General features: G+C 50.2%; 48 protein-coding genes and 1 other annotated feature (2 of these 49 running past the window's edge). Of the genes, 40 read left to right on the top strand and 8 right to left on the bottom strand.

Translation table 11 applies throughout. The features are described from left to right. A protein-coding gene (locus ACFQ0N_RS20710) for an MFS transporter (protein WP_379329693.1) crosses the window boundary here: on the top strand, positions 1-655 show its 3' end. It extends 776 nt beyond the left edge of the window; 655 of the gene's 1431 nt are visible here — the last part of the coding sequence; its start codon lies beyond the left edge, outside the window; the stop codon is at positions 653-655. A gap of 397 nt (positions 656-1052) precedes the next feature. On the opposite strand, the gene ACFQ0N_RS20705 is transcribed toward ACFQ0N_RS20710, so the two are convergent. After that, complete coding sequence (locus tag ACFQ0N_RS20705; protein ID WP_379329691.1) at positions 1053-1619, bottom strand: GbsR/MarR family transcriptional regulator; 567 nt, start codon at positions 1617-1619, stop codon at positions 1053-1055. A 305-nt stretch (positions 1620-1924) separates the two neighbouring features. On the opposite strand from ACFQ0N_RS20705, the gene proV reads away from it, so the two are divergent. The 10 genes from proV (at position 1925) to hflC (ending at position 14118) form a co-directional block, all read left to right on the top strand. Next, positions 1925-3124, top strand: a complete 1200-nt coding sequence (gene proV, locus ACFQ0N_RS20700) for a glycine betaine/L-proline ABC transporter ATP-binding protein ProV (protein ID WP_379329689.1) — start codon at positions 1925-1927, stop codon at positions 3122-3124. An 8-nt stretch (positions 3125-3132) separates the two neighbouring features. Continuing rightward, positions 3133-3966, top strand: coding sequence for an ABC transporter permease (locus ACFQ0N_RS20695; protein WP_379329791.1), 834 nt, complete (start codon positions 3133-3135; stop codon positions 3964-3966). A 15-nt stretch (positions 3967-3981) separates the two neighbouring features. Further along, a complete protein-coding gene (locus tag ACFQ0N_RS20690; protein ID WP_379329687.1) occupies positions 3982-4860 on the top strand; it encodes a glycine betaine ABC transporter substrate-binding protein in 879 nt (292 codons plus the stop codon). Between the two features lie 198 nt (positions 4861-5058). After that, positions 5059-6030 carry an ABC transporter permease gene (locus ACFQ0N_RS20685; protein WP_379329685.1) on the top strand — a complete coding sequence of 324 codons (972 nt, stop codon included), beginning with the start codon at positions 5059-5061 and terminating at the stop codon, positions 6028-6030. Positions 6031-6040: 10 nt separating this feature from the next. Further along, the gene (locus tag ACFQ0N_RS20680; RefSeq protein WP_379329682.1) at positions 6041-6946 is read left to right on the top strand and encodes a carbohydrate ABC transporter permease; all 906 of its coding nucleotides are present in this window, start codon (positions 6041-6043) and stop codon (positions 6944-6946) included. Between the two features lie 73 nt (positions 6947-7019). Next, the gene (locus ACFQ0N_RS20675; protein WP_379329680.1) at positions 7020-8675 is read left to right on the top strand and encodes an extracellular solute-binding protein; all 1656 of its coding nucleotides are present in this window, start codon (positions 7020-7022) and stop codon (positions 8673-8675) included. 75 nt (positions 8676-8750) lie between these two features. Then, a complete protein-coding gene (locus ACFQ0N_RS20670) occupies positions 8751-10517 on the top strand; it encodes a sensor histidine kinase (protein ID WP_379329678.1) in 1767 nt (588 codons plus the stop codon). A gap of 23 nt (positions 10518-10540) precedes the next feature. Further along, positions 10541-12115: a response regulator transcription factor gene (locus tag ACFQ0N_RS20665; protein WP_379329676.1), complete on the top strand. Its 1575-nt coding sequence runs from the start codon at positions 10541-10543 to the stop codon at positions 12113-12115. 120 nt (positions 12116-12235) lie between these two features. After that, entirely contained in the window at positions 12236-13252 is a 1017-nt protein-coding gene (hflK, locus tag ACFQ0N_RS20660; protein WP_379329674.1) for an FtsH protease activity modulator HflK, read from the top strand. After that, complete coding sequence (gene hflC / locus ACFQ0N_RS20655; RefSeq protein WP_379329672.1) at positions 13252-14118, top strand: protease modulator HflC; 867 nt, start codon at positions 13252-13254, stop codon at positions 14116-14118. Before hflK ends, hflC begins: the two co-directional genes overlap by 1 nt. A gap of 86 nt (positions 14119-14204) precedes the next feature. On the opposite strand, the gene ACFQ0N_RS20650 is transcribed toward hflC, so the two are convergent. Continuing rightward, positions 14205-15296 (bottom strand): GGDEF domain-containing protein, encoded by a 1092-nt coding sequence (locus tag ACFQ0N_RS20650; RefSeq protein WP_379329670.1) that lies wholly within the window; start codon positions 15294-15296, stop codon positions 14205-14207. Between the two features lie 233 nt (positions 15297-15529). Continuing rightward, on the bottom strand, positions 15530-16675 hold the full coding sequence (locus ACFQ0N_RS20645; RefSeq protein WP_379329668.1) for a virulence factor: 1146 nt from the start codon (positions 16673-16675) through the stop codon (positions 15530-15532). 160 nt (positions 16676-16835) lie between these two features. On the opposite strand from ACFQ0N_RS20645, the gene ACFQ0N_RS20640 reads away from it, so the two are divergent. The 5 genes from ACFQ0N_RS20640 to ACFQ0N_RS20620 all read left to right on the top strand — a co-directional run bounded on the left by ACFQ0N_RS20640 (position 16836) and on the right by ACFQ0N_RS20620 (position 22699). After that, positions 16836-17810, top strand: coding sequence for an MBL fold metallo-hydrolase (locus ACFQ0N_RS20640; RefSeq protein WP_379329666.1), 975 nt, complete (start codon positions 16836-16838; stop codon positions 17808-17810). Positions 17811-17812: 2 nt separating this feature from the next. Next, positions 17813-18874, top strand: a complete 1062-nt coding sequence (locus ACFQ0N_RS20635) for a Gfo/Idh/MocA family protein (RefSeq protein ID WP_379329664.1) — start codon at positions 17813-17815, stop codon at positions 18872-18874. 95 nt (positions 18875-18969) lie between these two features. After that, complete coding sequence (locus ACFQ0N_RS20630) at positions 18970-20595, top strand: ABC-F family ATP-binding cassette domain-containing protein (protein ID WP_379329662.1); 1626 nt, start codon at positions 18970-18972, stop codon at positions 20593-20595. A 164-nt stretch (positions 20596-20759) separates the two neighbouring features. Continuing rightward, positions 20760-21266: a zinc ribbon domain-containing protein gene (locus ACFQ0N_RS20625; protein ID WP_379329660.1), complete on the top strand. Its 507-nt coding sequence runs from the start codon at positions 20760-20762 to the stop codon at positions 21264-21266. 404 nt (positions 21267-21670) lie between these two features. Beyond that, the gene (locus ACFQ0N_RS20620) at positions 21671-22699 is read left to right on the top strand and encodes a C40 family peptidase (RefSeq protein ID WP_379329658.1); all 1029 of its coding nucleotides are present in this window, start codon (positions 21671-21673) and stop codon (positions 22697-22699) included. 652 nt (positions 22700-23351) lie between these two features. Here the strand turns inward: ACFQ0N_RS20620 and ACFQ0N_RS20615 are convergent. Beyond that, a complete protein-coding gene (locus tag ACFQ0N_RS20615; RefSeq protein WP_379329656.1) occupies positions 23352-24770 on the bottom strand; it encodes an NAD-dependent malic enzyme in 1419 nt (472 codons plus the stop codon). A gap of 80 nt (positions 24771-24850) precedes the next feature. Next, a complete protein-coding gene (locus tag ACFQ0N_RS20610) occupies positions 24851-25966 on the bottom strand; it encodes an MGDG synthase family glycosyltransferase (protein WP_379329654.1) in 1116 nt (371 codons plus the stop codon). Positions 25967-26312: 346 nt separating this feature from the next. Here ACFQ0N_RS20610 and kapB point away from each other — a divergent pair, with 346 nt between their 5' ends. Both kapB and ACFQ0N_RS20600 read left to right on the top strand, forming a co-directional pair. Further along, entirely contained in the window at positions 26313-26711 is a 399-nt protein-coding gene (kapB, locus tag ACFQ0N_RS20605; protein WP_379329652.1) for a kinase-associated lipoprotein KapB, read from the top strand. A 24-nt stretch (positions 26712-26735) separates the two neighbouring features. After that, entirely contained in the window at positions 26736-27329 is a 594-nt protein-coding gene (locus tag ACFQ0N_RS20600) for a TetR/AcrR family transcriptional regulator (RefSeq protein ID WP_379329650.1), read from the top strand. 77 nt (positions 27330-27406) lie between these two features. Here the strand turns inward: ACFQ0N_RS20600 and ACFQ0N_RS20595 are convergent, their stop codons facing one another. Both ACFQ0N_RS20595 and ACFQ0N_RS20590 read right to left on the bottom strand, forming a co-directional pair. Then, entirely contained in the window at positions 27407-28756 is a 1350-nt protein-coding gene (locus ACFQ0N_RS20595; RefSeq protein ID WP_379329648.1) for an SGNH/GDSL hydrolase family protein, read from the bottom strand. Between the two features lie 226 nt (positions 28757-28982). Next, positions 28983-29345, bottom strand: a complete 363-nt coding sequence (locus tag ACFQ0N_RS20590; protein WP_379329646.1) for a helix-turn-helix domain-containing protein — start codon at positions 29343-29345, stop codon at positions 28983-28985. 240 nt (positions 29346-29585) lie between these two features. Between ACFQ0N_RS20590 and ACFQ0N_RS20585 the strand changes: the two genes are divergently transcribed. The 14 genes from ACFQ0N_RS20585 (at position 29586) to ACFQ0N_RS20520 (ending at position 45558) form a co-directional block, all read left to right on the top strand. Further along, positions 29586-30122, top strand: a complete 537-nt coding sequence (locus ACFQ0N_RS20585) for a hypothetical protein (protein WP_379329644.1) — start codon at positions 29586-29588, stop codon at positions 30120-30122. 186 nt (positions 30123-30308) lie between these two features. Beyond that, complete coding sequence (locus ACFQ0N_RS20580) at positions 30309-30587, top strand: hypothetical protein (protein WP_379329642.1); 279 nt, start codon at positions 30309-30311, stop codon at positions 30585-30587. Between the two features lie 112 nt (positions 30588-30699). Next, entirely contained in the window at positions 30700-31626 is a 927-nt protein-coding gene (locus tag ACFQ0N_RS20575; protein ID WP_379329639.1) for an ABC transporter ATP-binding protein, read from the top strand. Then, on the top strand, positions 31619-32413 hold the full coding sequence (locus ACFQ0N_RS20570) for an ABC transporter permease (protein ID WP_379329637.1): 795 nt from the start codon (positions 31619-31621) through the stop codon (positions 32411-32413). Before ACFQ0N_RS20575 ends, ACFQ0N_RS20570 begins: the two co-directional genes overlap by 8 nt. A 75-nt stretch (positions 32414-32488) precedes the next feature. Beyond that, a complete protein-coding gene (locus tag ACFQ0N_RS20565) occupies positions 32489-33235 on the top strand; it encodes a spermidine synthase (protein WP_379329635.1) in 747 nt (248 codons plus the stop codon). 1 nt (position 33236) lies between these two features. After that, entirely contained in the window at positions 33237-33635 is a 399-nt protein-coding gene (locus ACFQ0N_RS20560) for a hypothetical protein (protein ID WP_379329633.1), read from the top strand. A 122-nt stretch (positions 33636-33757) separates the two neighbouring features. Then, positions 33758-35539: a cache domain-containing sensor histidine kinase gene (locus ACFQ0N_RS20555; protein WP_379329631.1), complete on the top strand. Its 1782-nt coding sequence runs from the start codon at positions 33758-33760 to the stop codon at positions 35537-35539. Then, positions 35514-37031, top strand: a complete 1518-nt coding sequence (locus tag ACFQ0N_RS20550; protein WP_379329629.1) for a response regulator — start codon at positions 35514-35516, stop codon at positions 37029-37031. The genes ACFQ0N_RS20555 and ACFQ0N_RS20550 overlap by 26 nt, the downstream gene beginning before the upstream one ends. Before the next feature lie 199 nt (positions 37032-37230). Next, entirely contained in the window at positions 37231-38148 is a 918-nt protein-coding gene (locus ACFQ0N_RS20545) for an ABC transporter permease (protein ID WP_379329627.1), read from the top strand. A gap of 17 nt (positions 38149-38165) precedes the next feature. Further along, entirely contained in the window at positions 38166-39044 is an 879-nt protein-coding gene (locus tag ACFQ0N_RS20540) for a carbohydrate ABC transporter permease (protein ID WP_379329625.1), read from the top strand. 38 nt (positions 39045-39082) lie between these two features. Further along, positions 39083-40678 (top strand): extracellular solute-binding protein, encoded by a 1596-nt coding sequence (locus ACFQ0N_RS20535; RefSeq protein WP_379329623.1) that lies wholly within the window; start codon positions 39083-39085, stop codon positions 40676-40678. A gap of 9 nt (positions 40679-40687) precedes the next feature. Continuing rightward, positions 40688-42067 (top strand): hypothetical protein, encoded by a 1380-nt coding sequence (locus ACFQ0N_RS20530; protein ID WP_379329621.1) that lies wholly within the window; start codon positions 40688-40690, stop codon positions 42065-42067. A gap of 38 nt (positions 42068-42105) precedes the next feature. Further along, a complete protein-coding gene (locus tag ACFQ0N_RS20525) occupies positions 42106-44235 on the top strand; it encodes a glycoside hydrolase family 36 protein (protein WP_379329619.1) in 2130 nt (709 codons plus the stop codon). A 21-nt stretch (positions 44236-44256) separates the two neighbouring features. Continuing rightward, a complete protein-coding gene (locus ACFQ0N_RS20520; protein WP_379329617.1) occupies positions 44257-45558 on the top strand; it encodes a hypothetical protein in 1302 nt (433 codons plus the stop codon). Between the two features lie 816 nt (positions 45559-46374). Here the strand turns inward: ACFQ0N_RS20520 and ACFQ0N_RS20515 are convergent. Then, the gene (locus tag ACFQ0N_RS20515; RefSeq protein WP_379329615.1) at positions 46375-47238 is read right to left on the bottom strand and encodes an AraC family transcriptional regulator; all 864 of its coding nucleotides are present in this window, start codon (positions 47236-47238) and stop codon (positions 46375-46377) included. 178 nt (positions 47239-47416) lie between these two features. Here ACFQ0N_RS20515 and ACFQ0N_RS20510 point away from each other — a divergent pair, with 178 nt between their 5' ends. The 8 genes from ACFQ0N_RS20510 to ACFQ0N_RS20475 all read left to right on the top strand — a co-directional run. Beyond that, on the top strand, positions 47417-48607 hold the full coding sequence (locus tag ACFQ0N_RS20510; RefSeq protein WP_379329613.1) for a galactokinase: 1191 nt from the start codon (positions 47417-47419) through the stop codon (positions 48605-48607). Next, complete coding sequence (gene galE, locus ACFQ0N_RS20505) at positions 48607-49599, top strand: UDP-glucose 4-epimerase GalE (RefSeq protein ID WP_379329611.1); 993 nt, start codon at positions 48607-48609, stop codon at positions 49597-49599. Before ACFQ0N_RS20510 ends, galE begins: the two co-directional genes overlap by 1 nt. 14 nt (positions 49600-49613) lie before the next feature. Further along, the gene (locus ACFQ0N_RS20500) at positions 49614-51188 is read left to right on the top strand and encodes a UDP-glucose--hexose-1-phosphate uridylyltransferase (protein WP_379329609.1); all 1575 of its coding nucleotides are present in this window, start codon (positions 49614-49616) and stop codon (positions 51186-51188) included. A 174-nt stretch (positions 51189-51362) separates the two neighbouring features. Continuing rightward, positions 51363-51827 (top strand): hypothetical protein, encoded by a 465-nt coding sequence (locus tag ACFQ0N_RS20495; RefSeq protein ID WP_379329607.1) that lies wholly within the window; start codon positions 51363-51365, stop codon positions 51825-51827. Positions 51828-52033: 206 nt separating this feature from the next. Then, positions 52034-52262, top strand: a binding site (T-box leader). 133 nt (positions 52263-52395) lie between these two features. Beyond that, positions 52396-53931, top strand: a complete 1536-nt coding sequence (locus ACFQ0N_RS20490) for a 2-isopropylmalate synthase (RefSeq protein ID WP_379329605.1) — start codon at positions 52396-52398, stop codon at positions 53929-53931. 157 nt (positions 53932-54088) lie between these two features. After that, positions 54089-55849 (top strand): sensor histidine kinase, encoded by a 1761-nt coding sequence (locus ACFQ0N_RS20485; RefSeq protein ID WP_379329603.1) that lies wholly within the window; start codon positions 54089-54091, stop codon positions 55847-55849. Then, positions 55827-57461 carry a response regulator transcription factor gene (locus tag ACFQ0N_RS20480; protein WP_379329601.1) on the top strand — a complete coding sequence of 545 codons (1635 nt, stop codon included), beginning with the start codon at positions 55827-55829 and terminating at the stop codon, positions 57459-57461. Before ACFQ0N_RS20485 ends, ACFQ0N_RS20480 begins: the two co-directional genes overlap by 23 nt. Before the next feature lie 96 nt (positions 57462-57557). Beyond that, positions 57558-57671, top strand: the start of a protein-coding gene (locus tag ACFQ0N_RS20475) for an extracellular solute-binding protein (protein ID WP_379329599.1). Its footprint extends 1599 nt past the window's final position; 114 of the gene's 1713 nt are visible here — the first part of the coding sequence; the start codon lies at positions 57558-57560; the stop codon falls past the right edge of the window.

Below are 57671 nucleotides of genomic sequence, written 5' to 3'. Positions count from 1 at the left end.
ATTATATCGCAACCGGACATTTGCCGTCGGCAATATAACCGCTTTGCTATCTTTTGTCGCGATGTTTTGCGCGAATGTCATGATGCCCTTCTATATGGAGCATGTGCTCGGCTTTACGACTGAGAAGACCGGATATACGATGATGGCTTACCCGCTTGCCATGGCTGTTGTCGCCCCGTTCTCCGGCTGGCTGTCGGACCGGATCGGACCCAATTTGCTAACCAATGCCGGCCTGGCTATTAATGTGGGCGGCTTCGTCTTGCTGGCAACGCTGACGGCGGAGCAGTCGGCATGGACTGTGGCTGCTTATTTGCTGCTATTCGGCATTGGAGGCGGGCTTTTTCAATCGCCGAACAATTCGAGTGTCATGGGGGCCGTCCCCAGACAGAAGCTTGGAACGGCCGGCGGATTGAATGCGCTTGTGCGCAATATTGGGATGGTTATGGGGATTGCCGTCTCCGTATCTATCTATACGACACGTCTGCAAAGCTTGAGCGGCGGCGCAGCTGCGAAGCCTGACAGCTCGGCAATGCTTGGCGCGCTGCATACGGTGTTCTGGTCAGCCGCGGGGATTTGTATGCTGGCGCTGCTTTTGTCGTTGAGCCGTGTTCTGCAGCGATCGCCGGGCGGCGCTGCGGAAAGCAAGGAAGCATGAAAAAAGGGTTATCCTTCATCGCGGCGAAATGCCGCGGTGATGGATAGCCCTTTTTTGCTGAATAATGAAGAGGTACTGAGAGTCATGCGGACATAGGATCCGTTATTTTGTGGAAATCCGGCTCATTCGGAGGTTTCGCGGACACACGATCCGTTATTTGCCGATTTTACTGGGGTTTAGCGGCGATTTCAGGCCAATAACGGATCTACGGTCCGCGAGCGAGCCGTTTTTGCTGTTTTGTTCACAGATAACGGATCCACGGTCCGCTCAGCGCTCAGGACCGCTTGGCCGAATTGATAAGTTTCCAAGCTGCGTAGAAAAACAAATTCTTATTGGCGATAAAAACTGCCTTTAAACGTGATCGCTCATCCTCGAACGACTTCGATAGAAGGTTTTCTTATTTTTCCGAGATGACTTTAGGGACAAGCTCATATATTTTACCCGATTCAAGGGCTTCAATCAGCTTCAGCAGCCAGCGATAATAGTCCATAGCCTGGACGATCTTGGCATGGTCGGCTTCAAGAATGGCCTGGATTGACGGGTTATCGGCGTGTTCTTCCTTCAGCTTTTCAATTTCACCCAGCGACTTGGTCATCGCATGCATATTGCTCTCCACAGCTTTGCGCCATTTGATGGAGAAATAATCGCTAAAATTTTGATGCCAGTCCGGAATGACCTCATACAAATCCTTGCGTGTGCCTTTCCCCCATACTTTGTCGATCATTTTCAAATCCATCAGCGTCCGTACGCCGGTGCTCATCGATGTTTTGCTCATTCCCATCTTGGCGCTCAGCTCATCCAATGTAACCGGACCGTTATGAAAATACATTAAACCGTATAAGTGGCCAATCGAAAGCGTAATGCCGTATAAATCCATATTTTTGCCTATGGAATCAATCACGCGTTCGCGGGCTTTTTGAATACTGTGCGCTTGCTCTGGTGTCAAGCCTTCAAGCTCATCCATGGGTTCCCTCCCGAGGCAAGAACGTCATTGCTGCTCAAACCTCTATAAAATGCTGCATTTCGAATCAGTATCATAATACTACTAAATTGTATTGAAACATAGCAAGCGCAAGATGTAAAGGCGGGAAGTCGGCAGGAATTGGGAGTATAACAGAGTATTCTTTATGTATTGTACGTAAAGTTAAAACTGTACAAACATTTTATACGGATATGAGCTTTGACGATACAAATTGCCAGCCGCTACACTTAAGTAGAGAAACAGGGGCATTTTGCCAACATGAATGTCCACAATTGAAGGAGGTTGTTATGCCAATACTAGAGGTCAAACAATTGACCAAAGTGTTCGGATCTGATCCGAAGCGGGCATTGCCATTACTTGAGCAAGGGTGGTCCAAAGAGAAGATTTTGCAGGAAAGTCGTCTTACTGTCGGTGTCAACCAGGCGTCATTTTCCATTGAACAGGGAGAAATCTTTGTCATTATGGGGCTGTCCGGGAGCGGTAAGTCTACGCTTGTGCGCTTGCTCAACCGGCTGATTGAGCCGACATCGGGTCAGGTGCTCTTTGAGGGGACGGATGTGCTTAAGATGAATCCTGAAGCGCTGCGGCAGTTCAGAAGGAAAAACATTGGCATGGTGTTTCAGAAATTTGGCTTGTTCCCGCACCGTACTGTGCTGCAAAATGCAGAATATGGTCTGGAAGTACAAGGCATACCCAAAAAAGAACGAACGGAAAAGGCGATGGAAGCATTAAGTCTGGTCGGATTAAACGGTTGGGAACATAGCCGCCCCGATCAGTTGAGCGGCGGCATGCAGCAGCGGGTCGGATTGGCGAGAGTGCTGGCCAATGATCCCGATATTTTATTGATGGATGAAGCTTTCAGCGCACTTGACCCGCTTATTCGCAAAGATATGCAGCAGGAGTTGGTAGAGCTGCAGAGCAAGATGCAAAAAACAATTGTTTTCATTACGCATGATTTGGATGAAGCGCTGCGAATCGGCGATCGGATCGCATTAATGAAGGATGGAACCGTCGTCCAGATCGGTACGCCGGAAGAAATACTTATTCAGCCGGCTAACAAATATGTGGAGCGCTTTGTCGAGGATGTCGATTTATCGAAAGTGCTGACAGCCGCTCACGTTATGCGGAAGCCTGAGACGGTTTCCATTGAAAGAGGACCGCGCGTCGCCTTGCAGCTTATGCGGGAAAGCGGCGTATCGAGTTTGTATGTTACCGATAAGAGCAAAAAGCTGATCGGGATCGTGACAGCGGATGACGCTGCGCAGGCGATTAAGGATGGCAGCGCCCTGGAAGCTGTCCTGCAGCTGGATGTTCCAAAGGTGCTGCCTGACATGCTGCTAAATGATATGTTTGACCTCATCTCGTCCACGCGATTGCCGGTCGCAGTCGTTGATGAGGACGAACGATTAAAGGGCATTGTCATTAAGGGCTCCGTTTTGTCGGCACTGGCTGGTAATGCTGTACCGGAAGCGGGGAATGGAATATGAGTATGAGTATGAATATCCCTAAGCTGCCGCTTGGGGAATGGATTGAAGCTTTGGAGCATTGGCTGACTGTTAATTTGAAGCCATTATTTGATTTTATTCGCTTGATCATTGGCTCGATGGTCGATGGACTGGAAGCAGCATTGACATTTATGCCTGCTTTGCTGCTTATTGTACTGCTTGCCGGTCTTGCCTATTGGTTGGCAGGCTGGAAAATTTCTTTATTTGCATTGCTTGGCTTGCTGTTAATTGATAATTTGGGCTATTGGGCGCAATCGATGCAATCATTGGCGCTCGTATTGGCCGCCTCGGCGCTGTCCATTCTGATTGGGATTCCAGTCGGCATTGCCTGTGCCAAAAACAACACATTTCGCAATATCGTTACCCCGATTTTGGATTTTATGCAGACGATGCCTGCATTTGTATATTTGCTGCCGGCCGTATCCTTTTTTTCGCTTGGAGTAGTTCCGGGGGTTATCGCTTCGATCATTTTTGCTATTCCGCCGACGATTCGTCTAACGAGTCTGGGCATTCGCCAAGTGCCAGAGGAACTGGTGGAGGCAGCGGACGCTTTCGGCTCCACACCTTCCCAAAAATTGTTTAAATTGCAGCTGCCTCTCGCTATGCCATCGATTATGGCGGGGATTAACCAGACGATTATGCTGTCGCTGTCGATGGTCGTCATCGCTTCGATGATCGGGGCGCAAGGCGTCGGCGCTTATGTCTACAGGGCGGTAACGCAGGCGAAGACTGGCGTCGGCTTTGAAGCGGGGATTGCGATCGTTATTATGGCGATCTTGCTTGACCGCCTGACGCAAAATGTGTTCAGAAAAAAGCAAAAATAAGGAGTGTTTTCTACATTGAAAAAATGGAGTTTACTGTTGTTGTCCGTCATATTCGTTGTTGGGATTGTTGCCGGCTGCTCAAGTAATGGCGGCAGCGGAGGCGATGCGGGAAAAACGATCAAGCTTGCCTATGTGGCTTGGGACTCTGAAATCGCCAGCACAAATGTTGTGCGTGAAGTGCTGGCGAAGAAGCTTGGCTACAAAGTAGAAATGCTGCAGGTGGATGCGGGGCCGATGTGGACAGGGGTCGCAGATGGCAGTGCCGATGCAATGGTCGCGGCTTGGCTGCCGGGCACGCATAACTCATATATGGAGAAATACGGGAACGACGTGGTCGATCTTGGGCCGAATTTGGACGGTACGAAGACCGGATTAGCCGTCCCAGCCTATATGGATATCGCTTCAATTGAAGATTTGTCCAAGCCGGAAGTGGCCGATATGCTGAAAAGTGAAATTATCGGTATTGAGCCAGGCGCTGGCATTATGATGGCCTCGGAAAAAATGCTGGAGGAATACGGGCTTGATTACAAGCTCGTAGAAAGCTCGTCAGCCGCAATGGCGCAGACGCTGCAAAAGGCATATGAGGCCAAGGAGCCAATTGTCGTGACAGGCTGGACGCCGCACTGGATGTTCGCCAAGATGGAGCTGAAATATTTGGACGATCCGAAGGGTGTGTATGGCGGCGCAGAGCAAATCCACACGATGGTTCGCAAAGGGCTGCAGGAAGATCAGCCGAAAGCTTATCAATTTTTGGATCAGTTCAATTGGACGCCGGAAGATATGGCGGCAGTCATGGTGGAAATTCAGGAAGGAGCCTCTCCTGAGGACGCCGCTGCCAAATGGGTAGAAGAGCATGCCGATCAAGTAGACAAATGGCTTGAAGGTATTCAATAGTTTTGTTTATAAGCAGCTCCTGCTGCCAGTCTTTAAAGACCGGCGGTGGGTGGTTGCTTTTTTTTGTTTCCCTTTGTGGGGTTTTCCTGTATTCAGAGGGGTTCGTTTCTATAATCACTCCGGTTGTTGAAGGAACGAGCCCGCGGGATAATGAAAGCACGATAGAAACAGGGCTAAAGCAATGGATTACAACGAGAGGTGAGTCACATCAAAACGATCTCAATGAACACAAACAGAGCGACAGCCGCGCCGCCACGGAAAAAATCGTACTTCCACAGACTCGGCAAGCAATACCAGCTGCTGCTGATGTCGGTACCTTTCATTCTCATTTTGGCTTTATTCAGCTACGTTCCGCTGTGGGGCTGGATTATGGCTTTCCAAAATTATTCAGTAGGCAAGGGCATCATGCGCAGCCCGTTTGTCGGCTTCGAAAAGTTCGTCCAGCTGTTCCAGGACGAAACATTCTACCATGTGCTAAGAAATACGCTAGCGATGAGCATGATGAGCTTGATCAGCGGTTTTATCGGCGCGATTGTACTGGCGCTGCTGCTGAACGAAGTGCGCAAGCATTTTTTCAAAAGAACGATTCAAACGATTACGTACATTCCGCATTTCGTATCGTGGGTCGTCATCGCCAACATCGTCCTGATTACGTTGTCTCCGGACGGCGGGATCGTCAACGATTTGCTGATGAAGTTCGGTATTATCGACCAGCCGATTTATTTTATGGCCAAAGGCACTTGGTTCTGGTTCATCCATACAGCAGCGGGTTTATGGAAGGAGCTCGGCTGGAGCACGATCATTTATTTGGCGGTATTGGCCGGCGTCAACTCTGAGCTGTATGAAGCGGCTGAAGTAGACGGTGCCGGACGCTTCCAGAAAATGTGGCACATTTCCATTCCTGGCATCTTGCCGACAGCCGTGCTGCTGTTGATTCTTTCGACGGGGAACATCATCGCAACAGGTTACGAATCGCAGTTCTTGCTCGGCAACGGTTTAGTCATTGACTACTCTCAAGTGCTTGACCTGTACGCACTCGATTATTCCTTCAGCATTGGTGAATATTCCTACGGGGTCGCGATCAGCATGTTCAAGTCGATCGTCAGCATTATCCTCGTCGTTGGGGTCAATTGGATTGCAAAAAAATTGACGGACGTCAAGGCGTTTTAAGAGAGGTGAAATGAACAACATGTTCCAAACGAGAAGTTTCGTAGACCGATTGTTTTCCGTATGTAACTACAGTTTCCTGACCATTCTGGGGATCGTAACACTATACCCGTTCGCCAATTTGCTTGCCGTTTCGTTAAACGAGTCGCTCGATACGCTGCGCGGAGGCATCTATCTCTGGCCCCGCAGTTTTACGCTGGAAAACTACAAAATTATTTTCCATAACGAAAGCTTGCTCTCGGCTACCTTCATGTCGATTTTGAGAACGGTGCTCGGCACCGTGCTATCGGTCATTTGCACGACGATGCTGGCATATACACTGAGCCGCAAGGAGTTCATGCTCCGCAAAGCGTTCAACTATATTCTGATCATCAGCATGTACGTGAACGGCGGTCTCATTCCTTATTATTTGTTGATTAAAGACCTGCACCTGAACAATACATTTCTTGTGTATATCATTCCGGGTCTGATCGGAGCCTTTAATGTCATCATCATTCGCAGTTATTTCGACCAATTGCCGGAAGGGATCATCGAGTCAGCACGGATGGACGGTGCGAACGACTTTCAAGTATTATTCCGTGTCATTCTGCCGATCAGCATGCCGGTTATTGCAACGATTACACTGTTCGTTTCGGTTGGCCATTGGAACTCCTGGATGGATAACTATTTGTACAATTCGAAAGCCAGTTTGTCGCTCTTGCAGTTCGAGCTGATGAAAATATTGATGCAGTCCGTGCAGCAGGTCACATCCGAAGCATCGACCTCTGGACGAATCGACCAGAACCTGCTCAACATGGTAACGCCGCAATCGATCCGCGCCAGCATGACGATCATTGTTACGGTACCGATCATGTTCGTATACCCGTTCATGCAGAAGTATTTCATTAAAGGCATTACCGTAGGCGCTATGAAAGAGTAGTCTTTCGATCTCCTCATTATCATCCAGGCCTCGTCTGATGATATAATAAAAATTTTCTAGGGGGAACATGCATATGAAGAAGAAATTATCGTTATCCGTCATGCTAGCATTTGCACTTGTCGTTGCCGGTTGCTCCAGCAATGACAAAACGGAAAGCGAAGGCAAGTCGCCGGATGGAGGCGCTGAAAGTGCCAGTCAGGTGAAGTATACTATCAACGTTCTGGACTCCAAGCTGACTTGGGACAACAACGTGTCGCAGAAGCTGACGGAAAAAACCGGCGTTTCGCTCGAATACGTGCCGATCGTCGGCGACCGCACCCAGAAGCTCGACCTGTGGCTTGCGGGAGAAGATTACCCGGAAATTATCATTATGCAGCCGAGACATATCGGCAAATACCGCGATGCGGGCGCCGTTATCCCGCTGGAGGACTTGATCGACCAATACGGTCCGAACATCAAGAAGAAATTCGGCAAATATTTCGATCTGCTGCGCGACGCGAACGGGCATATTTATTCGTTGTTCAGCCCGGTGCTGACAACGGAAACGCCTGCTACTGTGACAGGGGAATTTGCCGTTCAATTTGATGTGCTGAAGGAAGCCGGTTATCCGGAAGTGAAGACGTTGGATCAGCTTTTTGACGTGCTGCAAGCCTATTACAAGAAACATCCGACCATCGATGGGCAACCGACGATTCCGTTCTCCGGCATGGGCGGAGCGGACACCCCGGATTATATTTTGAACAACCCGGCATTTTATGCCGCCGGGACGCCGGACCATTCCTGGTTCTTGATTGATAAAGACAACAACGTGACGATGAACGTCACGTCCGATTACACGAAAAAATATTATCAGTTTTTGAACAAGCTTTACAATGCAGGCATGTTGGATAAAGAATTCTTCACGCTGAATGCAGAAGGCGCACAAGCGAAACTGGCGCAAGGACGCATTCTTGCAGGTTGGCTTCCTTCAGGGTTCAAAAGCGGGGCTGAAAATGCATTAAAAGCTTCGGGCAAACATGAGCGAATGTTAGCAAATTTTCCGATCATGTTCGATGAAAACATGGAATACCATACGAATGCGATAACATCGACGAACTCCAACAACAACTGGAGTATATCAAAAAACGCCAAACATCCGGAGCGCATCGTGCAATTCATCGACTATTTGCTGTCGGATGAAGGGCAAAAGCTAATTAACTGGGGGATCGAAGGCGTACATTACGATGTCAAAGACGGCAAACGCGTTCGCAATACGGACTATGCGGCCGAACTGGCGGCCAATCCGGATTTGGCCTACAAAGACGGCCCGTCCGGCCCGTACACATCCTTCACGATTGGCAACGGCGCCAAACTGGAGGACGGCGATTATGCAACGCCGCTGACGAAGGATTACGTGGCAAGCCAATACGATGTTGCAACAAAAGAAATATTGGCTAAATACGGCAAGCAAGTATGGGCCGACTTCTTGCCGCAGCCGGAAGTCATTCCCGCTTATATTTGGCAGCTGAACGAACCGACGGAAGGCCGCGCGGAAATGAAGCGGGTCGAGCAAGTATACAAAAAAGAGTCGCCGAACATTATTTTCTCCAAGGACGCCGCGGAATTCGAAGCAAGATGGAACGCTTATGTCGAGCAAGCGAAAAAAGCGGGTACCGAAAAAGTCGAAAAAGCTTATACAGCCGTTTGGAAAAATTATATCGATCAGTATAATAAAGCGGTAGGCCAATAAAAACGGTAGCCTCACACCCTGAAATTGTCAAAGGGTGTGGGGCTCTTTGGCTGCATAACAAAGGGGAGGACTCAGGTGAGTATACGAAGCAAGCTGTTTATTACGAACACAATCGTCGTTTTACTGCTGTTGGGTTCGTTAACCTTCTTCATGACCGATTACAGCAACAACATTATTTTCAAAAAAATCGAGGAAAACTCGCGTTATTCCGTCTCCCAGCTGTCGCAAAACTTCGATAATTTGCTGCAATCGTACGAACAAGTGATGGATTTTCTGTATACAAACGAATATTTGCAGGATCGTCTTATGGCCTCCTACGACTCGTTTCCGGAGGCGCAAAAAATGTATTTCGAAACGGTTGATCCGCTGCTTAGGTCGGTCCGTGGCTCCAAGGAGGTTATTCAATTTACGTTTTATACCGAAAATCCGATGCTAGAGTTCGCGGGCTTTCAGAAGATTACCGATGCGGTAAAGGCGTCTCCGTGGTATAAGGCTTATCATACGAATCCGAAAGCCGTCCGTTTATGGTGGCCGGTCGTATACGACCCGTTCAAAAAAATCGGCACGATCTCGTTGACGCAGCGTCTGAACAACCTGAGTCCGAACGCGGAGCTGTATGTCACGCTGGAGGTGGATGTGCGCTTACTCTATAACCTAATCGCCAGCGAAAATAGGGATAACCGGTTTATTGCCGCGCTGCCGGATGGCAGCATCCTGATGGACAGCCACAACCGGGGCGGGTTCGGCGATAATTTGAACCGGGAGTGGTTTGCGGACAAGCTTGCCGGTCAAGATTCGGGCAGCGTTTTCGTCGAAAATGAAGGACGCTCATATCTGCTTGTTTATCAGACGCTGCAATCACGCAGCAGCTTACGCGGCATCAAGGTGATGTCCCTGATTCCCGCCGATTCGCTGCTGGAGAATGCGAATGAACTGAAGCGGGTAGCGATCATCCTGCTCATTACTGCCGTGCTTGTCACGATGATCGTCATTTATATCATTTCCCAGCGTCTGACCAAAGGATTGATGGTACTGGCGAGCGGCATGAAAAGCGTTAATATGGAGCAGCTGAAGCCGATCGCGGAAATTAAAGGAAATGATGAGGTTAGCGCCTTGGGATATATATTCAACGGTATGATTGCCCGGATGTCCCGGCTGATTACGGAAGTGTACCAATCGGAAATCAATAACAAAGAGCTGGAGCTCAAGACGAGGGAGTCCGAGCTATACGCATTGCAGACGCAAATCAATCCCCATTATTTGTACAATACGCTGAACGCCATCCGCGGCAATTTGCTGGAGAAAGGCGACAAGCAAAATGCCGAGATGGTCAAGCTGCTCGCGCAGTCGTTCCGCAATGTGCTCAACAAAGGCGGCCAAATGATTACGCTGAATGAAGAGCTCGACATCATCGATACGTATTTGAAGATTCAGTCTTTCCGATTTGCCGAACGCCTTGTATATACGATCCATATCTCCAAAGAGCTGCAGCACTACAAAATCCCCCGGTTGTCGCTGCAAACGCTGGTCGAGAACGCCATCGTACATGCACTGGAAAAAAACGAGGGGCAAACCGTCATTACGATCCGGGCGGATATCGTTGATGCGGACACGTATTGCATTTATGTCGAGGACAACGGTCTTGGCATGTCGCCGGAAAGGCTTGCCGAGGTACAAGAGTGGCTGAACGACGTGACCGATGCGGCGGGCGAGAAGCATATCGGGCTTCGCAACATTCAGCAGCGGCTGCAGCATATATACGGCGCAAAGTACGGCTTGCGGGTCGAAAGCGCGTTAGGCGCCGGCACGAAAGCGATCCTGCTGCTTCCAGTATCGGAATAAGTCCAAGGAGGGCAAAAAGAGACATGTTAAACGTTCTGTTGGTTGACGATGAGCCCGGTGCGATTAAAGCGATGAAATATTTGCTCGATTGGGAGCAACACGGCTTTGTAGTTGCGGGAGAGGCGGCGAACGGCAGGCAGGCGATCGAACTGCTGGAGCAGCACGTCTACGCGCTGATGGTAACCGATATCCGGATGCCTGGTTTGTTTGGTCTGGAGCTGATCAAGCGCATTCGCCAGTTTTCGCAAATTCCGATTATCGTCATGAGCGGATACAAAGAATTCGATTACGTGAAGGAATGCATGAAATACGGCGTGAAGGACTATTTGCTCAAGCCTGTGGCCGAGGAGGATTTAAGCCGGCTGCTGATGACGATCAAATCGGAAATATCGCATGAGACGCTGCTGCACAAGCAGCTGTACCATGGCATTCCCGCCATGCGGGACCAGATGCTGAAGCGTTGGGTGCATGGATACGTGCGAGACGAGGAAATCGAAGACCAATTTCGAATGATGTATATGAACACGGAAGGCTGTAGCAGCGTTTGCTGTTTGGTCGTCGAGATGGACTTTATGGACACGGTCGATTCCTTCTGGACCGATTCCGAAATCCAGATCAAACGCTTTGCGGCCCGCAACGTTATGGAAGAGGTCATCGGCTCTGCGGGTTATTTGTTCGAAGAATCTGAGGATCGATTTGGCTTGGTCTTGTTGGGCGATGACAATACCGATGAGCGGGTAGTCATCGCCATTGCCGAAGCAATGCGCGACAATGTGATTAATTACGCGAAGGTATCCGTAACGATCGGTATCGGAGATATCGTAAACGCTTATAAAGATGCGGTCAAATCGTTTTATTCCGCCGAAAAAATGCTGGAACGCAAATTTTTTCTCGGGCAGGAATCGATTATCGCAAGCAGTGCGTTTGCCGGCGAATTCCGGCGCAACGACTTGGCCGGCGTGCAGGAGGTTCAGCATATTCTCCAAGCCGTGCTGCATGGCGAAAAAGAGGAGTGCCGCCGTCTGCTGCAGCTGCAGATGGAACGTTTTGCTGCAGCCGAAGCATCCAAATCGCTTGTTCGTTCCACCGTGCTGGAGCTGTTTGCCGGGTTGTTCCATCTGGTACGGGAGAAAGGAGGCAGCCTGGAGAAGGCGTTCGACTCCGATCGCAGCGATTACAGGATCATCGTGGATTCCAAAACGATGCAGCAGCTGTTCGATTACGCCGCGCAAAGATGCATCGAAGTCATTAGTCTGCTTGACGCGGCCAAGCCGTCTCAGCCTGCGACGACGATGGAGACCGTGAAAAAAATCGTGAACGACGACTATGGCACCAACTTGAGCTTAAAGAGCATCGCGGAGCAGATTTATATGAACCCCGCTTATCTCGGGCAGCTGTTTAAATCCAATGAAGGCATTTCGTTCAACGATTATTTGATGCGGGTCCGGATGGAGCGCGCCAAGCAGTTGCTCCGCAGCACGGACAAAAAGGTATACGAAATCGCGCTGGAGGTCGGGTACCGGGAATTGGACTGGTTTTACAAGAAATTCAAGGAATATTCAGGGGTCAGCCCAAGCGAGTATCGCGCCGCGCAATAACGCAATAGGATTGATGGCGGTGAGCGGGCAACTTTACTTCCATCCATCCGAAACAATTGAAACGGATGTGAAAGTTTTTCGTAACAGTAATAGACAAGAGAGAAGAAAGGAGCAATTATTATGTTGCATGGTGTACCGAAGCCGGAGCCGAGCAAGTCGCCGCAATTGCCGCCAGGGATTGTGAAAAAAATCCTTATCGGCGTAGCTATTGTTGCTATCCTTGGCTGGGGAAGTACGATGTTTTATACAGTTCAGGAGCAGGAGAAGGCCGCTATTTTAACCTTCGGCAAATATACAGGCGAAAGCGATGCCGGTCTGGGCTTCAAATGGCCCTATCCGATCCAGCAGGTTATTAAAGTACCTGCAAAATTAACGCAAAAGATTCAGATTGGTTATCGTCAGGAAGGCAGCAAGATGGACTCGCATGATGATGAATCGATGATGATTACAGGCGATGAGAACATTGTATCCGCTGATGCAGTAGTTACATGGCGGATTAGCAATATTCATGATTTTCTTTATAATATCGATGATCCGGAACGTTTCTTGCGCAACTCGGCCAGCTCGGCTATCCGTTCTGTAATCGGCGCTTCCAAGCTGGATTATGCGATTACGGACGGGAAGACGGAAATTCAATCCAAAGTGTATGAAAAGCTTGTTGAGATGCATCAGAAATATGAAACAGGCATTCAAATCGTCGACTTGAAATTCCAGGATATTGAGCCGCCGGGCGGCGAAGTGGAAGAAGCCTTCCGTGAAGTTACGAATGCGCGCGAGGAAAAAAACACGAAAATTAATAATGCGATGAAATATGAAAACGACCGCATTCCGAAGGCGAGAGGCGAAGCGCAGGCGCTGCTGGAAAATGCTGAAGCACAGAAGCAATCCCGTATTTTGAATGCGCAGGGTGATGTTGCCAAATTTAATGCGATCTATTCCCAGTATAAAGTCAATCCGGCTGTTACAGAGAGCCGTCTTATTCTGGAGACATTGGAGAAGATCCTGCCAAAGGCAAAAATCTTTATTTCCGATGGAGCTGGCGACACGGTAAAATATTTGCCGTTAAATGAAATGATGCGCGGCGGGGCAGGCTCTGCGGCTAAACCTGATGCTGGCGCGAAAGGAGCGACACCATAATGAAGAAATCAATGGTTGGCCTCATTGCGGCGGTTGTTGTTGTCGTCATCCTATTCGGAGCATCTGCTTACATCGTCAAAGAGGGCGAGTACAAGGTTGTCATGAAATTCGGCGAGGCGGTGCGTGTAAGCGAATCGCCAGGGATGAAGTTTAAATTGCCGTTTATCGAGAGTGTGCAGTCCTTGCCAAAGTATCAAATGACATACGAAAGTACGCCGACTCCGATTTTGACGCGCGACAAGAAGCCGATCAATGTCGATAACTACACGGTCTGGCGGATCGTCGATGTGCAAAAGTTTTTGCAATCGCTCCAGTCGGTAAGCTCCGGCGTGCAGCGGATCGATGAGGCGGTCTACAATACCGTGCGGCGCAAGCTGTCAGAAGTGGACTATGACAATATTATTAGTGAAAATACAGCCCGCGGCAATATCAATGATGAAATTACAAAAGAAGTGGCGGCAGCTGTTGAACGTGACAATTACGGCATAAAAATTATCGATGTGCGCATTAAGCGGACTGATCTGCCGGATAGCAACAAGCAAAGTGTATTCAACCGGATGATCTCTGACCGCCAGTCGATTGCGGCGCGTTATTTATCTGAAGGGGACGAAGAGTCGCGTAAAATTACGTCCAAGGCGGATCGTACAGCAGTAGAGTTGATGGCTAAAGCGGAAGCGGACGCGAAGAAAATTATTGCGCAGGGCGAGGCTGAGGCGGCAAAAATCTATAACGAAGCTTATGGCAAGGATCCAAAGTTCTACAATCTGTATCGTACTTTGGAAAGCTACGTCACTACGCTGCAAAATGAACCTGTCATCATTTTGCCGATCGATTCGCCATATACCAAAATATTGTTAGGGAAGTAAGCGAGGCTTTGCAGACAAGGGCACCTGTTACAGGGTGCCTTTTTTGTATCTGCAAAGTGAGGAAATCATTCCAGATATGGAGGCCCTCACTTTGCAGATACATCTACGACACGATCTTTGCCATTTCGTTTGGCGGTATAGAGACAGCGGTCTGCCTGATTGAACCAGACGTCCTTTGGCGTCCCTTTTTTATATCTGGCAACGCCGATGCTGACGGTCAAGGAACGGCCGGGCATCTCGGGAATTTCGGTTTCACGAAACATTCTGAGCAATCTGTAGCAAAGCTCCATCGTTTCGTTGTGATCCTTTTCAATGAATAAAATGGCAAATTCCTCTCCGCCGTAGCGGAAGGCGTAGTCCCCAGGGTCAAGGAAGGCCGTCAGTCTTTCTCCGACTGTACGCAGCACCTGATCTCCGACAAGATGGCCGTAAGTATCATTAATATTTTTGAAATCGTCGATATCCAGCAAGGCAAGCTCCATCCGTACATCAGGCGACAGGGAGGAGACCAGATAATCGGTATGCTCCTGAAATGTGCGGTGATTGTATAATGCTGTCAGAGCATCGATTTTGGACAGCCGATCCTTTTGCACACTTTGCGCAAACAGCTCCTTCTCCCGGTCCATGGAGCGCTTCAAATTTTGCAGCAGATAAATGCCGCGGCTCATAATGACAAAGCTGATAAAGGTAGCCGCGGATATGACGACTATAGATGTAATGATCTCAAAGCTTGTCGGGGCTGTATCTCTGGCCATATCCAGCAAATACAGAGCAGACATCACGATAAAGGCTGAAGATGACGCGTAGGCAATTTTTCGGCTATCATAATAAATGGCTGACATAATGATCGGGAAACAGAGCACTTCATATTTGCTATATAATTCCGGTATGAAAAGTAAAAAGATAACGATGATCAGCATTGCAGTCGTAATGACAGTATAGGCTCCTCCTCGTTTGAAGTAATGGAGTGAAAAATAGCCGATCCCCATCACACTCAGCAAGGCAACTGTCGGCACCGTTTGAATCCAGATTAAAAAATGGGTGAGTGTATGAGGCTTCGTAATAAGCACGACGACCAGACTAATCATGCTGCCGGCCAAATAAATGGCAATAATCCACCAGAAGAGGTGGAGAAGCTTTCGATTCCACTCGCTGTCATTGGCTGAAAGCTGCTTCAAGAAACGCAAGACTCCTTTCCTTAAGCGATTATGTATAGCATCTGCTATAGTGGGATAGCTTCATCATAAGCGCGAACCCGGGAATTATCAACTAGAACCGTTAGCGATTCGTATATTACAGCTATCAGACGTAACATGGGTGGAAGAAGTTTCAACAGCGCCTGTGAAAAGCAAGCGCAGGTAAGCGGCAGCCCCTTTTTTCGCATGGAAGAAAAGAGCTGCGGCTTATCCGGTTAATCGCGCTTACGCGCAGTCATCTGCTGCCATACGGAGCCCGCAGCTTCCTCACCGCGTTCAATCCGCTCCAGTGCCATCCTTGCCTGCAAGCGGACCTCGAATTCCGGGTCGTTAATGGCCTCCTGCAGTGCCGGCAAGGCGGTCTCATCGCCTATTTCGTACAGGAAGCGGGCGGCCCGCCAGCGGACAAGCTTATTGCGGTCCTGCATGGCTTCGGCCATAGGGGCGATCGCCGCCGGATCGCCAAGATCAGATAAAGTGTCACCGGCAGTACGGCGTACAGCAGCGGATTTGTCCTTCAAAGCCGTGAATAAATGCGGCAGCGCTTCCGAGATCCGCAAATCGCCCAGATATACAACCGCAAGCCGCCGGATGGATACATTGTCATCGTGGAGCGCTTGCGCCAAAATCGGCAGCATCTCAGGCTGAGGGACTGTGCGGTCCAGCGCTTCATAACGCACGCTCCAATCGGGAGAAGCCATCCGCTCGGCAAGCTGCCCGGCATTAAGCGGCTCCGGACGTATAGCGGCGGCAGCTGCACCGCCCTCTCCGCTTTCTGCTCCTTGAGCTGCAGCGGCGGCGACAAGCTCGTCCAGCCGCTCCTGCGGATAGGCGGCGTCCAGCTCCCTCACGATCTCGTCGGCGATTTCCTGCGGCTCGCCATAGCGGACGCCAAGCTCCTCCAGCTTGCGCTCGCGAATCATAGTGGCAGCGGCAGCGGCCGTTACCGCCTCAGCGAAGCGTTCCGGCATTGCGGCTCGTACTTCAGAATCGCCGTATCTGACGCGAATTTGCATGGGGATGCCGCGGTACAGCTGGACAAAAGCATGAGCTTCTCCGAAGCTGTCAGCCGCTATATCGGATGATGAATCGCCGCTGCGATCATCGGCATGCAAAATCGTGCGTGCTTCTGCCAAAATGCGCTCCCAGTCTCCGCCTGGCCTGCGATCAAGCGCGATAAAATCAGCTGTGCGAAACAGCCCGCGCACTCCGTCGATTTGCAGCAGATTGCGCAATATGTCAGGCGCCTGACCGGCATCTGCAGCGACATAGCTGAACCTTTGACCGTAAGGCAGCTTCTCGTCCACGTTCAATTTCATCGTATTGGGGCTTGGTGTTGGTTCAATATATAATAGACGCATGGTAATAACCTCCTTCTTATTATATAGTGTATCGAAAAACAATGTCAGATGCTAATCCCACTTGTACAGGCATTGCACTGAGCGCTGCAGGTTGGTATCTTAGAAGACAGAAGGCTTGCTCCGTTTTTAACGGCAGCAGGAAGGAGGAAAGCCTGCACATATGCGTTATGAGAATATGGATCCTGCCGCAAGGGTGAAATCTTACGCAGATATAAGGCGCTGGCGGCGGGAACGAGCGAATAGGATGCGCTCCAAAGATTTTTCCTGGATTGTGCCGTCAGCAGCGCCTGAACTGGACTACTTGCACCGCAATGACAAGGAGCCGACAGTTACTTGGATTGGTCATTCTACCTTTTTACTTCAGCATTCAGGTCTTAATATTGTCACTGACCCGGTATGGGCGAGGCGGATGGCTTTGCAAAAAAGGCTGAGCAGCCCTGGCATCGCATTAGCGGATATGCCGCCGATCGATATTGTGCTGCTGTCGCATTCGCATTATGATCATCTCCACATGCAGTCGCTCAAGCGGCTAGGAGGCAAGCCGGCGATTGTTGTACCTGCCGGACTGGCGGCCAAGCTGCGCCGCAAGGGCTTCCCATCCGTTATTGAGCTTGGATGGTGGCAATCGGCTGTTATCGGCGCTGTCAAAATTACATTTGTGCCCGCGCAGCATTGGACGCGGAGAACGCTCACCGATACGAACCGTTCGCATTGGGGCGGCTACATACTGGAGCCGGCGCAAAAACAGGACGAAGCTATGCAGCCGACGATGTATTTTGCCGGAGACAGCGGATATTTTAATGGCTTTAAGATGATTGGCGAACGCTTCGACATCGATATCGCTTTAATGCCAATCGGCGCATACGAGCCGGAATGGTTCATGGGGCCGCAGCATGTCACGCCGGAGGAAGCGCTGCAGGCGTTCGCGGACGTGGGCGCGAAGCTTTTTGTACCGATGCATTACGGCGCGTTCCGGCTTGCGGATGATACGCCCAGGGAGGCGCTGGATCGGCTGGAGGCAGAGCGCCAACGGCTGGGACTGGCGGCCGAGCGGATCTGCGTACTGCCGCTGGGCGAGACGCTGCGGCTGCAGCCAAGCGGGACAACAAACATCGATGAGGATGGTGGACAATAACAATGGAACAAGTCAAGATGGGTGTTATTGGAGCAGGAGCGATCGGCGATTTGCATATGGGAGCTTTTCGCCAGCTGGAAGGAGTAGAGGTGGCGGCGATTACCGATACTTACCTGCCGCAGGCGGAGAAACGAGCCGAGGAGCATGGGATTGGCAAGGTGCACGAAAGCCCGGAGGCGCTGCTCGCCGATCCGGAGATCGATGCCGTTGTCGTTGCTGTGCCGAACAAATTTCATGCGCCGCTGGCCATTGAAGCGCTGCGCCAGGGCAAGCATGTGCTGCTGGAGAAGCCGATGTCTGTGAATGCAGAGACGGCGCGGCAAATCGTAGAGGCCAAGGAGGGCTCCGGCAAGCAGCTTATGCTGTCGCATCAAAAGCGCTTTGAAGGAATTTCTCTGGCCCTGAAGCAGGAGATTGACAAGGGCCGCTTCGGACAAATCTATCATGCCAAAACGGGATGGCTGCGCAAAAAAGGCATTCCGGGCTGGGGATCATGGTTTACGAGAATGGATGAAGCGGGCGGCGGGCCGTTAATCGACATCGGCGTTCATATGCTCGATTTGACGTTATATTTGATGGGCAATCCGCGGCCGATTTCCGTTTATGGCTCCACCTATGCCGAGTTTGGCCCGCGCAAGCAGGGAATCGGCGATTGGGGGACGCCGAACTGGGAGGGCTACTATGATGTAGAGGATCTGGCTTCGGCGCTCATTAAATTCGATAACGGGGCTTCCTTGTCGCTTGATGTAAGCTGGGCAGCGCATGCTGCCGGTCTGAGCGACGAGCCGTACGTACATTTAATGGGAACAGAGGGCGGCGCTTCGATTATCGGCAATACGGGCAAAACAGTAGCTCATAAAAATAATATGGTCGTAGAATCGAAGCTGGCGCCGATCGAAGGCGAGGACTCTCGCATGCTGCTAAGCAAGCATTTTATTGCGTGCATTCGCGAAAACCGCGAGCCAATTATTTCGGCATTATCAGGCTATACGAACAATCGGATATTGGATGCCATTTATGAATCCTCGCGAACAGGCAATGAAGTGAAGCTTAATTGGGATTAATGCGGCATCGAATCCGCCATTTGACAGACATTTGAGCGTATTTGTGCTATAATGAGCCGATATACGATAATTTGAGAAGGACGGGATTACGCACAATGATTAGTACAAGCGGCGTGACGCTTCGTTATGGGAAGCGCGCGTTATTTGAAGATGTAAATATTAAATTTACACCAGGCAACTGCTACGGTCTGATTGGTGCGAATGGCGCCGGCAAATCGACCTTTCTGAAGATTTTATCCGGCGAAGTAGAGCAGACGAACGGTGAAGTGCATATTACACCAGGCGAGCGGCTGGCCGTATTGAAGCAGAACCATTACGAATATGACGATTTTCAAGTGCTGGAAACGGTCATTATGGGGCACAAGAAGCTCTATGATGTCATGAAAGAGAAGGATGCCATCTATATGAAGGCAGACTTTAGCGACGAGGATGGCATGCGCGCCGGTGAGCTGGAAGCAGAATTTGCCGAGATGAACGGCTGGGAAGCTGAGTCGGAAGCGGCTGGCATGCTGAACGGCCTGGGCATCCCTCCGGAATTGCATGATAAGAAGATGGCTGAGCTGACCGGCAATGAGAAGGTACGCGTATTGCTGGCGCAAGCGCTGTTCGGCAGTCCGAATATTTTGCTGCTTGACGAGCCTACGAACCATCTGGATATGCAGTCGATCGAATGGCTGGAAAATTTCCTGACCGGCTATGAAGGCACGGTTATTGTCGTATCCCATGACCGTCACTTCCTGAACCAGGTTTGTACGCATATTGCCGATATCGACTTTGGCAAAATCCAAATGTATGTCGGCAACTATGACTTCTGGTATGAGTCGAGCCAGCTCGCTTTGCAGCTGATGCGCGACCAGAACAAGAAGAAGGAAGATAAGATTAAAGAATTGCAAGCGTTTATTCAACGCTTTAGCGCGAACAAGTCGAAAGCGAAGCAGGCGACCTCCCGTAAGAAATTGCTGGATAAAATTTCGCTTGATGACATTCGCCCATCTAACCGGAAATATCCGTTTATTCACTTTAAGCCGGAGCGCGAGGCAGGCAAGCAATTGCTGCTGATTGAAGGCTTGGTTAAAACGGTCGAAGGCGAAAAACTGATTGACAATTTGACGCTGACCGTCAATAAAGGCGATAAAATTGCGCTCGTAGGCCCGAATACATTGCCGAAGACGGCCCTGTTCCAAATCCTGACGGGGGAAACGGAGGCGGATAGCGGCACTTATCAATGGGGCGTTACGACAACGCAAGCCTATTTCCCAAAAGACAACTCCGCATACTTCGACGGGGTGGAAATGACGCTGGTAGATTGGCTGCGCCAATATTCCAAGGACCAGGATGAGTCGTTTATCCGCGGCTTCCTCGGCCGCATGCTCTTCTCTGGCGATGAAGCATTGAAGAAAGCGAGCGTGCTGTCCGGCGGCGAGAAGGTGCGCTGTATGCTGTCGAAGATGATGCTGTCCGGTTCCAACGTTCTGCTCATGGATGAACCGACGAACCATCTTGATTTGGAGTCGATTACAGCGCTCAACAATGGCTTGATCGATTTTGACGGTACATTAATCTTCACCTCGCATGACCATCAGTTCGTGCAGACGATTGCCAACCGGATTATCGAGATTACACCAAATGGCATCATCGATCGCATGATGACTTATGACGAATATTTGGAGAACGCGGAAATCCGCGAGCTCCGCGCGAAAATGTATCCGGCCGAGCAGTAGGCGGTTATAATGAGCAAAAAGAACCTGGACGTACGGAAGGTATGCCGCGTCGAGGTTCTTTTTGCTGGCAAAAACCCCGTCTTAGGCCGCGTGCTTTTAGCGGTTGGTTTGTGGTAAAATATAAGCAAATTTGAAGAATTATCAGATGCGAAGGAGTCGATCTCATGTCCTTTTTTGATAAAGTAAAGCAAAGCGCGTCGGATGCTGCCAAGAAAGCGCAGCAAACTGTCGAAATTACAAAGTTGAAATCGCAAATATCCAGCAAGGAAAAGGAAATGGACGACTTGTATTTGAATATCGGCGAATCGGTGTATCGTGCCCATCAGGCCGGCGGAAGCGATGAGTCCGAGGCTGAGGTGGCAGGCTTCTTAAAGGAGCTGGATGAGCTTCAGGTTGAAATTCAAATGCTTGAGGAGCGAATCAAAAATATTCGCTTCGAAAAAAGCTGCTCCTGTGGCAAGGTTGTACCGCTGGATGCACGTTTTTGCCCGGATTGCGGCGCTCAGCTGACTGAGGAAGTGAAGACAGATACGACTTTTGGCGAAATTCGCGTCATCTGCAGCAACTGCATGGCCGAAAATGAACTGAATTCGAAATTTTGCTTGTCCTGCGGAAGCGACTTGAATTCCGCAAACGAACAGGACGGCGCACACCAGCCGGAAAGACCATAGCTTGGAAGAGACGGAGCCCTTCGTGCCGCTGCAAAGCGGTACGGAGGGCTTTTTGCTTGTCAATGGTACAAATTACCTCCACTATGCTCCGGCAGATATTGGATAGGACATTAGTCCCGCTATTGGGATATTTTTGATAGGGAATGAAAGGGTACCCAAAGCAAGATATGCCAATGGTTCCATAAAGTTGTGAATGGCAGGGAAGACGCTTTTTGGAATGGGAACACCAGCTCCCATCAGTACCATATAACTAATTGTTGGCAAGGAAATTGGGACGGGAGTTCGATAGGTTTTCGGCCAGCTTAATCTCTACAATGACATATGGAAAGGTAGCCCCGGCAAACATCCATCCTCTGTCGACAAAATGGGATACCGATCCTGACCACATCAATGGAGGTTACAGCATGAAAAACAAGCTTATGGCAATGACGCTCGCATCAATCCTGGCAGCATCCATTTCTTTACCGGCTATTACGGAGGCTGCGCAGCAAACGGGGGAGATCAAGGCTTCGGTCAGTTTCCGCGAAGGACCGTCTACAGATTCCAAGGTGATGCGTTATTTGTCCAAAGGCGAGGATGTAACAGTATTAAAGGAAGTCAATTCGTATTGGTATCAGGTGCAGGACCAGAATGGACAAACAGGTTATGTCTCAACAAGCGATAAATATATAACAGTAGGAGGGAATATAACCGAGGTTGCTCCAGCAAAGCCGGGTAACTCCGCCAATGCGACAGCCGTATCGTCGGTATCGTTCCGTAAGTCGGCTTCTGTGAGCGGAGCAAGAATCCGCTATTTGTCCAAAGGGGAAGCAGTAACCATCCTCGGACAGCCGAACTCCTATTGGTACGAGATTGCGGATGCTAACGGCGTACGCGGGTATGTGAGCAGCGATGCGAAGTATATCAAAGTGAACAATGGTAATACTTCACCCGGCGGCAGCGGCTCAAACGGCAATGCGGGCAATGGAAATGTTAAGCCGCCAGTAAACAGCAGTTCAAAAATTGAAGCGATTATAAAGGCGGGACACAAATATTTAGGCACCCCTTACGAATATGGTTCAGACCGAAATTCAACGAAAACGTTTGACTGCTCTGATTTTGTACGAAGAGCCTTCATAGACGGGGCGGGAATTACATTGCCTTCCGATTCGCGCCAGCAAGGGGATTATGTGAAAAAGAAGGGCGGCATTCAAACCAATTGGCGGAATTTGAAGCGCGGCGACTTGATGTTCTTTATGTCATACAAAGGCACGAGTGCAACTTCCTATAACGGTGTAAACAAGTCGAAGGCGACGATTACACATGTCGGCATCTACCTCGGCGACGGCCAAATTATTCATACATACTCGAAGGACTCTGGCGGTGTCCGGATTGATTCCATCGCCGGAAAGCACTGGGAATATCGCTTTATGTTCGGCGGCAGCGCTCTGTAAAACGAATTTTTCAGCAAAGGATGGAGCAGAACTAAACTTTCTGCTCCATCCTTTGCTTTAGCACATAAGAAAAACGCCTGACGGCGTCCTTTGCAGCACTATCACCAAGTTTTTTCTTCTAATCCGCCGGAGTTCAGGGGGCTAAAGCTCTGAAAGTGGGTGACCGGCAAAGCGGTTTCCTCTAACGGAAGCTACAGCCGTTATTTCGCCAATTACCTTCCTTTTTGAAATCTAAGACGGAAATGAGCGATCTTAATGGGACGTTTTTGGCCGAAATCGTACTCCTGATCACCAAATAGCGTCGCACAGTTCCGTTACAATTTCAAATCGGTCGAATTTTTGAAAATAGCGGCCGTGACATCCGTTAGATTTCGTTGATCATGAACGAAGCGGCCCTGAGCGGACCGTGGATCCGTTATCTGTGAACAAAACAGCTAATTGGCGTGTTTGCGGACCGTGGTTCCGTTATTTGCTTCAAAACGACGCGAAAACTAGGCAAAATCAGCAAATAACGGATCGTGTGTCCGCGAAACCTCCGAATGAACCAGGTTTGACAATATAGCGGATCGTAGGCCCGCATGACCTCCAGTTGTCCGCTAGAAGCGTGAAGCACACCCCTCTTGGGGCAAGTGCCGGCCTTGTCCGCGAAACGTTATTCCCGCGGCTGGCGGCGGGCGACGCCGCTTTCGATCGCCGCTTGCACGACGCGCTTCCTGACTTCCTCGACGATCCGCTGATTGAACACACTTGGAATAATGTAATATGGACTCAATTCCTCCTGGCTGATCACACCGGCAATCGCTTCGGCGGCGGCCAGTTTCATCCGTTCTGTGATGCGGCTTGCCCGGCAATCAAGGGCGCCGCGGAAGATGCCGGGAAAACAGAGCACATTGTTGATCTGGTTCGGATAATCGGAACGCCCGGTAGCGAAGACTGCGACGAGATCCTCAGCTTCTTCGGGACGAATTTCCGGCTCGGGATTGGCCATAGCAAAGACGATCGGCCGGGCCGCCATAGCTTCAATATGGCTGCGCTTCAGCACTCCCCCGGCAGATAGTCCGATAAAGACATCAGCGTCCCTCAGCGCTTCCGCCAGGCCGCCCTGAAGCCCTTCCGGATTGGTGTGCTCCGCATACCATTGCCATATAGCATTCGTATAAGTCATCCCAGAATGCAGAATGCCCTGGCGATCGACGCCGACGATATGCTTTGCGCCGCCAGCCAGCAGCATTTTTGTGCAGGCAGTGCCCGCTGCTCCGATGCCGCATATGACGATCCGCGCCTCGGCAAGACTGCGTCCGGTAAGCCGCAGCGCATTGAGCAGCCCGGCGTATATCACGACGGCTGTGCCGTGCTGGTCGTCATGAAAAATCGGAATATCGAGCTCCTGCTGCAGCCGGTGTTCGATTTCAAAGCAGCGCGGCGAGGAAATATCCTCCAGATTAATGCCGCCAAATGGGGGTGCGATCGCTTTTACAATCGCGATAATTTGTTCGGTATCCTGTGTATCCAGACAGATTGGGAAAGCGTCAATATCGGCAAACTGCTTGAATAGCATCGCTTTGCCTTCCATCACCGGCATCGCGGCATATGGCCCGATGTTTCCGAGCCCCAGCACAGCGCTGCCGTCAGAGACGACGGCGACGGTTCCCCGTTTAATTGTTAAGGTGAAGGCTTTGGCCGGATCCTCATAGATTGCCTCGCAGACACGGGCGACCTCAGGGGTATAGACACGAGAAAGGTCATCACGGTTTTGGATGGGGGTTTTGGGCTGAATTGTAATTTTACCGCCGAGATGAAGGAGAAAGGTGCGGTCGGAAATGTTGATCAAGCGAACGCCTGCAAGGGTGCCAAGCGCTTGGGCGATACGGTCTGCCGCGGCAGCTTCGGCAATTTTGATGGTCAAATCGCGAATGGTCACTCCGCCCTTGCCCGTTTGAATCACATCGATGGCGATAATATCGCCGCCCGCCTGTTCAATGGCAGTAGCAGCACTGCCAAAAGGGGCGCGCTCGGGATCAAGCTCGACCCGCACAATAATCGTTTTTCCGTCCTTCGCCTTACTATCCATTGGTGCACCTCCGAAATAGAAACTACTTCGTAACGTTGCCATAAGTGCAAGGAGCTATTCAACAAAAAGGGGAAAAGCCGTCACTGCATCAGCTGCAGGACGGCACGAGAACATTGGGTTGGATTGTACTGCTGATTGCGCTTGATCATAAGATCGCGTCTATACTGAACCGAAGCGTAAGGCTCTTGGATAATAGAGAACCATTTGTCAATGATGGCGGTAGAGGTCAGCATCTCGCCGAAGCCGCTTTGTACAAAGTGCTCGCAATTCTCTTCCTCTTGACCCGGGATCGGCTCATAGAAGAGCATAGGGATGCCTTTGCTTAGTCCTTCGGTACAGGTCATGCCTCCAGGCTTGGTGACAAGCAAATCGGAAGCATCCATCAATTTGCTGATTTCCTTCGTAAATCCGATAACCCGGATATTAGGATGCTGGTAATTCGGATCGGCCAGCAGCTTCTCGCGGGAGCGCTCGTTGTTGCCGACACAGTAAATGAGCTGGATTTGCTCCCGCCAGCGTGTCATGTAATCCAGCAAATTATCGCTATACATTATTCCCCAGCCGCCGCCCATTATCAATACGGTAGGCATCGATTTCAGATCGAATTGCTTCTGGATTTCGGACCGGTCATGCTCCTTCCAGAAGTTCGGATGAACGGGGATGCCCGTCACCTCGATCCGGCTGTCAGGAATGCCTCTGTCGGTCAATTTCTTTTTCACGACAGGTGTGGAAACTAAATATTTGTTCACTTCCGGACTCGTCCAAGTGCCATGCGCGTCATAATCGGTAATCAGCGTATAAAGCGGCACATCAAGGCCGAGCCGCTTGAGCCGCGATACAACGGCATTGGGCATTGGATGGGTACAGACGATCAGGTCAGGCTTGAGCTGTGCAATGACCTGCGAGGTGTGCGTATAAAATAACCGGTGCAGCGCTAGCTGGGTCAGCCGGTTTAGCGATTTCTTATACTGCCTGCGATAAACCATGCCGACAAGCTTTGGTTGCTTGCTAACCGTCTTGCGGTAAGCGTTCATAATCATCGGGCCCAGCACCGGGTTAAGAAATTTGCCAAGCTCGATCACACGCGTTCTTACGCTCGGATCCAGCTCGCGAAGACCGACGGCCAGCGCATATGCTGCCTGGGTATGGCCGGAACCGAATCCTTCCGAAAGCAACAGCACTCGTTTTTTGCGCATTTATCTCACCTGCTTCATTTTATAGGACAACTTCTGCCGAAGTCTTCAAAATCCCGCGCTTGTCTCTACTACCATATTACGATGAGAAAACACTTAAAACAAGGTTTCAAATGTCACTATTGGCTCACTTTCAGGGGAACCGTCCATAAAATTTAGTTAAAGACCGTACTGAAACTTGGGGAATCCCAATAACGGCGCAGCTTTGGCGGCTGCAATATTCAGACGAGACAGAGTGGAAAAAAGTTCTGTATTGCGCAATAAAATGTCAAAGCGCTGGGCTTGCTTGCGATTGAAGATTAAATTCTTTATTCTAATGGGAGAAGGATGGGTGAGGAGTGTGAAGGAAATGGAAAGAAGTCATCATGGCAAATATCAGCCCGAGCCGGGTGAAAAGGTCATTGTACACAATAAGACTGGGGAATACATAGCTGAAGTGCTGGAGCTTAGCAATGCGCGCGCCTTAGTGAAAATATTGGCGGTAAGGAAGCATCCCGACCAAGGAGATCTGCATCACCCGTACGAGCCGGACGTGCCGTTTTTTCATGAGCGGCGGGCGCTGTCCTACACGGAGAAGACTAACATTCCTTTCCGCGACATTGAGCCATATGCAGGGGAAATCCCGGATTATAAGGAGTCATTGAAGCAAGCCTTGCACAAGGAGTTAGCCGCGCTTGATCGCATGCATCGCTGGACAGGAATGGCTTTGCGGCAGCTGCAAACGCTGGAGAAGGATTATAAATTTTAGTTATGGTCGGGAGTGGCAGAGGGAATGGCGGAACGGACGAGGAAATCAGTTGACCGCAGGCAGCAAATTGTAGAAGCGGCCTCGCAATCGTTCACAATGTTCGGTTATAAGGCGACTACGATGGAGCTCGTATCGAAGATTGCATCGGTCGGCAAAGGGACGATCTATACATTCTTTACGACGAAAGAAGAGCTGTTTGATGAAATTATGGATCAGTTGATCGGTGAATTGCGCTGGATTGCCCAAAGAAGCATCGATCCTGAGCGGACTTTCTTTGCCAATTTGACCACAGCCTTGCACGAGCTGCTGCAATTCAGCGAAAAGCATGAACTCATCGTCAAATTGTCGCAGGAGGTGCGCGATGTCGGCACGCCGGCAGCCAGAGCCGGAATAGAGCGGCTGGAGCAGACGATATTGTCGTTTTTGCGCGAGCAAGTGGTGGCTGCGATCGAGAAGCGGGAGCTCCGCCAGGTAGACCCGACGATGACAGCGGTCATTATGCTGAAAATCTATGTTGCTCTATCGACGGAATGGCCGGTTCATAGCGACCCTCCAAGCAAAGAAGCGATAGCGAGCTATGTTTCGGCTTTGCTGCAGGATGGATTGCGGGCAAAATAAACAACGAAACCGTTTCTTGGTAAGCATGAAGGCGCAAGCGCCGTCATGGCCCCAAAGAAACGGTTTCTTTTCTGTTCTTATGAATTGATAAAGGCCGTTTTGATCGAGCTGCGATAAATAACCTGATAGTCAAGGCCGCGAGATAATGCGGCAAGCGGCAAATAGGTCGCGGCATTTTTGCCGGTCTTCTCCAGATAGGCAGGTGTCTCCAGCGGTACGGATTGGCCGTTCACTTTCATTGTTTTGGCGCCGATTGTGAAGGCGACCGTCTTGTCGCCGGCGATAATGGTTGCAGTTTGCGATTTATTGTCCCATTTTAAATTCGCGCCAAGCACGCCCGCAATGTCGCGCATCGGCAAGAACGTTGTGCCGTTTTTGACTATGGGCTTATTCGTCCCGTTGACATCCTTCCCATTGACGACAACGCGCAGCGGCACGTCTGCCGCCAATGCGGCCGGCTTGCGGGAGCTGCCCCAAATGGCGGCGGCGAAGGCTTCACCGATCGCTTCATAGCCGGCCTGACTAGGATGGCTGTCCTTTTTCATAATCGAGGTGTATAAAAGCTCATTGCCGGCAAATGAGTTGGAAATGTTGGCAACGCGCACATCGAGTCCCTCTTTGGCCAAGCTGTCGACTAATTCGGTTACTTTATCGCTGAGCTGAGTGACTCCGGCTTTTAAGACGGCATATTGCTCATCGGAAAATACTTTGATCAGTGCGGAAGGTTTAGGAATCGGCAAATACTGGTCGGTTAGGACGATGCCGGCATTGGGATTAATCGCCGCGATCGAAAGCAGCGCTTCGTGCAGAGAAGATATGTAGCCTTCTAATCTTTCGGTCAAAACAGACGTTAGCTCCTCGGAGCTAAACGTGCGCTCCCCCATTTCGTCGAAAAGAGAGAGAAAATCGTTGCCGCCGATTGTCATCGCAATAAGATCGGCCTCTTGGATCGCTTTGTGCAGCCCTTGCGTTTTGCCGATCGTTTCAGCTGCGTTTGGGTATTTAGTAATGCCTTGCTGTACTTCGTCAGGAGTGATGGACTGATTATTCTCCGCTGCGGCCAGCCAATTTTGCAAGCCGGAAGATTTGAGGCCGAGTATGCCGAAATTTTGTATTTCCGCTGCACTGTAATAAAGCGCTTGCTCGTACAAACGGTCAGCATAGCCGTATGGAACAGTCTTTTCATTCATGCCAAGCTCATAGCCCACTGTAATCGAATCGCCGATCGCCACGATACGAAACGGATTAGCGGCGTTATGGGCAGCGGCTGCTGCCGTCTTGTTCACTTCAGCGCTTTCGGCGGAAATAGCAGGCTGCGAGCCCTCCTGGGCGGCTGCGAATGCACCGGCAGGGATTAAAGCGCCCGTTAACAAAAAAGCAGATAGTGAAGCGGCGGCCAGCCGCTTTTTAGTGGTTTTGCCAGACAATAATTCCACTCCCTTTTGTTCAAGTATAGTAACAGTAGTCATTATACATGAAACGCCAGGGCTTTTGGGGAATAAAATGGAAGAAAGACCGAAGACGACAAAATAGGACACGAACGGCCAGCAGTCTTCGACAGTATTTGCATGGTGGGTTAGGTATAATAGTCGATAAGCCAAGGAGGTGATTCGACACCGTTTGCGGTTAGTAGTTGTTACTCGACAGGGTATGCTATTCCATCATTCTTTCGGCACGGACAAAAGCAATGAATCGTCTTACTTCTTCAAGCGTTAGCTGTCTGCCGTCTATCGTGAGTCTAAATTTTTTGAGCGATTGTTCATCAGATAATTCCAGTTGGTCTACAAGTACATAAATAGGGTCACCGGCTGGTGAAGCTATTTTGCGACCGACTAGGTAATCGACAGAGACATGGAATAGGTCGGCGAATTTGGATAATGTCGCGGAATCCGGCTCTCTGCGGTTTTTCTCATAATGGGACAAAGCAGCGCGAGAAATACCAAGAGATGCGGCTGTTTGTTCCTGAGTCCACCCCCGATCCTCCCTTAACTTCGCAATGCGGCTACCCATGTTCATATAAAGCCTCCTAAATAGCGATTACATTCTTCATATTAATACGAAACGCTTTCGATTGCATTCGATGAAACAAAATGTCGCATTTTTTACTGGAAAATGAAAAAGAGCCGGGATGTTACGTTGTGTATCGCCGGTTTAAAGACAATTTCCGCTACGTTTTGTATCTAATAATAGAATGCGTCTAAAACCTCGATTTTATACATATGGTGTAATAGCTGTTATGGACAAGGGGGCGCATAGATGGTACGAATTAGACGCCGCCGTAAGTTATCGGTCGGCTGGGTGGCGATTTTGCTGCTTGTACTTGCTGTGCTCGGAATGACCTGGATGAACAATAGCGATTTTTTTGCCGCCGCAGTGCCGGAAGAAGGACAGCAGGCAATTTCTGTTGTAAGGCAGTTTTATGCAGCCGAGCAGTCTGGCGATTTTGGGAGCTCGTGGGAACTGTTTCATCCGCTTATGCAGGAACGATTCGATAAAGCGGGGTATATTCAAATGCGTGCCCGGCTCATGATGCAGGATATTGGGGTCAAGACGTTTGATTTTACAATCGGAGAGGAGAAACAACTGGCAAGCTGGAAGATGGACGACCAGTCGGAAGAGCTGTCAAATGTCGTGCAGGTCGAGGTGACCTTAAGTTTTCGCGGCCAGTACGGCGTGTTTCAATGGGTACAGCCCTGCTTTGTCGCCGAGGCTGACGGACGCCATGGGTTGCTTTGGTCCTTCTCCGATGCGGGAGCTGATTCTGCAATAGGGAGCATACCGGCCCAAAAATGAGAGTTAGCAAACAATAAGGGGGAGGTGCCGTACAGGAAGCGGGGGCTTTCTTGTACGGCACCCTAAGTTGTTGACAACAAGTTAAATTTATCATAGGCTAAAAATTGATTTTGATACGTTACGTATCATTCTTTGGTTTTACCGATACAGATAGTATTGCAATCGGTTTTAAAGGAGGGAGTCGCAATGCAGAAGGAGAAGGAGCGTTTTTGTTGCGTATGCTGCTTTCAATTATTAAGTTTCGAGCAGGCGCATATTGTGTTTCGTACCGGTTTTTATCGTATTATACATCCGCTCGGTTGTTGCGGGCATTGCGCTCAGACATTAATGGATAAAGATTTTTCTGAGCTGGCGAGTGCGCGGACAGAGCTGCTTCCCAAGAAAAAGGAAGGGAACTCCGGCTTCAATCCTGACACTTCCATGTATTCGTCTGCAGAAGCATGGCCGCTTGCAGTTTCGCTGTAGGCCAACTGGAACTTAAAATTCTTTTAAAGCAGCTACCATCTGTTTCCTTGTTTCTGTATAATTGATAAGATTGATAAGAAGCCTATATAGAAATGAAACAGGGAGGTAAATAATGGAGCTGCACAGCGAACCTGTAGTTCGATTGCAAAATGTGACCAAAGTAATCGGCAAGCGAACTATTATTGATCACCTTACGCTTGATCTTCCGAAAGCCGAAGTATTTGGCTTTCTAGGTCCCAACGGCTCTGGCAAGACGACTACCATCCGGATGATGGTCGGTCTTATGAAGCTAACGGACGGAGATGTCATCATTCGGGGGCACAGCATCCGCAAACAATTCGAGCAGGCGATCCGTCATGTAGGGGCTATTGTCGAAAATCCTGAAATGTACAAATATTTGACTGGCTATCAAAATTTGCTGCATTTCTCACGTATGGTGCCCGGCATATCAAGACAGCGCATCGATGAGGTTGTCGAACTGGTCGGCCTGCGCGAACGCATCCACGATAAAGTGAAGACATACTCGCTCGGCATGCGTCAACGGCTTGGTGTCGCGCAAGCGATTATGCATAAGCCGTCGCTGCTTATTTTGGACGAGCCTACGAATGGTCTGGACCCGGCGGGGATTCGTGAATTACGCGATTATTTGCGCAAATTGACGCGCGAGGAAGGCATTACTATATTTGTCTCCAGCCATCTCTTGTCCGAGATGGAGCTCATGTGCGACCGGGTTGCGATTATTCAGAGCGGCAAGCTGATTGATGTGCGCCCGATTCATACGGAGGGGACGAAGGAAACCGCGGCAGCTCGTGTATTGTTTGATGTGGACAAACATGAGGAGGCGATTCGTCTGCTTGCGGAGAACTACTCCATACAGCGCGATGGCGAGGCGGTGGCAGTAGAGGCTGACCGCGAAACGGTAGCCGCGATTAATGCAGCGCTTGTGCATGGCGGGATTAAAGTTTACGGCATTAAAGTGCAGGGTAAATCGTTGGAAGATCAGTTCCTCGAAATGACGGGAGGGACGCCGAATGTTTGATTTTCTGCAATTGGTTGGCAATGAAAATATGAAGATTTACCGCCGTGCGCGGACATGGGTCATGCTCTCCATATTGGCTGCTCTCGTACTGGGGATTTCGATTATCGCCAAGTTTGTCGGTGGAGAGGATCTGAACAATTGGTTGATGATGAACATTGAATCTTCCATATTGTTCTCGTTCATAACCATTTTCACAGTAGTCGTTTCCGCTGACAGCGTAGCTGGCGAGTTTACTTCAGGGACCATTAAGCTGCTGCTGATTCGCCCATGGAGCCGTTCGAAAATTTTGCTGTCCAAATATATATCGCTGTTGCTGTTTGCCGTTGTACAAGCGATTTTACTATTTGTTTTGACCCTATTGCTTAATATGCTGCTGTTCGGCAATGACAGCAGTGCAGGGGTCGTCAGCGAGGTGTTCGGAGTACAGCGGGATATTCCGCCGTTAGCTTATATGATGCTGTACTATATGTACCAGTTTATTAGCCTGATTGTTGTTGTGACGATGGCGTTCATGCTGTCTACGGTCTTCCGCAGCGGCGGGCTGGCGATCGGGCTTTCCTTGTTTATGCTGCTTGCCGGAAATACGGTCGCCGGAATTTTGTCATTCCTCAAGTACGAATGGGTGGACTATCTCCTGTTCCTGCATTTGAATTTGACGAAATTTATCAGCGAAGTGCCGCCGGGCGAGCATTCATTAGGCTTCTCGCTTGGCGTGCTGGGCGGCTATTATGTCGTGTTTATCGCCCTGACGTGGTATATCTTCAACAAGCGCGACGTAGCTGCTTGATTTAAAAGAGGTTTTTCCCCATGATTGAAGGGAAAGACCTCTTTTTATACATATTTCAAAAAAGGAGTATTCATCTTGCATCAAATCGTGAAGATTACGAGCACTTATCAGGAATTGACCGTTTACGAGGCAAATCAGATGGATGGAAAACTAGGAAAATATCGGTTTTTACAATTTTCTGCAGATGCAATTCAGGGAGCGCTTAATGTGCGCTGTCCAGAGCGGATTGTGCTGGAATACCCGCGGGCGATCATTCATTTGCTGGACTATAATCGCCCTTTTTTTGCCAAAGCTTTTATGATCGGCCATGGCATTGGCACGATTGCGCGTAATTATGAAGAAAAGCGGTTCATTGTTGCCGAGCTTGATGAACAAGTAGCCGCTTTAAGTAAAGCGTATTTCCACTATCGTCACAATAATGTTGTTATAGGCGATGGGCGAGAGCGGCTTACACAGGAAGCGGATGGGCAATTTGATTTTGTTGTGGTAGATGCTTTTACGAGCGCAGGCACGCCGCTCCATCTTGTAACTAAGGAGTTTTTCCGGATGTCAGCGCAAAAGCTTGCGCCGGGAGGAGCGATCATTTTGAATCTCTTCGGCAGGTCGGCGCATGATCCGTTAATTGCTGCGATTTATACAACGCTGCTTGCCGCTTTTCCATTTGCGAAAGCTTTTGCACTTCCAGCCGAGGGGAGGCGGAATATGCTGCTTATGGCCAGCACCGCTAGCATCGGGTATGAAGCTGCAGCTATGGCCGGTTTTCGTGAGATTGAGCTGGAGCAGGGGTATTGTATTAGTGATCAAGCTGGAGGAGGAGTGTGAAATGTGGATACCGTATGCTGAAGTGAGAAAGCATCAGCCTGACTTCAGAGTGAAGTACCGGATTTACAGTGCGGAGGAGGGCGGCAGAAAAACACCGGTTTATCAGGGCTTGCGCTGTGATTTCGCTTATGCCGGAGATGATGCCGGTATGGATAGAATCTATGCAATCCATCCTGAGTTTGAGGAAGCGGCGGGAAAGGTCATTCGCGATCGTTCTTATCCGGTCCCGCCTGCCGGTACGGCAACGATGTGGATTTTGTTTCCGGAAATGAGAAGAGAGGTTCATTTGGCAAAAATGAAACCCGGCGTTACCGGCTTCATGATGGAAGGGCCAAAACGGATCGCTGAAGTGGAAGTTATTGAGATTGTTGGATTGTATCATAATGCAGAAACGTTATAATAGGTGGAAAGCAATAAGGAGCAAAAAGGGGCTAACTCCTTAGCTCCTTCGAGCAGTTTCTGGGTGTACATCCAATTTCAGGCAAGGGGGCGGTCTTTGTACGTTATAAGTTAAGAATTCAGATGGTACTGTTCAATGTGCTCATTTCGGTCGTTCCGCTTGTACTTGTCGGTGTAATAGCTTACAGCATCAACTATCACAATACCAAACAAAGCATGTCTAATTCGGTGGATATATTGTTCACTCAAGTAAATAGCCGCATCGAGGAATATTTCGATGAAATTAATGCGATTTCCAAGTCGGTCTTTCTGAGTAAAAGCTTGCAAAGCATCCATCAGGCGGATGAGGCGAACTGGGTCAAATTCACCCGTATTCAAAATCATCTGAACGCTTATTTGGAGACCAATCAATCGATTCAGGGCATCTATTGGGTTGATCAAAACGGAAGCGTTTACAATACTTCTTCATTCTCGCTGCGCAAGGAGATCGATCCTATTATCAAGCAATTTGTGCAGAACAAATCGATGCGCATTGGCGAGCTTCATCTTTTCGGCCCGATTATTCGCAGTGATGGTAAGGATGATGTCTATTTGGCGATGCGGCGTGTGAAGACGGTGATTGAATCCAATTATTTGCAGCAGATGGGTGTCGGCGTACTTCTTCTGGATAGCAGCAGATTGAGCAGTATTATTGGAGACAGCCAACTGCAGGATGCGGAAATTTATATTGTAGATGGCGAAAATCGGGTTATCGTTTCAACGAATGAGCAAATGAACAGGAAGTTTTTGCAGGCGGATTATTTCCGCGGCGGTGCTGCGGACTCGCAAGAGCGCGAGCCGCTCGTAATGATCGATGGCGTATCGCATCTGATAAAGGTCAGTTCTGTTAACAAGGCCGGGTGGAAATTAGTGGCGGACATTCAGGCGGATCGTCTTTTTGCCCAGAGCGATGTTTTCAAATCTTACATGACAGTTATTGTCGCTATTGTATTTATTGCCGTTGTGTTTATTACGCTGTTTTTCAATATTGTCATTACGCGGCCGATCAATAAATTGATCGATGCCTTCGCTCAAGCGGCTTCCGGCGATCTGAACTCCAAGGTGCGATTTTCCGAGAAGAATGAAATTACGCGGATGGCGGTCCACTTTAATAAAATGATGAAGGAGCTTGGCGAGTTAACGAGCCGGCAGGCGGCTATGCAGCAAGCGTTATTTGAGACCGAGCTGGAAAAAAAGCAATTTGAGCTGAACAATTTGCAATCGCAAATCAACGCCCATTTTTTGTATAATACGCTGCATACTTTGCGGGGGATGACGCTGTCGAATTCAACAGATGAGGCGGCCGGGGTGATTGACCATTTGGTCGATTATTTCCGCTATTGCGCCCGTGATGAAGAGTTTGTTACGGTTGCTGATGAGTTACAGTATTTGGAAAGTTATCTGCAGATCCAGAAAGCCCGCTTCGGTTCGCGAATCAAAATGATTATTCATGTTGAACAACAACTGCATCCATGCAAAATTTTGAAGTTGCTTATTCAGCCGCTAGTGGAAAATGCGATTTTTCACGGTGTGGAGCAAAAATCAGGTAGAGGAATCATTAAAGTTGATGCGGCCTCTAAAGGAAACACGGTTTATATTTGTGTGCTCGATAATGGCAGGGGGATGAGCAGGCAAAAGGTTGCGGCTATCAATGCAGCGCTGGCTGCCTCTTATGATATGGTCGGGCTCGCGCACGATAAACGGAGTATCGGCCTCGGCAATATTAACAAGCGGCTGAAATTGTATTATGGGGAGCAGGCTGGCTTGTCTATTAAAAGCTGGGAAAATGCAGGAACAGCCATCATAATGGCAATACCTCATGAGAAAGAAGGAATTGGCGATGTACACCGTCCTGCTAGTGGATGATGAACAATGGATCTTGAAGGATCTGCGCAGGCTCATTGATTGGGAGCAGCATGGATTCCGCATTGCGGGAGAGGCCTTCTCAGGTACAGAGGCGGAAGTAATTGCCCAGTCGTTGAAGCCTGACGTCATTATAAGCGATATTCGCATGCCGGGCATGGACGGGCTGGCGCTGTTACGCCATATTAGCCGCAAGCTGCAGCCGGCTGCAGTGACGGTATTTATTAGCGCATATGATGATTTCGGCTATGCACAGGAGGCGATAAAGCTGGGCGCCTTTGATTATATTTTGAAGCCGGTAAAAAAGGCGGAGCTGATCGCGACGCTGCAGCGGGTGGCAGCGCGCCTGGCCGAACAGCAGGTGAAAGAACTTGCTGCCGCTGAATGGGAGAGAAGCCGAAGCTTTGTCGAGCTGCTGGAACAACGGCTTGCCGAAACGGACATTCGGCGCAAGCTGGAAGCATGCGGCTTGAAGCTGGACCATATCGATTATCGCATTGTTATCATTAGAACGCAGGAAGGGGCGGATACCTGTGTCGCCGAACAGCTGGGCAAATTGCAGTCTCGCTGGACGGAGCTATCATTGCTTGCCGTTCGGCTCGGCAGCCGGAAATGGGCCTGTATTATAAATAATAACAATGGCATGCCGTTTTCCGTGCCCAGACTGCGTCGCCTCCTTTATTCGTTACGGGAGCAGGCAGCTGAACATCACGTACAGATCGGAGTAAGCAGACCCGCTCAGCGGTTGAAGCTGCTGCGCGATGCTTTCCGCCAAGCGGAAACGATGGCAATCCACGAGTTTGTGACCGGAAAGCGCGGCATTGCATGCTACAGCAAGCAATCAGGGTTCTGGTTTGAAGCGCGGATGAAACGGATTATGGATGCCGATCTGCAGCAGCTCATCGAGATTGCCGGCCAATTGCGCACGCCGCCTTCCCGCCTTAATGTCGAGGGAATCAGCATGATTCAAACCGCCATGCAGCTGCGAGCCTCGCAACTCTATGACAGCCATGCAGCTGAATTTGATATGACGATCGGCAATGCGCTGAGCGAGCAGGAGCTGGCGGTCGCTTTTGCCAGTATGCAGGAATGGCTGGATGTACTGCTGGACCTGCTTCGTCAGCGGGAATGGCTGCACGATCCGCCGCCAAGAAAAAGCTCTTCCAACACGATGATTCAAGAGATGCTGGCTGAGATCGAGAGCAGCTATCAGCGCAAACTGTTAATTGGCGAATTCGCGAAGCAATATCATTTGAATGCCAGTTATTTAAGCCAGTTATTCAAGCAGGAAACCGGAGAGTCCTTTACGAGCCGTCTCGTCGGGGTGAGGATGGAGAAGGCGGCTGAACTGCTGAGAGAAGGGGCGCTGACCGTACATGAAATAAGCGAGAAAGTCGGATATGACGATTACTTTCATTTCAGCAAGTTGTTTAAAAAGCATAAACAGATTTCTCCTGCCGCCTACCGCAAGCAAAGAGGTTTATTGCAACTATAAAATTTCATTTTTGTGTGATCTAAGGCGCCCCAAAGTTATCTTAGATAACAGGGGGCGCCTGTTGTGTTTTTATACGACATATTCTCTCTGCCTAACATAACTACAAAAACGCCTCATAAAACCCCATGTTTTTCTGCTGCCGGCATCCGTACAATGAATGTGAGGCCAGATTAAGAGCAACTTGCGGAGGGTACGGGTTATGCTTATAACAAAAAAAACACTATTTCATCGCATATGGTACTTCAAAGCCATTTATGCCATGCTGCTTCCGGCGGCGCTGTTTTACATCATCTTTTGTTATTTTCCGATGTACGGAATTATAATCGCTTTCAAGGATTATATGCTGTCAAAAGGCATTATGGGAAGCCCCTGGACCGGACTCGATCATTTTCATACCATTTTCGGCTTGGATAAGTTTTGGGAGGTTATGTTCAACACCGTATACATTAATGTCCTGAAGCTCATTTGGGGATTTCCGGCTCCGATTATTTTGGCGCTGCTGCTGAATGAGGTGCGGGTGCGCTTGTTCAAGCGGACCGTACAGACGATCATTTATTTGCCTCATTTTATTTCATGGGTAACGATTGCCGGAATTGTAACCGCTCTCTTATCGGTCGATGATGGCATCGTTAACAATGTGATCGTCTGGTTCGGCACCGAAAAAATTGACTTTTTGACCAATAGCGATCTGTTTCGTCCTCTGCTGGTTACGACCGGCATCTGGAAAGAGGTCGGATGGAGCACAATCATTTATTTCGCTGCGATATCGGGCATCTCGCCGGAGTTGTATGAAGCATCGGTGATGGACGGGGCGAGCCGGTGGCGGCAAACATGGCATATCACTTTACCGGGCATCGCGCCGACAATCTCCATTTTGCTTATATTGACGATGGGCAGCATGATGGCGGGCGGATTCGATCAAGTATTCAACCTGTATAACCCGATGGTCTATGATGTGGGCGATACGATTGATACGTATATTTACCGTACAGGCATCGGTGAAGGAAAATTCAGTATGGCGACTGCGGTCGGACTGTTTTTGAACGTCATTAACTTTGTTCTGCTGTTCTCGGTGAACAAATTGTCCAAACGGATCAGCGGCATTGGAATTTATTGAATTGGAGTGTGGAACAAATGCAAATCAGCCGAAGCAAAGGCGAGAAGCTGTTTGATCTGGCGAACTATACCGTGCTGCTGATAATCTCGATCGTTATGCTCTATCCGTTCTGGCATGTGTTGGTGCGATCGGTGATGTCATACGATGAAGCGATCCAGTCAGGTCTTCATCTGTTTCCGCAGACAATATCGCTGGAAGCATATAAATATGTTTTTTCCAATGGCGGGCTGTTAAAAGGGATCTACGTCTCCGTCTTTGTCACAGTCGGCGGTACTTTGTATCAATTGCTGATTACCGCGATGACGTCGTACGCCTTAACCATTAAAGAACTGCCGGGCCGCAATGTGATTATTATTATGATTATTGTGACCATGTTTTTTGGCGGCGGGCTTATTCCGTATTATTTGCTCATTAAAAATTTGGGATTGATTGATAATTTGCTCGTGATGATCCTCCCGGCAGCAATCAGCACCTATAATATGATTGTAATGAAATCATTTATGGATAATTTGCCGAAAGAGCTTGAAGAATCGGCCATGATTGACGGGGCAGGCTACTTCCGCATTTTATTTACATTAATCCTCCCCTTATCGGTTCCGGTGCTGGCGACAATCGGGTTATTCATCGCAGTCGGTCAGTGGAATAACTGGTTTACGGCGATGCTGTTTTTGAATGATCAGGATATGTGGCCTCTCGCCCTCATATTGCGCGACATACTCGTTGACAACAACACAGAGCTGACCAGGCAGACGGGTTATGTCAGTGAAAGCTACCTGTTGGGCGATTCGATCAAAATGGCTGTCGTGATCATATCAGTCATTCCGATATTGGCGATCTATCCGTTTATCCAGAAATATTTCGTCAAGGGGGTGATGATCGGCTCCTTGAAAGGCTAGCAAGTACGACTACAGCAGATATTGAAAGGGTGGACACAATGCCAAGAACAATAAAGCGGATGACATTATGGCTGGCGGCTGCGGCGTTATTTGCATCAATAGTCGCAGGATGCTCGCAGCAGAACGTAAAGGAACCGGAGGACAAAGGCGGCACATCTGCAGTAACCAAAGAAGCACCTGTTGAATTGTCGATCATGTGCTTTGACTGTGAAAGAATTGCCAAATCAGATGATGATCCAATCTATAAAGTGCTGCAGGAAAAGCTGAATATTAAATTAAAGGTGCTGTCTTCTCCATATAACAATTACAATGACAAGCTTAATGTCATGATTGCGTCCGGCGAGCTGGCCGATATCTTTTTCGGCGACGGCATCAGCAAGATGGAGCAGTATCAGACTTGGATCAAAGAAGGCTTTTTGCTGCCGCTTAGCGATGTATCCGCGAAATATCCCAATCTGGATAAAATGCTGAAACGATTTGATCTTTATAAAGCTGCGACAGGCGGGAAGCATTACGGCCTGCCGGTAAGCGCTTATTTCGAAGTCGATAATCCGGTGTATAACGATCATGTCATGTATGTTCGCCAAGACTGGCTCGATAAGCTGGGCTTACAGGTGCCGAAGACGATCGATGAGTTTTATGAAGTAGCCAAGGCGTTCACAGAAAAAGATCCGGACGGCAACAACAAGGCGGATACGTATGGCTATTCCTCAGCAGATGGCGGCTTATGGTGGCATTACCCGATCTTCAATGCCTTTGGCACAAGCTCGGACCGTTACCGCAAGGCTTCCGATCAATGGGTCCCGGAAATTATTCAGGATGAAATGAAAGAGGCCGTTGCTTTCCTGAAGCAAATGTATGACGAAAAAATAATGGATCCGGAATTTATGATCAACAATGGCGATCAATTGCTTGAGAAATTTATTTCCGGCAAAGTAGGCATCATCTTTAAAAATGGCGGAAGCTTCTACAACACAATCTACGAAAAGTTTAAAAAAGCGTATCCCGGCAAAGATCCGAAAACCTTATTCACCTATGGCGGCATTATGACCGGCAAAGACGGACAGAAAAGGCTTGACGGATTCGGAAATTACTGGCTGTTCACGTTTATCAACAATCAGAGCAGTCCGGAGAAGCAAGCCAAAGCGCTGGAATTGCTCGATTATCTTGCCTCCGATGAAGGAATTATGCTGATGCGCTCAGGGATCGAGGGTGTCCATTATAAAAAAGAAGGCGACAAATTGATTAGCTTGCTTGAGAAGGGCGAGGACGGTAACCAGAAGAGCCTTACCGATGTGGATGGAACAGCCAGATTGAAAACGCTCATCACCTGGGACTCGGGCTTTATTCCGGACACCACGCCAAATAAGGAACAGGTGCTGCAGGTTGGGCGCGAAGGCATCGAGCATTCGAATCCGGATCCGCTGTACGGGATGTTCATAGATCCATCTGTTCTGGCGCCGGAGCTTGGCAAGACGACAGGGGACCTGGCGCAGGAAGCGATTGTCAAAATGATCGCCAAGTCGAAAAATTTGGACAGTGACTGGACCAGCTTTGTTGATGCATGGCTAAGCAAGGGCGGAAAGCAAATTTGGGATGAAACGAATAAAAAGGCGATTGAAGAAAATCGTTAGAAGGAGCAGATGATGACCGTTCAACAGCAATATTTTGGCTATTATCATGGGGATGGCTTTCCCTCGGGCACGCCTTGGCATTTTGCCCCGCTTGCCGAGCTTGGCAACAGCAATGTGATGCTGATCAACTCCCGTCATGAGCCGGATGATCTGAAGCGGATGCTTGACTGGCTGGCTGCCCGGCGCTGCCGCTTCATCATTAGCGTAGCGGATTGCTTCTTCTGCGGCGGTCAGCAAAGTATCCTTGCATCCGGGCGGCGGCAGGAAGACTGGCTCCAGCGCTGGATGCAGTGCAGGGAGCTGCTGCAGCCGTATGAGGAGCTGCTGCTCGGCTTTTATTTTGATGAACCCTATTGGAACGGGGTACGCGAGGATGATTTCCGCGATGTGACCCGCATGATCAGGAGGCAATATCCGCATAAAAAAGTGATGGCCTGCCTGACGGCACTGGAGCTTGCTCCGGAGGCATTCGGCTATCCGATCGCTGCAGCGGGCAGCAGCTATTACGAGTTTATAACGGACGGCGCTTACGATGTATATAAAAAATGGGATTTTTTCTTATATGGCTATTTGCATGAGAAATTGAAGCAGCTGCTGCCTGCCGGGGCGGCGGTATGGCATATCGTCTGGGGATTTACAAATGAAACCAAAGACAGCGCTCCGTCAGCGCTGATTGAAAACCTGCTCCATTTCTATGCGATGACAAAAGCGGATCCGCATTGTGCTGGGATGCTGGTATTCTCCTATGCATCCGGCGATGCCGGGGACTGGGGCAGCGGAATGGACCGGATGCTGGATCCGGAGCATCGGCTCTACGATGCGGCGCTGCGCAGCTTGCATGTGCAGGTCGGGAAGGCCGTTATTAACGGGGGAAGCGACGATTTATTCATCAGTTCGGCTGATTTCAGCTCAGATAAGCATGCGCAGCGCGGGTGGCGTTATGAAGAGCTGGCAGATGCGGCAGCTGAGCGGCCGGAGGCGCAGCAGCGGCCGTTAACCTATGACAGCGAGCGCAATGGCTGGTTAAATCCGGCCTCGGGCACCGCCCTGCACCGCTATTTGGCGGCTTCCGGCAAGCATGGAGAGCAGGCAGTGCGGAGCTGGACGGCTCCGAAGGCAGGAGAGGTCATTGTCGTGAGCGGCAGCGGCATTCGCTTGGTCGAAGCGGCCGGGGAGGAGCGGGCCGCGATTCAAATTCGCCATAACAGCGAAAAAATATGGCCGCTGCAGTCGGAATGGCAGGAAGTAGGCGGCGGGCAGGAGCAGTGTGAGCACCGGCTGCAGGTGAGGGTCGAGCAAGGGGATCGCCTGTCTTTTATCGTTAGCGCGCTGCCAGGTCAATACTGCGGCAAGCTGATTTGGTGGGATCCTGTTATTTCATTTTTGTGAAGTGTGATCGTTTAGTCTAAATATACGCAGGAGGAAGTATGGCACAACAGCAGATGATCCTTATCGAAGAGAACGGGATTTATATGGAGATCGAAGTGGCTAATGATGGCGATGTCCGCCTCTTGCACTGCTCGTCATTGCCGGCAACCGGTGAACAGCTGGGAGAGGAGAAGGCGAGGCAGCGCCGGCGGATTGTGGAATTGCAGGCAACCGGCGAGGATCAGGACGATCATCACGGTTCCAAGTATACAGGAACAATGCCGGCCGGTCGCTTGCGTTATGTCCGTCATCACGATTTCCGCAATAGTTATGGGCGGAAATTCGAGCTGACGATGGCGGATAAGGGTATAGCTGTAACGGTCCATTATCAGTTTTATGATGGTATTGCGGTACTGCGGGCTTGGACGGAAGTCAAGAATGGCGGTTCTGAACCATTGCCGCTAGCTTATGTATCTTCTTTCGCGCTAACGGGTATTGAAAAACAAGGTGAAGGGACATGGGAGGAAAAAAGCCGTCTGCATATTGCCCATAATACATGGCATGGCGAGCTGCAGTGGAGGGTGAGCACGCTGCCTGAGCTTGGACTGACACAGGCCAATCAGTTCTCGATGAAACGGCTGGCTTACAGCAGCTCTGGCACCTGGTCGTCAGCAGGCTATCTGCCTATGGGCTGTTATGAAAATATAGCGGCGCAGACAGCGCTTACTTGGCAGATTGAGCATAACGGCTCATGGCATTGGGAAATTAGCGATGCGATTCCGGGTCAGCTTTACCTGCAGCTGAGCGGCCCTGCTGAAAACGAGCATCATTGGTGGAAAAGACTTGAGCCCGGCGAATCATTCCTTTCTGTGCCTGTAGCGATTAGTTTCGTAAAGGGAGGCTTCGAGCAAGGTATTGGCGAGCTGACCCGGTATCGCCGCATCATTCGGCGCAGCCATAAAGACAATGTGCAGCTGCAGATTATTTTCAACGACTATATGAATTGTCTGTTTGCTGATCCGACGACGGAAAAGCTATTACCGCTTATTGATGCGGCGGCTGCGGCCGGCTGTGAATATTTTTGTATCGATGCCGGGTGGTACGCTGATGGCGATTGGTGGGACGCGGTCGGATTATGGGAGCCCTCACAACGGCGCTTCAGCAATGGCTTGCAGGAAATTATCGATTATATCCGCAGCAAAGGCATGATCCCCGGCTTGTGGCTGGAGCTGGAAGTAATGGGCGTGCGCTGTCCGATTGCCGATAAGGTGCCCGATGACTGGTTTTTTGTCCGGCATGGCAAGCGGGTCATCGATCATGGCAGATACCAGCTTGATTACCGCAATCCAGAAGTTGTGAAGTACGCGGATGAAGTGGTTGACAGGCTCGTGCGGGAATATGGAGCAGGTTACATCAAAATGGATTACAACATTAATGCCGGGATTGGAACAGAGACGGCAGCCGACAGCTTTGGCGACGGATTGCTTGGCCATAACAGGGCATATCTGGCATGGATCGACAATTTATTCGACCGATATCCCGACCTTGTTGTCGAAAATTGCGGCAGCGGCGGCATGCGGATGGATTACGCGATGCTCGCCAGACATAGTGTACAGTCGATTAGCGACCAGACGGACTATCGAAAATTTGCTGCAATTTCGGCTGCGGCCCCGACAGCAGTAACGCCCGAGCAATCTGCGGCGTGGTCCTATCCGCTTCAGGACGGCGATGAGGAAGAAGTTGTTTTCAATATGGTGAACGCGATGCTGATGCGTATTCATCAGAGCGGTCATCTAGCCGCAATTACGGGCCGGCGTTTTGCGCTTATTCAGGAAGGGCTGGCTTACTACAAAAGCATCCGGCATAATATTCCGTACTCGCTTCCCTTTTGGCCGCTTGGCTTGCCCGCCTATGGCGATCATTGGTTAAGTCTCGGGCTCGATTGCGGCCAGAAACTATATATTGCCGTATGGAGGCTGGGCGAAGGAGAGGGGATGCCAGCTGCGAGCGGTCACGCCGAAATCGTCCTGCCGATTGGCTTTTTGAAAAGAAAGAAGGCGGATGTCCGCTGCAGTTATCCGCAGCAGCACAATAGTAAGTGGTACTGGGATATGGAGCGGGGAGAGCTTACGGTGGCGCTGCCTGCCGCATATTGCGCACGGATATTCGAGCTGGAACTGGCAGAATAACAACTAGAGGAGGACGATCGTATGAGGCGTTTTCGCAAGTATTTTTCTATATTCATCATGATCGGTTTGTTAGCAGCCTTTTCAAGTAATGCAATAGCTGGCTCCACGATGGGGAACGGTATAAGCAATTCCAACCTGCAATATTTCGGCTACTATCATATGGACGGCTATCAGACGCCTGATCCGCAATATTTGCCTTTTGTCGGCCAACTGGAGAGCAGCAATGTAGCTGTATTCAGCAGCTGGTCGCGGGGGGCAACGCTCAGGGAGCATCTCGATTTGGCGGATGACAACGGGATGAAGGTGCTGCTTAACGTCTATGATTTTTTCTTCAGCTGGAATCCAGGCGGCATGGGGGACGGCAGCGGCGCTCTGCATGCCAGTTGGCAGACGTACTGGAATGATCTGAAGCAGACCTTGAGCGGTTATGAAGACAAGCTGCTTGGATTTTATTTTGATGAGCCGTGGTGGTGCGGGGTATCGGAAGCCGATTTTCGTATGGTGACGGAAATGATCCGCAATGATTATCCGGATAAAAAAATTGTATCGATCAGCGCCGTTCTTGATTTTGACCCGCAAAATACAGGCCACAGTATGAGCAGCAATTACATTGAGTTTGTTACTGACGTCGGGCTGGACTACTATGCGGATGATTGGGAAACAGGAATTCATGATCATTATTTGCAGCAGCTGAAAAATGTAGCGGATCAAAACCAGCAGATTTGGCTCGTGCCGAAAGCCTTCAGCCGCAATAGCAACGAGACAGCGCAGCTGCTGCAAAAGCATTTGCTGAACAATTATAAGATCGCCATGAATGAGCCCCGCGTAATCGGGATTGTGCCTTTTACAATGCCGACTGGCGGCGATTGGGATAAAGGGCTCTATGAGTTTATGGATCCTGCCAACCCGTCCTATGACGATTATTTGAAAAATATTCATATTCAGGTGGGAAAGGCTGTCCTTAATCCAGCCAGCAATAACTTATTTATTCATTCGATAGATACCGCTGGCAGCGGGAATGGCTGGAGCCGGCAAGGCACGGATATAAAATGGACGGCACCGAAGGCAGGAAAGATTCAAATCTCGTCTGTTAGCTCCCTTGCAAGAAATGGAAACGGAAGCAATACCGTAAACGTCAAAATGATGAAAGGAAATACACAGATCTGGCCAGCCAGCGGCTGGCAGAGTGTGGGCCAGGCAACAGCGCTGTATCCCCGGGCAGAGACGACAGTTGCTGCTGGGGATGTGATCAGGTTTCGAGTCAGCGGCTCAGGCAAGAAAGTGAATTGGGACCCGGTTATCATCTATACAGGCGAACGCTAACTAACTGGATTTGATGCAGTAAATAAGCAAAATTAGACGATTGCAGCAATCTACATGGAAAAAACAAAGCTAGTTCGGGCCAAATCAAGCAAGATTGACTCATAGCTGTAAGTGATCTTGAACCCCGGTCTAACAGGGGCTTGTACAATAAAAGGGCTGTCTCCTAATCAGGAAACAGCCCTTTTGAATGTATAACTCAACTTTCGAAGAACGAACAAGACAGATATCCCTTGATGTAGCTAGGTAACCCCAAGAACCAATGTTGGAGCCCGTTTGCTTGGCAGCGTCATCAATCTGATAAGATTTGAAGGGCCGCTAACGAACCCGACAATCCTTATTCGGCTCAAAATGGGGGCTTGTGGGCTGTAACGAATCTACCGATCGTTATTCACCGAAAAACGGCCGCTTCCCCGCCTTTTTTCAATCAATGGCGTGTCTCCGGTTCGTTACATCCGGAGCAAGCCGATTTTTCGGCCAATAGCGTGTCTCAGGTTCGTTAGCCCTAATCGTCAACATAGGGAAGATGAAATGGAGGGCATCCAGACGACTATCTAACGGAAGTCACGGCCGCTATTTTCGGAAATTCGGCCGATCTGAAATTGTAACGGAAATGTATTCCGCTATTTGTCGATAGTCAGCACGATTTAGCGAGAAAAAGTCCAATTAACGTCGCTGAAATCCGTTAGATTTCAAAAAGAGGTGCAAATGGCAAAATAACGCCGTTGACGTCCGTTAGATCTCTCAAACGGCTCTTCGACTTGCCCCTGTGAGGACTCGCCCCCTAAGCACATCGCTGCCAGCCTTTTCTCATCATAGTCAAAGCCGCCGCATCTCCTCGCGGTAGGCTGTCGGCGACTGGTTATAAAACCGCCGGAATTGCTTGGAGAAATAAAGCGGGTCCTGGAAGCCGGCGGAGGCGGCGATTTGCTCGACGGTAAGCTCAAGCCGCTCGCGCAGCAGTTGCCGGGCTTTATCAATCCGCAGCTTGAGCAGGAAGGTTACTGGCGTCATGCCAGTGTGCTGCTTGAAAATCCGCGAGATATAAGCGCGGTTGTAGCCGAGTGTTTCCGCCATCCGTTCAATGGATACCGGTTCAGCATATTGCGTCGACAAGTAGCGGACCACCTGCTCCACCAGCGCCCCCGTATCGCTGCCCGCCCGCGCAGCGCCAACACTGGCGGCATCGGGTTCGCCGGCCAGCTCAGCGAATAGCAAATGCAAATAGCCTGCGGAGCGCAGATGAGCGGCTCGGCTGAGGCTGCTCTTGCGCAAGGCATGCTCGATATTGCGATAAATGACGGGGATGCGGCGGTTGCGCCCGGTATCGATAATCGGCCGCTCTTGCCGGGCAAGCAAATCTGCCACCCATTCCTCGGCCCGGGAGCCTTCGAAGGCGATCCACCGGTAATGCCACGGGTCGTGCTGGTCTGCCTCGTAATGAATCAGCTGCTCCGGCCGAATGAGGAACGATTGTCCGGCATGCAGCTCATAATGCTCGCCTGCGACCGAGAAGCTGCCTTTGCCTGTGATAATATGATGCATCAGATAAAAATCGTACACCTTGGGACCGATGCGATGCCTGGGCTTTGTCTGGCTTTCGCCTGTAAATAAAATGTATAAATAACCATGCTCATGCGGATGAGGATTGGAGACGACCGAATAGGTGAAGGGACGTATCATTAGTTGAAGCACCCCGCTCTATTGGAATTTGAACTGGTACGATTATATCATATATCAATAGTATAAAGTCACATTTGTCCATATGGAATGCACATTGCACCATTTCTCTTCTCTATGGATTCCGTTATACTGAATGAAGCAAGAACCAAATTTGACCGCAAAGGATCGTGGGAAAATCATGGCTGATCTGAAGAAGCTTACTCAACAATTTATCGATATTTACGGGGGAACCGCCGAAGGGATTCGCGCGTTCCATGCCCCTGGGCGCGTCAATCTCATTGGGGAGCATACCGACTACAATGGCGGATATGTGTTCCCGGCTGCGCTAACTTTTGGGACAACGCTGCTGGCGCGCGAGCGCAGCGATAACCAGCTTGGCCTTGCTTCAACGAATTTTGAACTGCGCAAGCATATCGCGGTTTCGCCGATCGTGTATGATGAAGCGGACGACTGGATGAATTACCCGAAAGGGATCGTTAATGTGCTGCAGCAGCGCGGCCTTACGCTGGAGCACGGCTATGACTTGCTCTATCATGGCGAAATTCCGAATGGTGCGGGGCTGTCCTCCTCTGCCTCGATTGAAGTCGTGACTGCCTATGCGCTATTGAAATTGGCCGGACAGAGTACGAATACAGTAGAGATTGCCAAGCTGGCGCAAAAATCGGAAAACGAATTTAATGGCGTGCAATGCGGCATTATGGACCAGTTTGCTGTCGCCAACGGGCTGAAGGATCATGCGATTTTGCTGATGTGCGATACGCTGGAGTTTGAGCGGGTACCGTTTAATTCCGGACAATACAAGCTGATAATTGGCAATACGAACAAGCGCCGCGGCTTGGTCGATTCCAAGTATAATGAGCGCCGCAGCGAATGCGAGCAGGCGGTCAAGGATTTGCAGGCTGCTTTTCCCGAGCGGACGCTGCTTGGCCAGTACTCGGTTGACGAGTTTAACGCGAATGCCCATCTGATCCAAAGCGATATTGTACGCGCCCGCGCCCGGCATGTCGTGGAGGAGATTGACCGGGTCGTACAATCGATGGCTGTGCTGAAGAAAAATGATTTGGCCGCTTTCGGCCAGCTGATGAATGCTTCGCATGATTCGCTGCGCGATTTGTACGAAGTAACGGGGGCGGAGCTGGATGCGATGGTGGATGCGGCACGGACTGTGCCGGGAGTGCTTGGCTCGCGGATGACGGGCGCCGGCTTTGGCGGCTGCACAGTTTCGCTTGTTCATGAGGACAGTGTGGAGCAGTTCCAAGCGGAAGTCGGGCGCAAATATAAAGAAGCGACCGGTCTTGACGCTGATTTTTATGTATGTACGATCGGCAATGGCGTTGAGGAAATTAAAATCATAGGAGTGGATCTGTAATGGCAGTAATGGTGACAGGCGGAGCGGGCTATATCGGTTCTCATACAGTAGCGGCGCTGCTTGAGCGCGGAGAGGAAATTGTCGTTGTCGATAATTTGCAGCAGGGGCACCGGCAGGCGGTGCTTGGCGGCAAGCTTTATGTTGGCGATTTGCGCGATGAGCAGTTTTTGGAGCAAGTATTTGCCGAAAATGAGATTGATGCCGTCATTCACTTTGCGGCGAATTCGCTTGTAGGTGAGAGTATGAAGGACCCGGGCAAATACTATCATAACAACGTATACGGCACGCTCTGCTTGCTGGAGCAGATGAAAAAGCATAACGTGTCCAAAATCGTTTTTTCTTCGACGGCAGCTACATATGGCGAGCCGGAGCGCGTGCCGATCGGCGAAGAGGACCGTACTTATCCGACGAATGCGTATGGCGAGACAAAGCTGGCGATGGAAAAAATGATGCGCTGGTTTGATGTCGCCCATCAAATCCGCTTTGTATCGCTGCGGTATTTTAATGCGGCCGGTGCGCATAGCAGCGGCAAAATTGGCGAGGATCACCAGCCGGAGACGCATCTGGTTCCGCTTGTGCTGCAGACTGCGCTCGGCCAGCGCCCGCATATTTCGATTTTTGGCGACGATTACGCTACAGAGGATGGAACCTGCATTCGCGACTATATCCATGTCAGCGATTTGGCCGATGCGCATGTGTTGGCGGTTGAGCGGCTGCGCAAGGGCGGGGAGAGCGCTGTCTACAATCTGGGCTGCGGTACTGGCTTCTCGGTAAAGCAGGTGATAGATATTGCCCGCGAGGTGACTGGACGCGAAATTCCAGCTGTAATCGAGCAGCGGCGCGAAGGCGACCCTGCCGTTCTTATTGCTTCCTCTGAGCGTGCCCGTCAGGAGCTTGGCTGGAATCCGACCCGCAACAATTTGCAGGATATTATCGGAAGCGCGTGGGCGTGGCATGTTGCAAATCCGAACGGCTATGGGAAAGATCACTAAGAGGAGCATTCAACATGGAAGAACAACAAATGCCAAATAGCGGCGAAGTGCTCGTGTTAATCGAGCGGCTGCTGCAATTTGCCGAGCAGCGCGGCATGATTGAACCGCTGGATCTAAGCGCGGCCCGCAACAGTTTGCTGGATCTGTTCCAATTCGCAGAGCCAGGTGAGGCGGAGGTGCCGGAGGAACGGCTGGATAGCGCCGTCACGCTGCTGGAGCCATTGCTGGATTACGGGGCGGCAATCGGGCTTATCCCGGACAATACGACGACCTTCCGGGACCTGCTGGATGCGCGGATTATGGGGCTGCTTATGCCGCGCCCGTCGGAAACGGCGGCGCGCTTCAGCCAGCTGGCCAAGACGGAAGGGATCGCCGAGGCAACCTCCAGCTTCTACGCGCTTAATATCGACTCGAACTATATTCGGATGGACCGCATTCGGCGCAACCAGTACTGGCGGCAGCCGACAGCGTACGGGGAGCTGGAGATCACGATTAATTTGTCCAAGCCGGAGAAGGATCCGAAGGAAATTGCGCTGTTAAAAACGATGGCGCCGAGCCATTATCCGAAATGCCTGCTTTGTTCTGACAATGTAGGCTATGCCGGACGGGCCAATCATCCCGCGCGGCAAAACTTGCGCATCATTCCACTCGAGCTGCAAGGCGAGCGGTGGTATTTCCAGTATTCTCCTTACGTTTATTATAACGAGCACAGTATTGTCCTTCACGGACAGCATGTGCCGATGCAAATATCGGAGAAGACGTTTGCCAGACTGCTTGATTTTGTTGAGCAGGTTCCTCATTATTTTATCGGTTCGAATGCCGATTTGCCGATCGTCGGCGGTTCTATTTTAAATCATGACCATTTTCAAGCGGGACGCCACACCTTTCCAATGGAGGTAGCGGCAATTGATGCGGTGTACAGCGATCCGCAGCTGTCTGGCGTCCGCTACAGCATCGTCGCTTGGCCGATGTCTGTCGTGCGCATTCAAGGCTGCGAGCGGGCCGCTGTGCAGGCCGCTGCTGCAAAAGTTTTGGACGGGTGGCGTGCGTATACCGATCCTGCTGCACATATTTTTGCTTACAGCGATCAGGATGGGGAGCAAATACCGCATAATACGATCACGCCAATTGCGCGACGGCTTGCGAACGGCGAATATGAGCTTGATCTCGTGCTGCGCAACAATCGCAAGAGCGATGAGCATCCGGACGGCATTTTTCACCCGCACGCTCATCTGCACCATATTAAGAAGGAAAATATCGGCTTGATCGAAGTAATGGGGCTGGCGGTGCTGCCCGGCCGCCTGAAGGAGGAGCTGGAGGCGATCGCGTCGCTGCTGGGCGGGTCCGAACGTCCGGATGGAGAGGAGCTTCGCCGCGGGCCGCTGAGCCATCATACAGACTGGATCGAGCGTCTGATCGGGCAGTATGGCACCAGTTTGAAACCGGAAACTGCCCATGCCATTTTGCAGGAGCAGGTAGGACTCATCTTTCTTGATGTCCTTCATGATGCCGGAGTTTACAAACGGACGGAGACGGGACAGGAAGCGTTTGGCCGCTTCTTGGCTTCAATCGGGCTGAAAAAGCAATAATTTTCCAAGAATACGCAAGTTGACTCTGTTATTTGGCGATTGCCGGAGCAGAGTCTTTTTGTGTGGATATTAAAATGGATTTAATTTGGTATTTTTTTATAATGAATAAAGGACTATAATATGATACATCGAATACTATATTGAAGACTTATTTGATTCCGTGGAGGGATTCCTGTGTCGTCGATTATGCCGCTGGACGATTTTTTGAAATTAACTACTGATGAGCAGGTAGAAAAGCTCAAGCAGTACAAGACGGATTACACACTGAAGGATATTCGGGAAGCATGGGGATTTAAGCATTCTGCCCAATATTATATGCTGCTGAAGAAGCTGCGCATCTATGAGCGTGTAGTCAACAAGTCAGACAAGTTTTTTCCCGAGCAATTGCTGCCGTCGCGAGGCGCAGAACAGGCGTCAGGGAATGTTTACAGCTATTCAAACACGGAACGCAAGGCACCAGCTGATCAGTTCAATTATAATTTGAATATGACAATGAGCGGTCCGGAGCTGGCGGATAAGCTGGAGCGGTTGGCTTTCTTTTTAAAGGGAGAACAGAAGCGAGTAAAAATTAAATTGTCGATTACTGCTGAATCGTCGCTGACAGGCAATGAGCAAGAAGCCGCAGAGGATCATGAGTAGTACGCCGCAATGCAAGGATGCGGCGTTTGTTTATTGTTTATGCGGATAAAAAGCAGTGAAAGCTAATTCATGCGAGCGAGTACATGGGGGAGTTATACAAGGCGATTGTCAGAAAACGAAGCTTTTTTTAAGAGAGAATACGTTGTTGACAAATGGAATTTCGTACCCTATAATAATCAATAATTCAATGAGCCAATCACATAAGTCCAAAAGTTGCGATTAGAAATAGTAGAAGTGAAGAGACCTTTCAGAGAGCCGTTGTATGGTGCGAAACGGTAGTGTCAATCATTTCGAACTCGTCTATGAACTGCTGCCTGATATGTAGGGCAAGCCGGTTTCCACCGTTATATGGATAGATGGTGATGGCCATCGAATGAGCTCATTTCGCATTGAAATGAATTAGAGTGGTACCGCGGGTTCAACCTCGTCTCTATAACTAGAGACGGGGTTTTTTTGTTGATTAAAGTCCGGGTTTAATCAACTTCGCTTCAAAATAAATATTATTAACTGCCGCCGGTTGGCCGACAAAATGAGGCTGCCCGACAAATAAATCTTGGAGGGAACTAAGATGAGCCGAAAAATAATTATGTTTGATACGACACTGCGTGATGGAGAGCAAGTTCCAGGCGCGAAGCTGAATCTGCCTCAGAAAATTGAAATTGCGCAGCAATTGAAGCGGTTGAACGTCGATATTATCGAAGCGGGATTCCCGGCTTCGTCGGCCGGCGATTTTCAATCTGTACAAGAAATCGCCCGCAGCGTAGGGGATAGCGTCTCAATTACAGCGCTTGCCCGCGCGGTGCAAAAAGATATTGACGCCGTATATGAGAGCATCAAGCTGGCGCAGGATCCGCTGATTCATATCGTGCTGGGCACATCGAATATTCACGTCGAGAAGAAATTTAACCGCTCCAAGGATGCGGTCATGCAGATGGGGGTTGACGCAGTTAAATACGCGAAGACACTGCTGCCGCAAGTGCAATACTCGACTGAAGACGCATCGCGCTCCGACTTTGAGTATCTGTGGAGCACGATCGAGGCTGTAGTTAAAGCCGGCGCTACGGTGATCAACGTGCCGGATACGGTCGGCTATGCAGTGCCGGAAGAGTTTGGCGACCTGATCCGCCGGATTAACGATCGCCTGAAAAACTTGAATGATAAAGTAATTTTGAGCGTACACTGCCACAATGACCTCGGCATGGCGACTGCCAATACGCTGAGCGCGATCAAAAACGGCGCGCAAAAAGTTGAATGTACCGTTAACGGCCTGGGCGAGCGGGCAGGCAATACGTCGCTTGAAGAGGTTGTTATGGGCCTGAAAGTAAGAGAAAACTTCTACAATGCCCATACCGATATCAAGACGACCGAATTGCTGAGAACGTCACGCCTGGTCAGCCATCTGACAGGTCTGGATGTGCAGGTGAACAAAGCGATTACCGGCGAGAACGCCTTTGCTCACTCTTCCGGTATCCATCAGGACGGCTTGCTGAAGGATAAGCGCGTCTACGAAATTATGTCTCCTGAGGAAGTCGGCGCAGAAAGCATGGAGCTGATTCTGACAGCGCGCTCCGGCCGCCACGCCTTCAAAAATGCGGTGGAGAAAATGGGCTTTGATACAAGCGATGCCGAAGACTTCGAGCAGCTGTTCGATAAGTTCCTGACCTTGGCCGATGCGAAGAAAGAAGTATATGACCATGATGTGTTCTACTTGGTGACGGAGCATCGTCAGCTGGATGCATCAAGCAAGCATCTGTATGAGCTGGAGTCGTTCCAGGTTGTTAGCGGCGATCGCAACCCGACAGCTACCGTCGAGCTGAGAATGGGCGCTGAGACGGTTAAAGGCAGCGCGGTAGGGGACGGTCCGATCGATGCGCTTTACAGTGTCATCAAAACGCTGACAGGCCTCGATGTGCAGCTGAAGGATTACAAAATCAACAGCCTGTCCCGCGGCAAGGAAGCGGTTGGCCGTGTCAATATCCGCATTGAGCATGACGGCAAAATTTACTCCGGCCGGGCGATGGATACCGACATCATCAAAGCGAGCGCTGTAGCGTTCCTGAACGGTATTAACGCTGTGCTGCTGGATGTTGCGAATAATAAGTAACGTATATGAAGCTGCTCGGCAGTTATGGTTCTGGGTTCCAGGCCATAAATGGCGGGCAGTTTTTTTATTCCGGGCAAATAGTAAGCGTTGACATTCATCGCTGCTAGCTGCTATTGTGTCCTCATGTTCATATGATGGCAGGGGGCTGAATACTGCGATGATCAAGCCATTTCAGATACCGTGGAAAAATTCGGTGTATATGCGCTTATTATTTCTATTTATTTCCATTATTTTGCCGATATACGTTATCGGACTGTTGATTTACAATTGGGGAATTGAAGCGGTTCGGGAGCAGGTGCATCAATCACTAGATTCGCAAACCTCCTATTACTTGAATGAGCTGGAAGGGAGCGTCGAGCAAATGAAGGTTTTGCTGCTCGACAGCTTGAACGATGAGCATTTGAACAATTTAGCGACGATTGCGCCGGTGATGAAAATTTCCGAGCGCAACAGTGCGATCAAGAGCTTGCGCCAGCGGCTGTTTGCCATCAAGAGCAGCAGTGAGTTGATCGATGAAGTGACTGCCTACATACCGGAGGCTAATCTGCAGGTCGGCGGTGTATCGGGCTACGATGAAATGGAAGACAAGGACCGGAAACGGCTGACCCGACTGGAGCGACGCTTTACAGCATCCCCGCAGCCGGAGGGGGACTATTTGATTTTGCGGGCTTCCTTTCCGAATGTACTGAGCCGCGAGCCGCTGATTATTGTAGAGGCCAAGCTGTCACTCAAGCGGCTTAGCCAGTCTCTGGCATATTTGACGCGGGCGGAGCAGGGGGAAGAAGCGCTGCTCTACCGGCCTGGAGATAGGCATATGGTCGCCTCTACACAGTCGCCGGCTTCGGCCTCGTTTTGGTCGGCAAACAGATCGAAGCTCCCGCAGGATAACGAGGGCAGGGTGACGATTGAGGATAAGCAGGTGTTTGCGGTCTATCACACGTCAGAAAAATTAAATATGACCCTGTTGAAGTCGGTTTCGACCGATTCGGTATTTGGTCCAGTCTATACGTATCAGCGGTGGTTCTGGATTTTTTCGGCGACGGCCTTTTTCATTATTCTGTTTTTCTCGGTATCGCTTTACCGCTCGATTCATCAACCGCTCGTTACCGTTATTCGCGCCTTCCGCCGCATGCAGGAGGGGGATTTGAAGGTGCGCATTCACCGCCGCAAAAAGGACGATTTCAACTATTTATATTCGTATTTCAATACGACTGTCGAGCGGCTTAACACGTTGATTGATCAAGTGTTCCGGCAGACGATTCTCGTGCAGAAAGCAGAACTGAAGCAGCTGCAGGCGCAAATCAATCCGCATTTTTTATATAATAGCTTTTTTATGCTGCATCGGATGATCAAGATGGAGGACCAGGACAAGGCGGTTCTTTTCTCTAAAAAGCTGGGGGAGTTTTTTCAGTATATTACCCGCAACGGATTTGAGGATATTTTGCTCGGCAAGGAGCTTGAGCATGCCCGTATTTACACAGATATTCAGGCCATGCGCTTTGTCAGCAGGCTGACGATCGACTTTACTGCGTCCCCGGCCGCTGCACCGCCCGTATTTGTACCGCGGATGATCATTCAGCCGCTAATTGAGAATGCGATCGAGCATGGGCTGAAGAACAAAGAGCAGGATGGCTGGATTGAGGTTCGCTGCCAGAGCACGGCTGAAAGGATTGCGATCGAAATTGAGGATAACGGGGCAGGCATGGAGCAGGCGGAGCGGGAACGGCTAATGGCTGTATTTGACGATATGAGCCAGCAGGATGTAGAGACGACTGCACTCATTAACATTCACCGCCGGCTGCGGATCAAATTTGGAGCCGGGAGCGGACTGAAACTGCTGCCGGGTGCAAACGGATTGATTGTGCAATTGATTATCGTTTTAGGAGGCGGGGAGCATGTACCGGGTATTGATCGTTGACGATGAACGCCATGTGCTGGACTGGATATATGAATTGCTGGCTGATTTGCCGGAGCCGGAGCTTGATCTTTACAAAGCGGGTACGGTGACGGAAGCTTTGTCGTGGCTGCACCGCAGCCGGATGGATATTGTCGTTTCGGATATTTCCATGCCGGGCATGACGGGACTGGAGCTGCATCAAAAAATCCGCGAGCAATGGCCGGATTGCAAGGTAATTTTTCTGACCGGCTATACCGATTTTGAATATGCTTATCAGGCAGTGAAAAATGATGCGGTTGGTTATATTTTAAAGACTGAGGATGACGATGTAATTGTTGAAACGGTGCTCAAGGCGGTGCGGATGATTGAGGAGAGCGCGCGCACCGGTCAATGGCGGCAGCAGGCGGAAGCGCAGTTAAGCGCGGCACTCCCTTTACTGCGCAACGATTATTTGACCGCCCTTCTGAAGGGAGAGCCGTCGACAGCGCAATCGCGGGAGCGGCAGTTCCGCGAGTTGGAAATTGGGCTTGATCCAGTACGGCCTGTCATGCTGATCATGGCCGGTGAGGATAGCGGCAGACGGGGAGCGCTCGACAAATCGGCGTGGCTGCATGCCGTGGCGATGATTACGGACGGGCTTGGCTCCCGCTATAGAGGAGTCGTACATGTGACGATGGATGGCTTGCTGCATTGGCTTGTGCAGGCTGAAGAGCCCGGTGCAGTATCGGCTGTCGTCATGATGGAGATTTTGGATCGCGCCCAAGCTTCCTGCAGTGAGAGCCTGGGGCTGCATTTGTCATTTGTGCTGTCGGATGACATGGCGGTATGGGAGGAGTTGTCCGGCAAGCAGGAGTTGATGAAGCAAGGGCTTGTTCGCCGGATCGTCTACAGTCGCGGCTTTGTCTTGACGGAAAGCGGTCTGGTCAAAGAGCCTTATGCGGAGGGCGGACGGACAGAAGGCATGCGTCTGGAGCGCAGCAAGCTGGAAGCTTTGCGGACTTGTCTGGATAAAGGGGAGCGGCAGCGTTTTTTGCAAGAGCTGGAGGAAGTCGGCGTTCAAGCGGAAAGCAAGGGCGGGGAGCTGCGGGACAGTACCGATTTGGAATCTTTCTATCAGTTGTCGCTGTTGCTGCTGGCAGCCATTAACCGCTTTGATATGCAGCAGCTTAGCGGCAATGTGCTGGTGATCGACCGCTTGACCCGAAGCGAGCAGCACCGGACATGGGAGGCGGCACTGGCCTTTTTCCGCGAGACGGCGGCGCAAATATTTGATCTGCTTGAACAAAGGCAAGCGACGGGCGACTTTAATGTGATCCGGTATGTGCAGGAGTATATGGATGACCACCTGCATGAAGGAATATCGCTTGTGGAACTGGCCGAAGCTGTATATTTCAACCCGTCATATCTGTCCCGTTTATTTAAAGAAGTGACAGGGACGAGCATTACCGCATACTTGGCCTCACGCAGACTGGATAGAGCTATAGCGATGCTGCAGGAAAACCGCAAGGTTGGCGAGATTGCAGCTGCGGTCGGCATCGAATCCCCGGCTTATTTTTCCCGGTTTTTCAAGAAAATGACCGGCCGCACGCCGCAGGAATACAGAGAGGAAGTTATTTTGGCCAACAGGTCATGAGAAGTCAACAAAGTAAAAAGAGTCTCCTTACGAAGTTATACCTCAATCAGTTACCATTACATCAGGGCCCAGATTACGAACATGGAGTGAGGATATATGAAGAGGGGAAACAGAACAGCGTTTATCGCCTTGCTATGCGGCTTGACAGTCGCTCTTAGTGCATGCAGCGGAGGAAATAGCGGCGGAGCTGACAGCGGAACGAAGCCGGAA

The organism is Paenibacillus sp. GCM10027626, from assembly GCF_042676285.1.
Classification (GTDB): domain Bacteria; phylum Bacillota; class Bacilli; order Paenibacillales; family Paenibacillaceae; genus Paenibacillus_Z.
The sequence above is the reverse complement of the archived record's forward strand: the minus strand, read 5'-3'. Positions and strand labels throughout refer to the sequence as shown.

Coding starts and splice junctions, on each gene's coding strand:
- ACFQ0N_RS20705 (WP_379329691.1), bottom strand. CDS start 1,619: ATGGATGAGCTTGAAGGCTTGACACCAGAGCAAGCGCACAGTATTCAA.
- proV (WP_379329689.1), top strand. CDS start 1,925: ATGCCAATACTAGAGGTCAAACAATTGACCAAAGTGTTCGGATCTGAT.
- ACFQ0N_RS20695 (WP_379329791.1), top strand. CDS start 3,133: ATGAATATCCCTAAGCTGCCGCTTGGGGAATGGATTGAAGCTTTGGAG.
- ACFQ0N_RS20680 (WP_379329682.1), top strand. CDS start 6,041: ATGAACAACATGTTCCAAACGAGAAGTTTCGTAGACCGATTGTTTTCC.
- ACFQ0N_RS20675 (WP_379329680.1), top strand. CDS start 7,020: ATGAAGAAGAAATTATCGTTATCCGTCATGCTAGCATTTGCACTTGTC.
- ACFQ0N_RS20665 (WP_379329676.1), top strand. CDS start 10,541: ATGTTAAACGTTCTGTTGGTTGACGATGAGCCCGGTGCGATTAAAGCG.
- hflK (WP_379329674.1), top strand. CDS start 12,236: ATGTTGCATGGTGTACCGAAGCCGGAGCCGAGCAAGTCGCCGCAATTG.
- hflC (WP_379329672.1), top strand. CDS start 13,252: ATGAAGAAATCAATGGTTGGCCTCATTGCGGCGGTTGTTGTTGTCGTC.
- ACFQ0N_RS20645 (WP_379329668.1), bottom strand. CDS start 16,675: ATGCGTCTATTATATATTGAACCAACACCAAGCCCCAATACGATGAAA.
- ACFQ0N_RS20640 (WP_379329666.1), top strand. CDS start 16,836: ATGCGTTATGAGAATATGGATCCTGCCGCAAGGGTGAAATCTTACGCA.
- ACFQ0N_RS20635 (WP_379329664.1), top strand. CDS start 17,813: ATGGAACAAGTCAAGATGGGTGTTATTGGAGCAGGAGCGATCGGCGAT.
- ACFQ0N_RS20630 (WP_379329662.1), top strand. CDS start 18,970: ATGATTAGTACAAGCGGCGTGACGCTTCGTTATGGGAAGCGCGCGTTA.
- ACFQ0N_RS20625 (WP_379329660.1), top strand. CDS start 20,760: ATGTCCTTTTTTGATAAAGTAAAGCAAAGCGCGTCGGATGCTGCCAAG.
- ACFQ0N_RS20620 (WP_379329658.1), top strand. CDS start 21,671: ATGAAAAACAAGCTTATGGCAATGACGCTCGCATCAATCCTGGCAGCA.
- ACFQ0N_RS20615 (WP_379329656.1), bottom strand. CDS start 24,770: ATGGATAGTAAGGCGAAGGACGGAAAAACGATTATTGTGCGGGTCGAG.
- ACFQ0N_RS20610 (WP_379329654.1), bottom strand. CDS start 25,966: ATGCGCAAAAAACGAGTGCTGTTGCTTTCGGAAGGATTCGGTTCCGGC.
- kapB (WP_379329652.1), top strand. CDS start 26,313: ATGGAAAGAAGTCATCATGGCAAATATCAGCCCGAGCCGGGTGAAAAG.
- ACFQ0N_RS20600 (WP_379329650.1), top strand. CDS start 26,736: ATGGCGGAACGGACGAGGAAATCAGTTGACCGCAGGCAGCAAATTGTA.
- ACFQ0N_RS20590 (WP_379329646.1), bottom strand. CDS start 29,345: ATGAACATGGGTAGCCGCATTGCGAAGTTAAGGGAGGATCGGGGGTGG.
- ACFQ0N_RS20585 (WP_379329644.1), top strand. CDS start 29,586: ATGGTACGAATTAGACGCCGCCGTAAGTTATCGGTCGGCTGGGTGGCG.
- ACFQ0N_RS20580 (WP_379329642.1), top strand. CDS start 30,309: ATGCAGAAGGAGAAGGAGCGTTTTTGTTGCGTATGCTGCTTTCAATTA.
- ACFQ0N_RS20575 (WP_379329639.1), top strand. CDS start 30,700: ATGGAGCTGCACAGCGAACCTGTAGTTCGATTGCAAAATGTGACCAAA.
- ACFQ0N_RS20570 (WP_379329637.1), top strand. CDS start 31,619: ATGTTTGATTTTCTGCAATTGGTTGGCAATGAAAATATGAAGATTTAC.
- ACFQ0N_RS20560 (WP_379329633.1), top strand. CDS start 33,237: ATGTGGATACCGTATGCTGAAGTGAGAAAGCATCAGCCTGACTTCAGA.
- ACFQ0N_RS20555 (WP_379329631.1), top strand. CDS start 33,758: ATGGTACTGTTCAATGTGCTCATTTCGGTCGTTCCGCTTGTACTTGTC.
- ACFQ0N_RS20550 (WP_379329629.1), top strand. CDS start 35,514: ATGTACACCGTCCTGCTAGTGGATGATGAACAATGGATCTTGAAGGAT.
- ACFQ0N_RS20545 (WP_379329627.1), top strand. CDS start 37,231: ATGCTTATAACAAAAAAAACACTATTTCATCGCATATGGTACTTCAAA.
- ACFQ0N_RS20540 (WP_379329625.1), top strand. CDS start 38,166: ATGCAAATCAGCCGAAGCAAAGGCGAGAAGCTGTTTGATCTGGCGAAC.
- ACFQ0N_RS20535 (WP_379329623.1), top strand. CDS start 39,083: ATGCCAAGAACAATAAAGCGGATGACATTATGGCTGGCGGCTGCGGCG.
- ACFQ0N_RS20530 (WP_379329621.1), top strand. CDS start 40,688: ATGATGACCGTTCAACAGCAATATTTTGGCTATTATCATGGGGATGGC.
- ACFQ0N_RS20525 (WP_379329619.1), top strand. CDS start 42,106: ATGGCACAACAGCAGATGATCCTTATCGAAGAGAACGGGATTTATATG.
- ACFQ0N_RS20520 (WP_379329617.1), top strand. CDS start 44,257: ATGAGGCGTTTTCGCAAGTATTTTTCTATATTCATCATGATCGGTTTG.
- ACFQ0N_RS20515 (WP_379329615.1), bottom strand. CDS start 47,238: ATGATACGTCCCTTCACCTATTCGGTCGTCTCCAATCCTCATCCGCAT.
- ACFQ0N_RS20510 (WP_379329613.1), top strand. CDS start 47,417: ATGGCTGATCTGAAGAAGCTTACTCAACAATTTATCGATATTTACGGG.
- galE (WP_379329611.1), top strand. CDS start 48,607: ATGGCAGTAATGGTGACAGGCGGAGCGGGCTATATCGGTTCTCATACA.
- ACFQ0N_RS20500 (WP_379329609.1), top strand. CDS start 49,614: ATGGAAGAACAACAAATGCCAAATAGCGGCGAAGTGCTCGTGTTAATC.
- ACFQ0N_RS20490 (WP_379329605.1), top strand. CDS start 52,396: ATGAGCCGAAAAATAATTATGTTTGATACGACACTGCGTGATGGAGAG.
- ACFQ0N_RS20485 (WP_379329603.1), top strand. CDS start 54,089: ATGATCAAGCCATTTCAGATACCGTGGAAAAATTCGGTGTATATGCGC.
- ACFQ0N_RS20480 (WP_379329601.1), top strand. CDS start 55,827: ATGTACCGGGTATTGATCGTTGACGATGAACGCCATGTGCTGGACTGG.